Origin of the sequence: Vagococcus salmoninarum, assembly GCF_003987495.1 — a bacterium.
GTDB lineage: Bacteria > Bacillota > Bacilli > Lactobacillales > Vagococcaceae > Vagococcus_D > Vagococcus_D salmoninarum.
Genome location: NZ_NGJU01000001.1, coordinates 288358 through 340743 on the forward strand (window position 1 = coordinate 288358; position 52386 = coordinate 340743).

48 protein-coding genes and 1 other RNA gene (1 of these 49 only partly in view) are annotated in these 52386 nt (G+C 37.2%); 37 read left to right on the forward strand and 12 right to left on the reverse strand.

The window, feature by feature from the left end; genetic code table 11:
* The 4 genes from CBF35_RS01390 to CBF35_RS01405 form a co-directional block, all read left to right on the forward strand.
* Window positions 1-153: the 3' portion of a PTS sugar transporter subunit IIC gene (locus CBF35_RS01390; protein WP_126778100.1), read on the forward strand. Its footprint begins 1125 nt before the window's first position; the window shows 153 of its 1278 coding nt (coding positions 1126-1278); the start codon falls outside the window, past its left edge; its stop codon occupies window positions 151-153.
* A 6-nt stretch (window positions 154-159) separates the two neighbouring features.
* Window positions 160-2376: a beta-glucosidase BglX gene (bglX, locus tag CBF35_RS01395; protein ID WP_126778101.1), complete on the forward strand. Its 2217-nt coding sequence runs from the start codon at window positions 160-162 to the stop codon at window positions 2374-2376.
* A gap of 175 nt (window positions 2377-2551) precedes the next feature.
* The gene (locus CBF35_RS01400) at window positions 2552-3742 is read left to right on the forward strand and encodes a hypothetical protein (protein ID WP_126778102.1); all 1191 of its coding nucleotides are present in this window, start codon (window positions 2552-2554) and stop codon (window positions 3740-3742) included.
* Between the two features lie 17 nt (window positions 3743-3759).
* Window positions 3760-4932, forward strand: coding sequence for an amidohydrolase (locus CBF35_RS01405; RefSeq protein ID WP_126778103.1), 1173 nt, complete (start codon window positions 3760-3762; stop codon window positions 4930-4932).
* Between the two features lie 126 nt (window positions 4933-5058).
* Here CBF35_RS01405 and CBF35_RS01410 read toward each other — a convergent pair whose 3' ends face one another.
* Window positions 5059-6981: a DUF2207 domain-containing protein gene (locus tag CBF35_RS01410; protein WP_126778104.1), complete on the reverse strand. Its 1923-nt coding sequence runs from the start codon at window positions 6979-6981 to the stop codon at window positions 5059-5061.
* Between the two features lie 348 nt (window positions 6982-7329).
* Here CBF35_RS01410 and chvE point away from each other — a divergent pair, with 348 nt between their 5' ends.
* Genes chvE through mmsB form a run of 3 tightly spaced genes read left to right on the forward strand, consistent with a single transcriptional unit; the run spans window position 7330 to window position 11140 of the window.
* On the forward strand, window positions 7330-8409 hold the full coding sequence (gene chvE / locus CBF35_RS01415; protein ID WP_126778105.1) for a multiple monosaccharide ABC transporter substrate-binding protein: 1080 nt from the start codon (window positions 7330-7332) through the stop codon (window positions 8407-8409).
* Between the two features lie 24 nt (window positions 8410-8433).
* Window positions 8434-9975: a sugar ABC transporter ATP-binding protein gene (locus tag CBF35_RS01420; protein WP_126778106.1), complete on the forward strand. Its 1542-nt coding sequence runs from the start codon at window positions 8434-8436 to the stop codon at window positions 9973-9975.
* Window positions 9965-11140, forward strand: coding sequence for a multiple monosaccharide ABC transporter permease (mmsB, locus tag CBF35_RS01425; RefSeq protein ID WP_244922544.1), 1176 nt, complete (start codon window positions 9965-9967; stop codon window positions 11138-11140). The genes CBF35_RS01420 and mmsB overlap by 11 nt, the downstream gene beginning before the upstream one ends.
* Before the next feature lie 50 nt (window positions 11141-11190).
* Here the strand turns inward: mmsB and CBF35_RS01430 are convergent, their stop codons facing one another.
* Window positions 11191-12246, reverse strand: coding sequence for a bifunctional transcriptional activator/DNA repair enzyme AdaA (locus CBF35_RS01430; RefSeq protein ID WP_126778107.1), 1056 nt, complete (start codon window positions 12244-12246; stop codon window positions 11191-11193).
* Window positions 12247-12414: 168 nt separating this feature from the next.
* Here CBF35_RS01430 and CBF35_RS01435 point away from each other — a divergent pair, with 168 nt between their 5' ends.
* The 9 genes from CBF35_RS01435 to celB all read left to right on the forward strand — a co-directional run bounded on the left by CBF35_RS01435 (window position 12415) and on the right by celB (window position 24632).
* Window positions 12415-13749, forward strand: a complete 1335-nt coding sequence (locus CBF35_RS01435) for a M20 family metallopeptidase (RefSeq protein WP_126778108.1) — start codon at window positions 12415-12417, stop codon at window positions 13747-13749.
* A gap of 164 nt (window positions 13750-13913) precedes the next feature.
* On the forward strand, window positions 13914-15221 hold the full coding sequence (gene xylA, locus CBF35_RS01440; RefSeq protein ID WP_126778109.1) for a xylose isomerase: 1308 nt from the start codon (window positions 13914-13916) through the stop codon (window positions 15219-15221).
* 35 nt (window positions 15222-15256) lie between these two features.
* On the forward strand, window positions 15257-16759 hold the full coding sequence (gene xylB / locus CBF35_RS01445) for a xylulokinase (protein ID WP_244922548.1): 1503 nt from the start codon (window positions 15257-15259) through the stop codon (window positions 16757-16759).
* 27 nt (window positions 16760-16786) lie between these two features.
* The gene (locus CBF35_RS01450; RefSeq protein WP_126778110.1) at window positions 16787-17821 is read left to right on the forward strand and encodes an aldose epimerase family protein; all 1035 of its coding nucleotides are present in this window, start codon (window positions 16787-16789) and stop codon (window positions 17819-17821) included.
* Between the two features lie 236 nt (window positions 17822-18057).
* Complete coding sequence (locus CBF35_RS01455; protein ID WP_126778111.1) at window positions 18058-19560, forward strand: YfcC family protein; 1503 nt, start codon at window positions 18058-18060, stop codon at window positions 19558-19560.
* Window positions 19561-19580: 20 nt separating this feature from the next.
* Window positions 19581-20918, forward strand: a complete 1338-nt coding sequence (locus CBF35_RS01460) for a M20 family metallopeptidase (RefSeq protein WP_126778112.1) — start codon at window positions 19581-19583, stop codon at window positions 20916-20918.
* Window positions 20919-21053: 135 nt separating this feature from the next.
* On the forward strand, window positions 21054-21722 hold the full coding sequence (locus CBF35_RS01465) for a FadR/GntR family transcriptional regulator (RefSeq protein ID WP_244922545.1): 669 nt from the start codon (window positions 21054-21056) through the stop codon (window positions 21720-21722).
* Between the two features lie 140 nt (window positions 21723-21862).
* Window positions 21863-23320 (forward strand): gluconokinase, encoded by a 1458-nt coding sequence (locus tag CBF35_RS01470; RefSeq protein WP_126778113.1) that lies wholly within the window; start codon window positions 21863-21865, stop codon window positions 23318-23320.
* A 19-nt stretch (window positions 23321-23339) separates the two neighbouring features.
* Window positions 23340-24632: a PTS cellobiose transporter subunit IIC gene (gene celB, locus CBF35_RS01475; protein ID WP_126778114.1), complete on the forward strand. Its 1293-nt coding sequence runs from the start codon at window positions 23340-23342 to the stop codon at window positions 24630-24632.
* 378 nt (window positions 24633-25010) lie between these two features.
* Here celB and CBF35_RS01480 read toward each other — a convergent pair whose 3' ends face one another.
* The 8 genes from CBF35_RS01480 to CBF35_RS01515 all read right to left on the reverse strand — a co-directional run bounded on the left by CBF35_RS01480 (window position 25011) and on the right by CBF35_RS01515 (window position 33408).
* Window positions 25011-26732, reverse strand: coding sequence for a glycosyltransferase family protein (locus CBF35_RS01480; RefSeq protein WP_126778115.1), 1722 nt, complete (start codon window positions 26730-26732; stop codon window positions 25011-25013).
* Between the two features lie 193 nt (window positions 26733-26925).
* A complete protein-coding gene (locus CBF35_RS01485; RefSeq protein WP_126778116.1) occupies window positions 26926-27177 on the reverse strand; it encodes a hypothetical protein in 252 nt (83 codons plus the stop codon).
* A gap of 158 nt (window positions 27178-27335) precedes the next feature.
* A complete protein-coding gene (locus CBF35_RS01490) occupies window positions 27336-27959 on the reverse strand; it encodes an ABC transporter ATP-binding protein (protein WP_126778117.1) in 624 nt (207 codons plus the stop codon).
* Complete coding sequence (locus CBF35_RS01495; protein ID WP_126778118.1) at window positions 27956-30100, reverse strand: hypothetical protein; 2145 nt, start codon at window positions 30098-30100, stop codon at window positions 27956-27958. Before CBF35_RS01495 ends, CBF35_RS01490 begins: the two co-directional genes overlap by 4 nt.
* A 61-nt stretch (window positions 30101-30161) precedes the next feature.
* Window positions 30162-30512, reverse strand: coding sequence for a bacteriocin (locus CBF35_RS01500; protein WP_126778119.1), 351 nt, complete (start codon window positions 30510-30512; stop codon window positions 30162-30164).
* Window positions 30513-30610: 98 nt separating this feature from the next.
* Complete coding sequence (locus CBF35_RS01505; RefSeq protein WP_126778120.1) at window positions 30611-31201, reverse strand: helix-turn-helix transcriptional regulator; 591 nt, start codon at window positions 31199-31201, stop codon at window positions 30611-30613.
* 408 nt (window positions 31202-31609) lie between these two features.
* On the reverse strand, window positions 31610-32755 hold the full coding sequence (locus CBF35_RS01510) for a site-specific integrase (RefSeq protein ID WP_126778121.1): 1146 nt from the start codon (window positions 32753-32755) through the stop codon (window positions 31610-31612).
* A gap of 44 nt (window positions 32756-32799) precedes the next feature.
* The gene (locus CBF35_RS01515; RefSeq protein ID WP_126778122.1) at window positions 32800-33408 is read right to left on the reverse strand and encodes a helix-turn-helix domain-containing protein; all 609 of its coding nucleotides are present in this window, start codon (window positions 33406-33408) and stop codon (window positions 32800-32802) included.
* Between the two features lie 184 nt (window positions 33409-33592).
* On the opposite strand from CBF35_RS01515, the gene CBF35_RS01520 reads away from it, so the two are divergent.
* From CBF35_RS01520 to CBF35_RS01590, 15 genes are all read left to right on the forward strand, one after another.
* On the forward strand, window positions 33593-33808 hold the full coding sequence (locus CBF35_RS01520) for a helix-turn-helix domain-containing protein (RefSeq protein WP_126778123.1): 216 nt from the start codon (window positions 33593-33595) through the stop codon (window positions 33806-33808).
* A gap of 4 nt (window positions 33809-33812) precedes the next feature.
* Entirely contained in the window at window positions 33813-34091 is a 279-nt protein-coding gene (locus tag CBF35_RS01525) for an excisionase family DNA-binding protein (RefSeq protein WP_126778124.1), read from the forward strand.
* A gap of 53 nt (window positions 34092-34144) precedes the next feature.
* Window positions 34145-34282, forward strand: coding sequence for a hypothetical protein (locus CBF35_RS14845; RefSeq protein ID WP_170174677.1), 138 nt, complete (start codon window positions 34145-34147; stop codon window positions 34280-34282).
* Between the two features lie 93 nt (window positions 34283-34375).
* Entirely contained in the window at window positions 34376-34651 is a 276-nt protein-coding gene (locus CBF35_RS01530) for a hypothetical protein (protein ID WP_126778125.1), read from the forward strand.
* The gene (locus tag CBF35_RS01535; protein ID WP_126777891.1) at window positions 34632-35471 is read left to right on the forward strand and encodes a bifunctional DNA primase/polymerase; all 840 of its coding nucleotides are present in this window, start codon (window positions 34632-34634) and stop codon (window positions 35469-35471) included. The genes CBF35_RS01530 and CBF35_RS01535 overlap by 20 nt, the downstream gene beginning before the upstream one ends.
* 27 nt (window positions 35472-35498) lie before the next feature.
* Complete coding sequence (locus CBF35_RS01540) at window positions 35499-36905, forward strand: DNA primase family protein (protein WP_244922546.1); 1407 nt, start codon at window positions 35499-35501, stop codon at window positions 36903-36905.
* A 302-nt stretch (window positions 36906-37207) separates the two neighbouring features.
* Window positions 37208-37570, forward strand: coding sequence for a hypothetical protein (locus tag CBF35_RS01545; RefSeq protein ID WP_126777893.1), 363 nt, complete (start codon window positions 37208-37210; stop codon window positions 37568-37570).
* A 141-nt stretch (window positions 37571-37711) separates the two neighbouring features.
* Window positions 37712-37942 (forward strand): hypothetical protein, encoded by a 231-nt coding sequence (locus CBF35_RS01550; RefSeq protein WP_126777894.1) that lies wholly within the window; start codon window positions 37712-37714, stop codon window positions 37940-37942.
* Between the two features lie 18 nt (window positions 37943-37960).
* Complete coding sequence (locus CBF35_RS01555) at window positions 37961-38164, forward strand: hypothetical protein (protein WP_126777895.1); 204 nt, start codon at window positions 37961-37963, stop codon at window positions 38162-38164.
* Window positions 38165-39010: 846 nt separating this feature from the next.
* Window positions 39011-39490, forward strand: a complete 480-nt coding sequence (locus CBF35_RS01565) for a phage terminase small subunit P27 family (protein WP_126777897.1) — start codon at window positions 39011-39013, stop codon at window positions 39488-39490.
* Complete coding sequence (locus tag CBF35_RS01570; protein ID WP_126777898.1) at window positions 39480-41189, forward strand: terminase large subunit; 1710 nt, start codon at window positions 39480-39482, stop codon at window positions 41187-41189. The genes CBF35_RS01565 and CBF35_RS01570 overlap by 11 nt, the downstream gene beginning before the upstream one ends.
* A 155-nt stretch (window positions 41190-41344) precedes the next feature.
* Window positions 41345-42535 (forward strand): phage portal protein, encoded by a 1191-nt coding sequence (locus CBF35_RS01575; RefSeq protein ID WP_126777899.1) that lies wholly within the window; start codon window positions 41345-41347, stop codon window positions 42533-42535.
* Complete coding sequence (locus tag CBF35_RS01580; RefSeq protein WP_126777900.1) at window positions 42528-44015, forward strand: phage major capsid protein; 1488 nt, start codon at window positions 42528-42530, stop codon at window positions 44013-44015. The genes CBF35_RS01575 and CBF35_RS01580 overlap by 8 nt, the downstream gene beginning before the upstream one ends.
* A gap of 85 nt (window positions 44016-44100) precedes the next feature.
* On the forward strand, window positions 44101-44385 hold the full coding sequence (locus CBF35_RS01585) for a head-tail connector protein (protein WP_126777901.1): 285 nt from the start codon (window positions 44101-44103) through the stop codon (window positions 44383-44385).
* Window positions 44372-44704, forward strand: coding sequence for a phage head completion protein (locus tag CBF35_RS01590; protein WP_126778126.1), 333 nt, complete (start codon window positions 44372-44374; stop codon window positions 44702-44704). Before CBF35_RS01585 ends, CBF35_RS01590 begins: the two co-directional genes overlap by 14 nt.
* Window positions 44705-44896: 192 nt before the next feature.
* Here the strand turns inward: CBF35_RS01590 and ssrA are convergent.
* Both ssrA and CBF35_RS01600 read right to left on the reverse strand, forming a co-directional pair.
* Window positions 44897-45261, reverse strand: a transfer-messenger RNA (tmRNA) gene (gene ssrA, locus CBF35_RS01595).
* 110 nt (window positions 45262-45371) lie between these two features.
* Complete coding sequence (locus CBF35_RS01600) at window positions 45372-46145, reverse strand: Cof-type HAD-IIB family hydrolase (protein WP_126778127.1); 774 nt, start codon at window positions 46143-46145, stop codon at window positions 45372-45374.
* Between the two features lie 282 nt (window positions 46146-46427).
* On the opposite strand from CBF35_RS01600, the gene CBF35_RS01605 reads away from it, so the two are divergent.
* From CBF35_RS01605 to CBF35_RS01630, 6 genes are all read left to right on the forward strand, one after another.
* The gene (locus tag CBF35_RS01605) at window positions 46428-47150 is read left to right on the forward strand and encodes a response regulator transcription factor (protein WP_126778128.1); all 723 of its coding nucleotides are present in this window, start codon (window positions 46428-46430) and stop codon (window positions 47148-47150) included.
* A complete protein-coding gene (locus CBF35_RS01610) occupies window positions 47147-48598 on the forward strand; it encodes a sensor histidine kinase (protein WP_126778129.1) in 1452 nt (483 codons plus the stop codon). The genes CBF35_RS01605 and CBF35_RS01610 overlap by 4 nt, the downstream gene beginning before the upstream one ends.
* Before the next feature lie 133 nt (window positions 48599-48731).
* The gene (locus CBF35_RS01615; protein ID WP_126778130.1) at window positions 48732-49013 is read left to right on the forward strand and encodes a UPF0223 family protein; all 282 of its coding nucleotides are present in this window, start codon (window positions 48732-48734) and stop codon (window positions 49011-49013) included.
* A 2-nt stretch (window positions 49014-49015) separates the two neighbouring features.
* Window positions 49016-49786 (forward strand): inositol monophosphatase family protein, encoded by a 771-nt coding sequence (locus CBF35_RS01620; protein ID WP_126778131.1) that lies wholly within the window; start codon window positions 49016-49018, stop codon window positions 49784-49786.
* A 157-nt stretch (window positions 49787-49943) separates the two neighbouring features.
* Window positions 49944-51782 carry a translational GTPase TypA gene (gene typA, locus CBF35_RS01625; protein WP_126778132.1) on the forward strand — a complete coding sequence of 613 codons (1839 nt, stop codon included), beginning with the start codon at window positions 49944-49946 and terminating at the stop codon, window positions 51780-51782.
* A gap of 243 nt (window positions 51783-52025) precedes the next feature.
* A complete protein-coding gene (locus tag CBF35_RS01630) occupies window positions 52026-52226 on the forward strand; it encodes a cold-shock protein (protein ID WP_126778133.1) in 201 nt (66 codons plus the stop codon).
* Window positions 52227-52386 lie beyond the last annotated feature (160 nt).

The window sequence follows — 52386 nt, forward strand, 5'->3', positions numbered from 1 at the left end:
TTACCAGTAGGAGCATTTGCGGCGATTCAAGGGAAAGGCTCAATTATTGTTTTGATGTTAATTATTCAATTAATCTTAGCGCCTCTATTATGGTACCCTTGGTTTAAATGGGCAGAAAAAGATGCAGTCAAAAAAGAATTAGAAGGAGCTTAAACAATCATGAAAAAAGAACAATTAGTCGAATTATTGGCTGACTTAACAGTGAAAGAAAAAGTCGGTCAACTAGTTCAATTGTCAGGAGATTTTTTCCAAGAAGATGAGGCCATGCTCGTAGGGCCACAAAAAAAATTAGGCATCAATGAAGAGATGGTAGACTTAGTCGGTTCAGTCTTAAATGTCACTGGTGCTAAAAATATCCATACAATTCAAGATAACTATTTAGCTAAAAGTCGTCATAAGATTCCCTTGATGTTTATGTCAGATATTATTTATGGCTACCGGACAGTTTATCCCATACCTTTAGGTCAAGGAGCAACTTGGAACCCGGAACTGATTGAAAAAGGCTATCAAAAAATTGCCCAAGAATCAGTGGCCGGTGGGGCTCATGTGACTTTCGCACCGATGGTTGATTTAGTCAAAGATCCACGTTGGGGGCGCTGTTTAGAATCTACTGGGGAAGATGTCTTTTTAAACTCTCAGTACGCAGCCGCGATGGTCAAAGGCTTTCAACATGATTTTGATAAAGGCCAAGGCTTAGCCTCATGTGTCAAACACTTTGCCGGTTACGGCGCCGGTGAAGGCGGCCGTGATTATAATCATGTGGATATGTCAGAACGTCGTCTTCGTCAAGAATATTTACCAGCTTACCAAGCAGCCATAGAAGCTGGCAGCAAGTTAGTTATGACTTCCTTTAATACGATTGATGGCGTACCTGCCACTGGTAATAAATGGTTAATGAATGACTTACTACGAGGGGAATGGGGCTTTGATGGTGTCGTTATTAGTGACTACGCCGCTGTCCAAGAATTAATTACTCATGGTTATGCCGAAAATGAAAAAGAAGCAACTTACTTATCAATGGCAGCGAGTAATGACATTGATATGAAAACTGCTTGTTATTCTAATTATTTAGAAGAGCTAGTGGCGGAAGGCCGTATTTCAATGGCGCAATTAGACCAAGCTGTTATGCGAGTCTTAGACTTGAAAAATCAACTAGGCCTATTTGAAGATCCTTACCGTGGAGTAACTGTTGCTGGGGAAGAAGCTTTAGTTTTTGCCCCAGAAAATCGGGAAATTGCCCGTGACATTGCTAGTGAGGCCATGGTTTTATTGAAGAATGCTAAAAATGTCTTACCTTTATCACCAAAGCAAAAAGTTGCTTTAATTGGACCTTACGCGGATAGCCAAGAGTTAATGGGCTTATGGGCGGTTCATGGTCAAATGTCTGATGTCACCACAATTAAAGAAGCCATGTTAGAACATAGCGATCAAATCACTTACGTTCAAGGTTGTGATATGCTAGAAGATTATACTTTCTTAGGGGAATTTGGTTTTTCTCAAAAAATCATTTCCAGTATTCAGCTAACTGCTGAAGAAAAAGAAAAAACGAAACAAGCTGCCTTAGCAGCAGGTGAGGCTGCCGATGTGATTGTCATGGCTCTAGGTGAACACACCTTACAAAGTGGGGAAGCGGGAAGCCGGACAAGTCTTAGAATTCCTGAAAAACAACAAGAGCTTCTGAGAGACTTACAAAAATTAGGCAAACCTCTTGTTCTAATTACGATTAGTGGTCGGCCCTTAGTTTTAACCGAAGAGTTTGAGTTAGTTGATGGCTTAATTCAAGGGTGGTTCCCAGGAACGGAAGGGGGCCATGCTTTAGCTGATATTCTTTATGGTCAAGTCAACCCGTCAGGTCGCATTACGCAAAGTTTCCCTTACAATGAAGGTCAGATTCCCGTTTATTACAATCATTATAGTACGGGACGTCCTGAAAATAATTCTCAACATAGTGGTCGCTTTGTTTCAAAATATTTAGATGCCCCAAACCAACCCTTATTCGCCTTTGGTTATGGCTTGTCTTATCATCAAACAAGTTATTCAAACTTAGTCACTAATCGAGAGACTTTCTCTCAGACAGAGCCTTTAACAGTCTCAGTTACAGTGACAAATGACTCAGAGATTGCAGGTCAAGAAGTCGTGCAATTGTACATTAGAGACTTGTTTGCTAGTATTGTCAGACCAGTCAAAGAACTTAAAGCGTTCCAAAAAATTAGTTTAGAAGGGAAAGCAAGTCAGACTGTGACTTTTGAAATTACCGAAGAGATGGTTCGTTTTTATGGTAAAGATCTCCAAGAGCACTCAGAAAAAGGCGAATTTGAAATTTTTATTGGTAAAAACAGTGAAGTGACTGAAAGTGTCATGGTTAAATTAGTTTAAACAGCACCGCTTTTAACAGAAGTTACGGGAGTCTTCCGTAACTTCTGTTATTTTTTAGATTAAAATTCAATTAAATCTTTACTTTAGTTTTTTAATAAGTTATCATAAAAAGTATGTTTTTAGAATAGTCTGAAAATTATGAATCTTTTGAAATTATAAGTTAGGGTGTGTTGGAATGAGTTTGTTAGTTGCATTTATGTCAATAGCAGTTATTTTAGTTATCGGAGAATTAGTTTCCACTAAAACAAATGCTTGGATCCCTTCAGTGTTTGTCTCAGGAGTCTTGTTCTTAATCGGTTTTTGGACGGTGTTACCTGATGATTTAATGGAAACAGCCGGAATCTCGCCGGCGTTATCAACGTTGTTTGTTTATTTATTAATTACCAATATTGGGACAATGCTCTCTTTAGATGAATTAAAACAACAATGGAAATATGTCATTATTTGTTTAGTAGCAATGGTCGGTGCCATTGTTGTGATTTTTGGTTTTGGTTTGCTTTTTGCGGATTACAATACAGTAATTGTTGGAACACCACCACTATTAGGCGGGATTGTTTCGGCCTTGTTAATGTCCGAAGCAGCTAGTAATGCTGGCTTAATGGACTTATCAGTCTTAGCAATTGTCATTTATGTTATGCAAGGCTTTGCCGGTTACCCTTTGACTTCAATTGTTTTGAAAAAAGAAGGCAAGCTAACCTTAGCTTTACACCGTCAAGGCAAGTGGCATAAATCAGCAGGAGTCACTAGTGGGGCAAATGTGCCAGAAGCAGACATCAAGCTGTTTAAATTTATCCCTAAAGAGATGGATACTGCCAGTTTCACCTTATTAAGAATTGCTTTTGTTGCCTTTTTAGCGGTTCAATTTTGCCAGTTGATTGACCCACTTGTTTCGATTAGCTCTTTTGTGATGTGTTTAGCCTTTGGCGTGATTGCTCGCTATGTTGGCTTTTTAGAAAAAGCACCTTTAACAAAGGCAAATTCTTATGGCTTTGCTATTTTAGTCTTAATGGCCTTTATCTTTGATGGTTTGAAACGAGCCACACCAACGATGCTGATAGACTTGATTGTCCCAATGTTAGTCATTATTGTTTCAGGTGTGATCGGTTTATATCTCTTTTCTTGGGTCGCGGCGAAAGTCTTAAAAATTAGTCCGTATATGGCCTTTGCAACATCTTTAACTGCTCTTTACGGCTTTCCTGCCGATTATATTTTAACGTTAGAAGTTGTTAAAAGTTTAACGGACGATCCAGAAGAGCAAGAAGTCTTAAAAGATCATATGTTACCACCAATGTTAGTCGGCGGCTTTGTGACAGTCACGATTGTCTCCGTCGTTTTAGCCGGGATTTTTGTCCAATTAATTAGATAAAGAAAGTAGGTTTCACAATGTTAAAAAATTTAAGTCAATTATTTCAAGCAGAAGCAGAAAATTTAGTTAAGGTCAGAAGACAGTTACATCAACAACCTGAGTTATCAATGGAAGAATTCGAAACAACTAAATTTGTCGCAAAAGAATTAGCAGCCTTAGGAATTGAATATAAGCTAGGGGAACCGACTGGGGTGATCGGAACAATTTATGGCGGCCAACCTGGTAAAACGGTTTTACTACGAGCAGATATGGATGCTCTACCTGTGCCAGAACTAAATGAAGGGTTAAGTTATAAATCGCAACAAGCCGGCAAGTCTCACGCTTGTGGTCATGATGCCCATACCGCCATGTTACTGACGGCTGCTAAAGTCTTAGTAGAAGTTAAAGAAGAATTAAAAGGCAATGTGCGTTTAGTTTTCCAGCCAGCAGAAGAAGTGGCTAAAGGCGCGAAAGCGATGATTGAACAAGGGGCTTTAGCAGATGTGGATAATGTCTTTGGCATTCATATTTGGTCAAGTGTGCCTGTGGGGCAAGTCAGTTGTTATCCGGGACCGGCTTTTGCGGCGGCGGATATTATTAAAATTAACTTTGAAGGGATTGGGGGCCATGCCGCGATGCCTGAACAGACAGTCGATGCGGCAATTATTGCTTCTCAGTTTGTTAGCAATGTTCAAGCGATTGTTTCTCGGGAAATTGATCCATTACACCCGGCTGTTGTAACGATTGGTCGGATGGACGTCGGGCAACGATTTAATGTGATCGCTCAAGATGCGTATCTTGAAGGGACCGTTCGGAACTTTAACGAAGGAACTAGAGGGATTGTCGAAGAAAAAATTACGCACTATGCTGAAAATATCGCAGCTTTATACGGTGGCACAGCTAAAGTTGTTTATGAGCGCATGACAGAAGTCGTTGACAATGATCCAGCTTCAGCCCAATTAGTTAGTCAAATTACGTCTGAAACCTTTGGTACTGAGGCCCTCGGCGCACCAGCTCCAACTATGGGAGCAGAAGATTTTGGTTTCTTTATGACTGATACTCCAGGCGCCTTTGCCTTAGTTGGCAGTGCTAACCCTGAAAAAGACAGTTGTTGGGCTCATCATCACGGCCGCTTCAACATTGATGAAGATGCCTTGCAAGTCGGGGCAGAGCTCTATGGTCGCTACGCAGTCAGCTTTTTAAACGGTTAAGTTTAGCAATTAAGAATGACTGTTACTTTGTGTGACTTAAAGATAAAAAAAGATACTGGCAGATTATTCTCAGTTTATGAGAGAAATCTGGTCAGTATCTTTTTTCTTGTTAGCTAAATGGAAATCTTACCAACTACCGCCGCCACCGCCACCACCACCGCCACTAGAGTAGCCACCGCTACTTGAGGAATCGCTATCTGAACTGAATGAGTCAGAAGGTGAGTAACTAGTGCGATAAAAATCGTGATGAAGTTGATTAGAAAAAGTTGAAACATTAAACGCCTTTTTTCCTCGATTAAAGCTTAACCATTTAGGTGGTTTAATGCCATAAGTTTTAAATTTTCTAGCAAAAGGCTTAGTCAGACCAAAAACTTCTGCATAGAGAAAGACTTCGTAATAAAAATCTGGTTGCTCAGTCAGTAATTCCTTGATTTCAAGGGGAGTTAAGGTTGTTAAGTATCGGCGATAACTTAATAACTCTCCGTGAAGTTGATTGCCAAAGTCAGTTCGTCGTGGACTGCGACTAATTAAAATTAGTAAGAAACTAGTTGTTAATAAACAAGCTAATGCGATATAACCGTAATTTGTTTGCTCAGCTTTAGTCAGTAATATGAGAATAAAACCAACAGTTAGAGTGATCAAAGGTAGAGGGAGAATGCAAAAGGCTACTAACCGTTTTAAATAATAAGTTAAGCCATCTTCATAAGCCAGGCCTTTGCGAAGCTTGAAGTAACAAACAATGGGGAGACAAAGGAATATCGTAAAAATTAAAGCTAAAAAGAATGAAAGAGCTGAGATGAAATACTCAGTTCGTAAAATAAAAATAAAGAGACTAAGGTAAATCGTTATTACTAACAAGAGTGACAGAAGTGCATGCCTATTTTGACTTTTAGGTTCAATCGTGGCTGTGACAGTCGGCCTTAACTTTTTCTCGACTGATGAACGGGCATCAGTTAAGTAAGTATGAAAGTTACTTTTGAGAGTAGCACTTGTAGCAAGCCAGCTACTGCCTGGGAAAAGCCCAGCCATCATGTGGTACTCATAAGCTTCTGCGGAAGGCGGTAACTCTTTCAATTTAGTTAAAATGAAAAAAGGTCGTTTTTGGTAATCGATTGTAAGATAACCCCCTTTAGCTAAACTGAAAATAATTGTCATTAAGTCACGATTAGTTAGTTTTCCTTTTAAAAGATAGGCAGCTTCAACTGGTGTCAGATTTCCTTGTAGCTGGGTAACTGGCAGCAAAGCTGTGCTTTTTGACCAAGTGTAACGGCTAGCTAGGTGAGTTCCGCTTAAACAAATGACACTAAGTAAAGTAAACCATAACAAATCATATTCGCTGCCATTCCGCGCATTAACGTAATAATCAGGTGGTAAAACCCAATAGACAGTTAAGCCATGTCCTGGTAAGAGGGGGCCAACGACTTGCCCAGTTAAGTGACGACCTTTAACTTGGTAGTTTACTTCTTGATCAATAATCTTGCCTGAGGCGTCACCAACAATGACATCTAGCTGGCTAGTTGCCGCCTCTTTCGGAAGCTCGATTGAAAAAGAAGCTTCTTTAATTAGGTGTTGCCAATTTTGCGGAATGACATTGTAATAAAAGTCATCGATTTCTTCAAGGCCGTCATCACCAGGGTTCCATTGATAACTAAATTGATAATTTTTATAGCCTAGATAATATTTATTTGAATTGCCAATCCGAATGTGTTTATCGTCATCTTCGGTACTAACTTTAAATTTATCATCTAAAACCTTAATTTGACTGACTTTAGCAGTGTACATTCTTTCGTCGATTTCAAGTCCATCGGCTAATTTCCGGTAGAAGCTACCTCTAAAGGGAATATTCCGTTGAATCCCATGTTTTCGTGACCCGAAATCCATTGTGATTGTTTCGTTAACGTCATAGGAATGATCAAGGTTAACAACGATATCAACATGAAAACGTCGAGTGATATCTTCTTCAGCAGCCGTTCCGATAAAAGTACCTTTAAAAGAAAACAGAGCAAACAAAATCCCAATTTTTATAAATAAATTCTGATATCTCGTCATAAATAGCCACCTTTCCTCTTTAATAATACCCTATAATGAATAAAATGTTTAGTTGAAAAGTTAAATCAATAACAAGTTACTTAGTTAGTTGTCAGTGAAAATACTTAAGAAAGCTTTGTTCGTAATTCTTTTCCCTTGACTTGAAAACCCTTTCTTTTTAAACTACAAGTATCAAAAACAACAAGTTCGAAAAGGGAGCTTAATTTGTTTTTAATATGATAGTTGACAGGTTGATTGATTAGCGCATAAGTTCGTGTTAAATAGATAGTTCCGATGATTGATTGTCGTCTCATGTTTGAAGGAGTTGAGCAGCTATTAAAAGTTACTAGTGTTTAGCAAGGAGGAAATATGAGAACAAAAAAAATAATTAGTAGTTTGCTACTGTGTGCGGTTGCTTGGTTCTTAGTTGCTTGTGCAGCAAATGATCAAAGCGGGGAAGAGCAAGTGATAATCGGTGTTGCTATGCCCTCTAAGGCGATTGAACGTTGGGATAAAGATGGTAGTTACATGGAAGAATTTTTAGTCGAAAAAGGTTATGAGGTCGATTTACAATATGCTCAAGATGATGTGCCGACTCAAGTCTCACAAATTGAAAATATGATTACTAAAGGAGTTAGTGCCTTAGTCATCGCAGCCATTGATGGTGAAGCCTTAACAGACGTAATTGAAAAAGCGACGAATGAAGAGATTCCCGTTTTAGCCTATGATCGTTTAATTATGAATGCTGATGGGATTGACTATTATGCCACCTTTGACAACTTTAAAGTTGGGGAGCTTCAAGGTCAGTATTTAGTTGATGCCTTAGAACTTGATGCTAAGGATGACCCTCAGGCGATTGAGTTATTTGGTGGGGCGCCAGATGATAATAACTCGCACTTCTTTTTCGATGGGGCGTTCTCAGTTTTAGAGCCTTACATTACAGAAGGTAAATTAGTTATTAGAAGTCAGCAACAAGAGTTTTCTCAAATTGCTACATTGAACTGGGATGGGGCAGCGGCCCAAGCTCGAATGGATAACTTGTTAAGTGCTCATTATGCTGATGATGATATTCATGGTGTGTTAGCCCCCAATGATGCTCTAGCTACTGGGATTATATCTTCCTTAAAAGGGGTCGGTTATGGCAGTGGGAACCGCAGTATGCCAATTATTACTGGTCAAGATGCGGAAGTCGCCTCAGTGAAGTCAATCATCGATGGTGAGCAAGCAATGACGGTTTTTAAAAACACTCAAACTTTAGCGGATTTAGCTTCAACGATGATCGATAATTTATTAAATGAAGAAGAAGTTGAGATTAATGATCTAGAAACCTATCACAATAATTTAAAAATTGTCCCCACGTATATGTTAGAGCCAGTTGTCGTCACAGTAGACAATTACCAAGAGTTACTAATTGATAGTGACTATATTAGTCAATCAGACCTTGATTAACCTTAGCAAAAATAAGGAGAAACGATGAAAGAGAGTATTTTAACAATGGCTAATATTAGTAAAAGTTTTGGCGGTGTTCAAGCTTTAGATAATGTTAGTTTAGACATTCAAGCAGGGGAAATTCATGGCATTTGTGGTGAAAATGGGGCAGGCAAATCAACGATGATGAAAATTTTAAGTGGGGTCATCCCAGTTGATGACTTTCAAGGAAAAATTCAATTTGAACAGCAAGACTGTGCTTTCAAATCAGTTAAAGACAGTGAGGCGCAAGGAATTGTCATTATTCACCAAGAATTAGCTTTGATCCCCTACTTATCAATTATGGAAAATATTTTTTTGAGCAATGAAATTGCTAAGTATGGCATCATTGATTGGTTAAAAACAGCGGAAGAAGCCCAAAAAATCTTACAGCAAGTTGGCTTAGTTGAAGACCCCCAGACTTTAGTTGCCAATATCGGCGTCGGGAAACAACAGCTTGTGGAAATTGCGAAAGCTCTCTCGAAAGAAGTTAAAATTTTAATTTTAGATGAACCGACGGCAGCTTTGAATGAAGGGGATAGCCAAAAATTATTAGATTTATTAAGAGAATTTAAAAGAGCAGGACTGACCTCAATCATTATTTCTCATAAATTAAAAGAAATTTTAGCCATTGCTGACAGAGTAACGGTCATCAGAGATGGCAAAATTATTGAGACGTTAACTAAAGAATTAGGAAACTTAACAGAAAAAAACTTAATTAAAGGGATGGTTGGTCGTGAATTAGCTAATCGTTACCCTCAAACTAAATTAACAATTGGGAAAACGATCTTTAAAGTGGAAGACTGGACAGTCAATCATCCCCTAGACATTAAACGTGAAGTCGTTAAGAATGTTAACCTTCAGCTTAAAGCTGGCGAAATTGTTGGCATCGCCGGCTTAATGGGGGCAGGGCGAACAGAACTAGCCATGAGCCTTTTTGGTAGAGCGTATGGTAATTACGTTCAAGGACGGTGTTACATAAAGGGGCAAGAAGTTAATTTATCCACAGTCCCTAAAGCAATTACTGCTGGGCTAGCCTATGTAACGGAAGATCGGAAACGGAACGGTTTAATTTTACTTGAGAGTATCTTGAAAAATATCTCTTTAGCCAGCCTTAGGAAATTTTCTGACAAGCTTGTCTTAGAAAAAAATCAAGAACGGCAAGTAGTTACGGAGTACCAGCAACAATTAGGAATTAAAAGCCCTAGTCTAGAGGCTGAGGTAGCAGGTTTAAGTGGTGGCAATCAACAAAAAGTAGTCTTAGCAAAATGGTTGTTGACTGATCCAGAGATTTTAATCTTAGATGAACCAACTCGTGGAATTGATGTTGGGGCGAAATATGAAATTTACCAACTCATTCAAGAGTTGGCGAAAAAGGGCAAGGCAATTTGTTTAATCTCTTCAGAATTACCTGAAATATTAGGGATGACGAATCGGATTTATACGATGAGCCATGGTCAGATAACTGGTGAATTTCATACTCGTCAAACGAACCAAGAAGAGTTAATGGTTCACATGACAAAACAGGTAGGTGCTTATGGAAACTAAAAGAAAGAGTTTGTTTCACGTTATTAAAAGTAATTTTCAGAAATATAGTATGTATTATTTTTTGATTATTATTATGTTAAGTTTTCAACTGCTGACAAATGGGACCCTACTAAAGCCTTTAAATATGACAAATATCATTTTACAAAACAGTTATATTTTAGTTTTAGCGATTGGGATGATCATGTTAATTGTCCTAGGTAATATTGATTTATCTGTAGGCTCAATTACCGCCTTTACAGGTGCTTTAGCAGCGGTTTTCATTATCCGCTTTAATTGGCCAGTCCTATTAACGATGGTTGTTTGTCTTTTGATAGGTGGCTTAATTGGTGGCTTTCACGGTTTTTGGGTGGCTTATGTCAAAGTGCCAGCTTTTATTGCGACTTTAGCCGGAATGTTAGTCTTTCGAGGTTTAACGATTGTTATTTTGGAAGGAAAGTCTATAGCGCCTTTCCCTCGTCTGTTTCAATTAATTAGTTCGGGTTTTTTACCGGACTATCAACAAGGGGGAGACTATCACGGGACAACCTTAGTTATTGGTGGCCTCCTTGGAGGACTATTGTTATGGAAACTAATTAAAAAACGACAAAAGGCATTGGCATATGGCTATCAACAAGAGCCTCTTAAGTGGTTTATTAGTAAGTTAGTTAGTTATCTAGGGGTGTTAGCCTGGTACACTTATTTGATGGCAACATATGAAGGCTTTCCCAATGTCTTAATTGTTTTAGTGACATTGATTTTAGCCTATCATTTTGTAACAACTCGAACGACTATCGGCCGGGGACTTTATGCAACAGGTGGCAATTTACTAGCTGCAGAACTTTCAGGTATTAAAACCAAAAAATTAATCTTTTGGAGTTTCGTTAATATGGGGATGTTGTCAGCCGTAGCAGGTTTGATTTTTTCAGCCCGCTTAAATGCCGCGACCCCAACGGCTGGTAATGGGTTTGAATTAGACGCAATTGCTGCTTGCTACATCGGTGGCGCTTCGGCTTATGGTGGGGTTGGAACGGTTTTAGGGGCAATTGTAGGCGGCCTAGTGATGGGTGTTTTGAATAACGGAATGTCACTGATGGGAATTGGCGTTGATTGGCAACAAGCAATTAAAGGTTTAGTTTTATTGTTTGCCGTTGCCTTTGATATTTACAATAAGAATAAAGGGAATTAATAATCAACTGTTTTACAACAGAATCAAAAATAACCGAGACTAAACCTCGGTTATTTTTGTTTCAACTTATTTTTTTCCAAAGCTAACAAGTAGGCTTTGCGCTCGAGACCGCCACCATAACCACCTAACTGACCATCGGTTTTAATTACCCGGTGACAAGGAATAATAATCGCCAGTTGATTAGCGCCATTAGCGTTGCCGATAGCGCGAAAGGCTTGATCCTTACCTAAAGCTTGAGCAATCTCTGAATAAGAACGAGTCTGGCCGAAAGGAATTTCTTTTAATGCTTGCCAAACTGCTAGTTGAAAATCCGAACCAACTAATTTAAGGGGGACAGTGAAGTCTGTTAACTGGCCACTGAAATATAGTGCAAGTTCTGCCTTAAGCAACTGATTAGGTTTCGTGTCACCAACAACAATTCGGGCGTTATGTTTTTTTCGTAAAGTTTCAATCTCTTTTTCCAGACCGCGGCGATCCGTAAATTCTAATAAGTAAAGTGACTCTTCTGTGGATAAGCTAAACATCGGACCAATCGGCGTTTCAAGTAAATTGCCATAAATTAAAGTGACTGCCGTTTTTTTAGGGGGGTTCCCCATAATTTTAGTGAAAGCATCATTGAAGGCACTCGGCGAGTCGTAACCAGCAGCTAACTGTTGGTCAATGACTTTTTTGCCATTAATAATTTCATTAAAAGCCAAGCCCATTCGCCGTGACCGAGCGTATTGAACAAAGGTCATACCATAGATGTCTTTAAATTTTCGCCGGGCAGTTGCAGAGTGGAGGCCTAAGGCTTGAAAGTCTCGTTCTTGCCAACGTTTCTCAGGAGTCTTTTCCACAGCGGCAACTAAGGTTTTAATTTCCTTAGGCAGACTATGAGGATAAGATAAGGGATGGCATCTTTTACAAGGACGAAAGCCAGCTAAGAGAGCTTCTTCAGCAGTTTGATAAAACTGACAATTTTCAAATTTAGGCTTTTTCGCCGGACAAGTTGCATGGCAAAAAATCCCAGTCGTTGTAATACCAGCAAAGAAAATCCCATCGTAATGAGGATTTTTAGTTAATAAAGCGTGGTAGTATTCTTGTTGTTTTGACAGACTAGTAATCATTTATTAGGACCTCCTTTTAATTAACTTTATTATAAAGTAGTTAGGAAAGCCAATCTTTCGAAAAATGAACAACTAATTTTCAAGAAAGATAGACGGCGGAGCTAAATTAGCTATATAATTATAAAGAGAACAACGTAAGGCAACTTACGAAAGCAGAAAGGTGATTCGATGAAAACATTTATTCAAGACAAACATCAAGAACAGGCAATTAAGTCATTACAACGTATCATCCGTATTCCATCATACTTACAAGAGGGCATCCCAGGAGCACCTTTTGGTCAGGACATCTTAGAGTGTTTACAAGAGACAGTGGCATTATTTAAAGAAGAAGGCTTTGAAACCTTTATTGATCCAGAAGGTTATTACGGTTACGCAGAAATTGGTGAAGGGTCTGACATTTTTGGGATTCTTTGTCACTTAGACGTTGTACCAGCTGGGGCAGAAAGTTTATGGAAAACCCCTGCCTACGAAGGAACAATCAAAGATGGGGTAATTTATGGTCGTGGTGTTTTAGATGATAAAGGGCCAACGATTGCATCTTTATACGCAGTCAAAAGTTTAGTTGAAGCAGGGGTTAGTTTTAACAAAAAAATCCGTTTTATCTTTGGCACAGACGAAGAAAACTTATGGCGTTGTATGGAGCGTTACCACCAAAAAGAAGTGCCGATTGATTTAGGGATAGCACCAGATGCTAAATTTCCTTTAATCTTTGCTGAGAAAGGCTTAATGCAAGTGTATTTAACTGGTCCAGGTAGTTCAGAAGTCACTGTCACTGGTGGCGGTGCTTTGAATGTAGTACCAGATCGTGGGACTTACAATGGTAGGCAAGTAGCAGAACTAAGTGAGAGATTAACCAACTTAGGCTACGAGTTTACTGTGGCTAATCAGGAATTAACGGTAACCGGTCAAGCGATCCATTCTAAAAATGCCCATTTAGGTGTTAATGCGATTACGCGTTTAGCAGAAGGCTTATCGAAGATTACTTCTGAACCTGTTTTTGAATTTTTAGGTCAGCGAGTAGGTAGTGATGGCAATGGGGTCAGTACGATTGGCTTATTTGAAGATGAGGTTTCCGGTAAGTTAACGTTTAATGTGGCAACCCTTGAAGTAAATGAACTTGAAACAAAGATTGGGATTGATATTAGAATGCCTGTTACTACTAACAAGGAAGAGGTTGTTCTGAAACTCCAAGCTGTGGCTCAAGAATTCGGGTTAACGTATCATGAACATGATTACATCGCCTCACTGTATGTACCTAAAGACTCAGAGTTAGTCACAAGTCTGCTAGGGGCTTATCGGGATATGACTGGTGATATGGCAGAACCACAAGTTTCTGGCGGAGCGACTTTTGCTCGGACGATGCCAAACTGTGTCGCTTTTGGTGCCGGCTTTGATTACACGAAAGACACGATTCACCAAGCAAATGAAGAATGGCAACTAACAGAGATGCGTTTAGCAATGGAGATTTATGCCGAAGCAATTTATCGTTTATGTAGTAACTAGAACTTAATAAAAAGACTTCAGAATCAGCAGCTAGCTGCAAATTTTGAAGTCTTTTTTTGTTTAAAAATTCAGCAATTGTCATGACTTGACAATTATTAATGACTATTTTACGATGTAGCCAAAGTAACCATGATGCTAGTCTTTAAACCTAAGGAGGAAATAAGATGTCTTACTATCCAGACATTGCTAAAGTCACTTTTGAAGGTGTTGATTCGACCAATCCTTTTGCCTTCCGTCACTACAATCGCCAAGAAGTAATTATGGGAAAAACAATGAAAGAGCATTTACGTTTTGCTGCTGCATACTGGCACACGATGAACCAAGATGGTTCCGATCCTTTTGGTAGTGGCACGAATCTTAGAACTTGGCTGACAGATGACCCAATGACAACTGCCAAAAATCGGGTGGAAGGCTTCTTCGAAATTTTAGTTAAACTAGACATTGAGTATTTTTGTTTCCATGACAGTGATGTGGCCCCAGTTGGTCAGTCCTTAACAGAATTTTTTGCCAACTTAGATGTGATTACTGATTTAATGAAAAAGAAGATGGCTGAAACGGGTATTAAATTACTCTGGAACACCGCTAACTTGTTCACTCATCCCCGCTTTGTGAATGGGGCTGCCTCTTCTAATAATGCCGACGTGTTTGCCTATGCAGCTGCTCAAGTTAAGAAAGGCTTAGACATTAGCAAAAAACTAGGGGGAGAAAATTACGTCTTTTGGGGTGGCCGTGAAGGCTATGAATCTTTGTTAAATACTAATATGAAATTTGAAGAAGAAAACATTGCTCGTTTCTTTAAAATGGCAGATGATTATGCTAATAAAATTAACCATCATGTCCAATTTTTGTTAGAGCCAAAACCAATGGAACCGATGACGCATCAATATGATTATGACGCTGCTACGACAATGGCCTTCATTCAAAAATATGGGTTAACCGAGCGCTTTAAACTTAACTTAGAAAATAATCATGCCACATTAGCCGGCCATACTTTTGAGCATGAACTAAATGTTGCTCGTAATTATAACGCCTTAGGGTCAATTGATGCTAATCAAGGCAATCTTTTGTTAGGTTGGGACATTGATGAATTTCCAACGAACCTTTACGAAACAACCTTGACCGTCTATGAAATTTTAGAAAATGGTGGAATTGCACCAGGGGGCATTAACTTTGATTCAAAAGTTCGGCGGACATCTTTTGCTATGGAAGACTTATTGACCGCACATATTGCTGGGATGGATACTTACGCTCGTGGCTTAAAAGCCGCTGTTAAATTAAAAACAGAAGGCTTTTTCGATGACTTGAAAGCTAAACGATATGCAAGTTACGCCACTGGAATCGGTAAAAAAATTGTCACTGATCAAATGGATTTAGAAAAATTAACAGCTTATGCGTTAGAAAATACAGAAATTACAAATGAGTCGAATCGTTTAGAACTAGTTAAGTCACGGTTAAATGACTATTTAGTCTAAGTAAAGAAGAACAAAGGAGAATAATTATGGCTTAAATCATCGGTCTAGATTTAGGAACAAGTGGGGTAAAAGGCTTACTCGTCAATCGCCAAGGAGAAGTTCTGCAGACAGCCAGTGCCACTTACCCGTTGTTAACCCCAAAACCAGGATTCAGTGAACAGAATCCTCAAGAATGGCTAAAAGCAAGTCAAGTAGTCATTAATAAGTTAATCGAATTGGAACCTAAAATATTAAGTGAGTTAGTTGCCATTAGTTTTTCAGGTCAAATGCATAGTCTAGTTCTCTTAGACGAAAACAAGCAAGTCTTACGGAATGCAATCCTTTGGAACGATGTTCGAACGACGAAAGAGTGTCAGCGAATCATGGCAGAAAAAGGGGCTGATATTTTAAGGATTACTAAAAATATTGCCCTTGAAGGGTTTACGTTACCAAAAATTTTATGGGTTCAAGAGGAAGAACCAGCTACTTGGGAAAAAGTTAGGAGTCTAATGTTGCCAAAAGACTACTTAGGTTTTTGGTTAACAGGTAATCAACGGATGGATTACTCAGATGCAGCTGGGACGTTGTTATTAGATCTGGAGCAAAAAGAATGGTCTAAAGAAATTATTGAGTATTTCAAGATACCGTTGTCTTATTTACCAGAACTTAGTGAATCTAGTGGCAAAATCGGTGAAATGAAAGAGGAACTAAGGAGCTTATTTGGTTTTGAAAACAAAGTTTCGATTTTCGCAGGTGGTGCGGATAATGCTTGTGGCGCGGTTGCTGCCGGCATTACACGTGAAGGAATTGGCATGAGCAGTATTGGAACTTCAGGGGTCTTTTTAGCTTTTGAAGAAACGGCTCAAGTTGATTATCAAGGGAAGCTCCATGTCTTTCATCATGGGATTAAAGATCGAGTCTATTCAATGGGAGTGACTTTAGCTGCAGGTCATAGCTTAACTTGGTTTAAAAATAATTTTGCTAAAGAGCTAAGCTATCCTGAGCTATTATCAACTCTTAATGAGGTCGAGCCGGGGGCTGATGGTTTATTGTTTACGCCATACATAGTCGGTGAGCGAACCCCTCATTCAGATAGTCACATTCGCGGAAGTTTTATTGGTTTAGATACAAGGCATGAGGTTAAACATCTTGTCCGAGGGGTGATTGAAGGGATTACTTTTTCATTGAAGGCATCTCAGGAGCTAATGACCAGCCAAGCCAATAAAACCTTTGAAAAAATTGTGTCAGTTGGTGGCGGTGCTAAAAATGATCAATGGTTGCAAATTCAAGCGGATATTTTCAATACACCGATAGTGACTTTAAAAGCTGAGGAAGGACCAGGCTTTGGGGCAGTCATGATCGCAGCAGTTGGTCTAGGTTGGTTTGAAGAAATGACGGAGTGTAGTCAAGCTTTCGTAAGTTATGATCGAAGGTTTGAACCGAATCCCGAAGCGGCTCTTAAATATCAAACTATTTTTGACGTCTATAAAAAAGTTTACGGAGCAACCCAAGAAATTAGTCACGAACTTCAAAAACTACGAACCGAAGCTAGTTTGTAAATTCAGTTTAATTAGGGTGAAAAGCCGATGAAATTAACAGTGGCTAGATTTGGTAGTAGTGGGGAAAAGATAATCAAATTAGAGAACAAAGATGGTTGCCAGTTAGAAGTCAGTAATTATGGTGCTAGAGTGATTCGTTGGTTAGTGCCGAACCCTTTGAAGCAGCTTCACAATATCGTTTTAGGGTCAGAGAGATTAGTAGATTATTACGGTGAGGCAGTCTATTTTGGGGCGACGATTGGACCAGTAGCCGGCCGAATTACCCAAGGGAAGTACGAAGATCAAGGGAAAACTTATTACTTAAATCAAAATGAGGGCCAGAATACCCTTCATGGTGGACGAAGAAGCTTCGAATCACAAATATGGCACAGTCAAATAGTCGATAAACCTGGGGAAATGTCAGTCGTTTTCTCCTATGAGCGGCCTGCTGGGATGAATGGTTTTCCTGGCAATCTTAAGGCAAAAGTTATCCATACCTTGACGGCAAAGAATGAATGGCGAATTACTTACTACGCTAAAACTGATCAACGGACTATTTATAATCCAACGAATCATGTTTATTTTAACTTAAACGGGAAGAGGAGCAGTATCGCAAATCATCGATTGTATTTAGACAGTGATTTTTTCCTGCCCCTTAACCGGGAATATTTACCAACAGGTGAGATCCGACCAGTCCTTGGCACAGCCTTTGATTTTAAAAAAAATCCCCAAGGGAGCTTTTTATCACAAGGGTTAATGAGCCAAGATCAACAAAATCACTTAGTTCAAGGGATTGATCACCCATTTATTTTGAATCAGCAGCAGAAGTATCAGGGAATGCTATCAGCTGCCAGTTCTGGAATCACCCTCGGCATGGCGACAACTGCCCCAGCAGTTGTCGTTTATACGACTAATCTTGGTGACAGTCAGTTAAGGATATCGCCAGGTAAGATATTGAAACATCAAGGGGTGACTTTAGAAACACAAATTTTACCAGATGCTATGAATCAGCAGAATTTCGGCTCAATGATGTTGGAACCAGAAGAGTTATTTTTTAGCCAAACAAGTTATTACATTATTTGAGTTGAACAAAACGACTCCTCAACTATTTGTTGTTATTGAGGAGTCGTTTTTTTGTTATCTTAAAAGATAATTAAAAGCCGATGATAATTTAAGTGAGTTCCCTCGTATTATTTGTACTGTTAGTTAAACGTGGTAAACTTGAATTAGTTAGTGGAACGATTATTATGAGAGGATGTGAGTCTGAAGAACGGGTCTGGAGCAGGGAATGTAAACGCTATCTAAAAAGGAGTGAAGAGATGTTTAAACAAAAGAAAAAGTTTGAAATGCCCACGGCGTATACGGTATTATTTATTATTATTGTGATCATGGCAGTTTTAACGTGGATTGTGCCAGCTGGTCAATACCAAGTAGATGAAGAGACTGGTAACTATATTGCTGGCACTTATGAACAAATTGCTAGACAACCCCAAGGCCTTTGGGATGTGATGATGGCGCCAATTAAAGGGATGGTTGGAAGTGAAACAACTGGTGGCGCAATTGAAATCTCACTGTTTATTTTATTTATTGGTGGCTTATTAGGGATTGTTAATAAAACAGGTGCCTTTGATGCAGGGGTGGCTTCAGTTATTAAAAGTCGAAAAGGGAAGGAAAAGTCCTTAATTCCGATCTTAATGATTATTTTCGCAATTGGCGGTACAACCTTTGGGCTGGCTGAAGAAACCTTAGCATTTTTCCCATTATTGATACCGGTCATGTTAGCTGTTGGCTTTGACTCAGTAGTTGCCATTGCGATTCCTTTAGTTGGCTCTCAAATTGGGTGTTTGGCATCAACTGTTAACCCATTTTCAACAGGAGTAGCATCAGGGGCTTTAGGGATTAGCCCTGGTGAAGGCTTACTCTCACGGATTATCTTACTCGTGATTTTAACGACGATTAGCATTTGGTATGTGTATAGTTATGCTAAAAAAGTTGAAGCTGATCCGAAGAATTCATTATTGTACGACCAAAGAGAAGAAGATTTAGAACGCTTTAAAATGAATATTGATGACATTAAAGATATTACTAAAAAGCAAAAACAAGTCTTAGTTTTATTTATGATTACTTTTGGGATTTTAATTGTCGGTTTAGTTCCATGGTCAACGATTAATCCAAACTGGACAATTTTTGAAACAATGACAAGCTGGTTGACTAATCTCCCAGTGATTGGCACGGTGCTTGGTCAAGATATGGCACCTTTTGGTACATGGTACTTCTCAGAAATCACGATGCTAATGTTAGCAATGTCGATTGTCATTGCCTTCTTTTATGGCATGTCTGAAAAAGATTTTATTGGCACTTTCTTAGAAGGAGCTGGGGATTTTGTTGGTGTGGCAATTGTTGTAGCTGTTGCCAAAGGTATCCAAGTCGTGATGAATGATGGGGCGATGACAGCAACAATATTAAATCTAGGTGAACAAGGCTTGCAAAATGTTTCCTCTAGTTTATTTGCCATCTTAGCTTATATCTTCTACATTCCAATGTCATTCTTAATTCCATCGACTTCCGGCTTAGCCGCGGCGACAATGGGAATCATTGGACCGATGGGGGATTTTGCCGGTGTTTCGAAAGATGTCATTATTACTGCCTATCAAGCAGCCTCTGGTTGGGCTAACTTAATTACGCCAACTTCAGCGATTGTGATGGGTGCAGTAACGATTGCTCATACAGATTTAAGAGTTTGGTTTAAGTTTATTACTAAATTAATGATTATTATTTTCGTCGTAACATGTGTCTATTTAGGAATTTTAGCAATACTATAACAGTGTAGAAGGATGATTAGATGAAAACATTTATTACCGAAAAACACCAAGCAGCAGCAATTACTAGTTTACAACGTTTAGTTAAAGTCCCATCTTATTTACAAGATGGTATTGAAGGAGCGCCATTTGGCCAAGATGTTTTAGATAGTTTAACAGAATGTTTAGGGATTTTTAAAGAAGAAGGCTTTACGACGTTTATCGACCCTGAAGGTTATTACGGCTATGCAGAAATTGGTTCTGGCCCAGAAATATTCGGCGTTCTCTGTCATATGGATGTGGTGCCAGCAGGGGATTTAAGCTTATGGGAAACACCTGCTTTTGAGGGGACAATCAAAGAGGGAGCAATTTACGGTCGTGGGGTTCAAGATGATAAAGGGCCAACGATTGCCGCCCTTTACGCAGTGAAAGCCTTAGTTGAAGCCGATGTGACTTTTGATAAAACCATTCGTTTCATTTTTGGAACTGACGAAGAAAATTTATGGCGTTGTATGGAGCAATATCATAAAAAAGAACGAGGGATTGACATGGGGATTGCCCCAGATGCTAATTTCCCAGTTATTTATGCCGAAAAAGGGTTACTACAAGTGATGTTAACTGGTGAAGGTAGTTCTGATTTTGAAGTTGAGGGTGGTTCAGCTTTGAATGTCGTCTCTGACACAGCGATTTATCGTGGCAAGGAAGTCGAGGCAGTTAAAACCGAATTAGCGAAACTAGGCTATGACTATCAAGAAATCAATGGTGACATTCATGTTAAAGGTAAGTCGATTCACTCGAAAGATGCCCCAGCCGGCATTAATGCGAATACTCGTCTGGCAGAAGCGTTAACTCATGTTTATGATCAGCAAGGGCTGAAGTTATTAGGCGAAAAAATTAAAGGGGATGCTAATGGTGTGAGTGCCATTGGCGAGTTTGCAGATGAAGCATCTGGCAAGCTCACCTTTAACGCCGCAACAGTAAAAATTGATCACGAAAAAACAGAAATCGGAATTGATATTAGAATTCCCGTTACAGTAGACAAAGAGGAGGTTGTTAGTCAACTGACTAACCTAGCTAAAGCGTATGGTTTTGAGTACCATGAGCATGACTACTTAGCTTCCTTGTATGTGCCAGTCGATTCTGAGTTAGTAACGACTTTGCTTGGAGCTTATCGCGATCTAACTGGGGATCTGACAGAACCACAAATCTCTGGTGGGGCAACATTTGCTCGGACAATGGACAACTGTGTGGCTTTTGGCGCGATGTTTAATGAGACTAAAGACACGATGCATCAACCAAATGAAGTGTGGCAGCTAGCGGAAATGACTAAAACAATGGAAATTTATGCTGAAGCCATTTATCGTTTATTTAGTAAAGAGTAAAAAAACTTTTTTAAATAGTGGGAGAACTGTTCTTTAGAATACTTCTCTCACTATTTTTTGTTGTTAATTTATAACTGATTCGTTCTGTAGTATAATCAAAAGATAAGTCTGGCTGTTAATAGGAGGAGATCACTGTTGGATAAACAACCATTGTCTGAACGAGTGGCAGATGATATTCAAGAAATGATAATTAGTCAAAAATATCTCGTAGGGGAACGATTAGCAAATGAGTTTGAGTTAGCAGAGGAACTTAAGGTTGGTCGCAATACTATCCGAGAAGCAATTAAGTTGTTAGCGTCCAAAAATATTGTCGAAATTCGCCGGGGAAAAGGTACTTTTGTTAGTGAAAGACCAGGACTGATTGATGATCCTTTAGGCTTGTCATTTTTAAGTAATCAAGCGTTCTTAAGTGCTGATTTACTTGAAGTTCGCCAAATTATTGAGCCGGCCATTGCTAAATTAGCAGCCCGAAATAGAACGTCAGAAAACATCGAAGAAATGTTAGCAAGCTGTCTGGCAGTTGAAGAAGCGATAGCCTTAGGCAAAAACCATACAGAAGAAGATATGCTTTTTCATACAGCGATTGCCAAAGGGACACAAAATCAAGTAATTCCTAATTTAATTCCAATTATTCATTCCTCAATCTCGGCCTTTATTGAAGAAACTAACAATGTCTTAAAACAAGAAACAATTACAACCCATCGAGAAATTTTAGCAGCGATTAAGTCAGGTTCAGAAGAACAGGCCGAAGAAGCTATGAAAGAACATTTAAGAATTAATGCGGAATTAATTAAAGTAAAATAACGCCAAAAAAGGGTGCCGGTGACTAGTGTCACGGCCCCTTTTTGTTTTTTTATGAAAACGCTTTGACAAATGGAAGTAGACATGCTAAACTTTTAGACATAGGACGTCCTACGTCTAAGAGAAGTAGAAAGGAGAAACGGATGAAAGAAGTGGTTTTAGGAATTGATATCGGTACTACAAGCACGAAAGGGATTATTTACTCCTCAGATCTAAGGCCATTATTGACAGAAAACGTCTCATATCCTTTATATCAAGATGAAGACGGGATGGCGGAGCAAGATCCTGATGAAATTTTTGAAACGGTCCTACAGATAATTAAGAAGTTAAGTCAAGTGGCAAAAGTAGAAAACTACGAGATTAAATCGATTGGTTTTTCTAGTGCCATGCATAGTTTAATCGTTTTAGATGAGATGAAAAAACCGATTACCCGCTCAATTACTTGGTTGGACAATCGAAGCATGATGTGGAGCGATTGGTTAAAAAACAGTGGTAAAGGGCTTGAATTTTATTTAAGAACAGGCACGCCTACTCATGCTATGAGTCCTTTAAGTAAATTGTTGTGGTTAAAAGAAGTTGAACCAAGTTTGTTAAGTCAGGGTCATTATTTTCTAGGTATTAAAGAATACATTATGTTGCAATTATTTGATGAATTTGTTTGTGACTACTCTTTGGCTGGCGGAACAGGCTTGTTTAATATTAATGAGATGGCTTGGGACGAAGAAATTTTAGCACTTCTAGGTATTTCAACTAGTCAACTGCCTCAAGTTGTGGCACCAAAAACAGCTTATCGTCAGTTAGTTCAAGGTATCAAGGAAGAGTTAGCTCTACCGACTAAGACGCCTTTTATTATTGGGGCAAGTGATGGTTGTTTAGCGAATTTAGGCAGTGGTGCTAAAGAAAATACTCAAGCAGTCGTCACTGTTGGAACAAGCTCAGCCATTCGATTAACGACTGATCGGCCGATACTTGATCCTTTAGGTCGAACGTTCTGTTATCCCTTAAGTGACTTCCAGTGGGTAGTTGGCGGTGCCAGTAATAACGGTGGTAACATTTTTCAATGGGCCTTAGAGTTAACAAAACAAGAGGGGGATTATCAAGGGGCTTTGAAAAAAGCTGAAGCAGCTGGCAATGGGGCTGCCGGTTTAATCTTTTTACCTTATTTAAATGGTGAACGGGCCCCCTTATGGTCAGAAAAAGCGACAGGTAGTTTAATCGGTCTGAGAAGTATCCACCAAGAACAGGATATCTTAAGAGCAGCATTAGAAGGAATTTTCTTTAACTTAGCGGAACTTTTAGCAGTGATTAAGGAACAGCTCCATCAACCCCAAGAATTAATTTTAAATGGCGGTTTGTTTCAAGGGGAGCTGCCTAAGAAACTGGGGCGAACGATTTTAAATTTACCGACACGGATTCCAGAAAATATCGAGAGCTCATGTTTAGGGGCAGCGATTCTAGGAGCTGAAGCCGTTAATTTTGAAGTTTCATTACATCATCATAAAAGCCAACATTTAATACCAGTTAACCAGAGGCAGCAAGTTGAATATCAAGAAATTTATCAAAAGTATCAAGGATTAAATAAGTTATTAAATAATTACTAAGACATTAGGGGGAGAAAAAATGAATGAATTTATGGATAAGCTTCAAGACAAGTTAGGACCAATTGCTCACAAACTAGATGCCAATCGTTATTTAAAAGCTGTTAAAAATGGTTTCTTTGCGGCAATGCCCTTACTAATCATCGGTTCAATGTTCTTATTAGTGACACAATTGCCTTTTGATGGCTACCTGAATTTTATGGAAAGTCTCTTAGGTGCGGAATGGAAACAATATTTTAGTAAAGTAAATGATATGACAATGAACTTGATGACTATTTTTGTAATTTTAGGAATGTCTAAAACTTTAGCTAGTTCTTATAAAGTGGATCAAGTTTCAGCTCAAGTGATGTCGTTATTAGCATTTTTCATTTTAACGCCAATCGTCATGACAGTTGATGAAGCTAAAGCTTTACCAATCGGTAACTTCGGGGCAGCCGGCCTTTTCGTTGGAATGATTACTGCGATTTTAGCAGTTGAATTATTTCGTTTAGTTGTCGCTCGTGGGTGGGTGATAAAAATGCCTGATTCGGTGCCTTCTAATGTCTCCCAATCATTTTCAGCTTTAATACCAGGCTTTATTATTGCCATTGTCTTTAACTTAATCAGAATTTTATTTGCGATGACAGCTTTTGAAACGGCTCATAATTTCATTCTACAATTTTTACAAACCCCATTATTGAAATTAGGCAGTTCTTTACCTGCCACTATCGTTGTCGTCTTGTTTGAAGCACTCCTTTGGGCATTTGGGATTCATGGTTCAAATGTAACTGGGGCAGTGACAACGCCAATCTGGACCGCACTATCAGTGGAGAATGCGGCGGCCTTTGAAGCAGGTCTTAATTTACCAAATATTGTTAACTATCAATTCTATATGAACTTTGTTAAAATTGGTGGCTCAAGTGCGACGATTGGTTTAGCGATTGCCTGTTTATTTTTCGCTAAATCAACCCAGTTTAAAACTTTAGGTAAGTTGTCCTTTGGTCCGGCCCTGTTCAATATTAATGAACCATTGATCTTTGGAATTCCGATTGTTTTAAACCCAATTATGCTCATTCCTTTTATGATAGCACCTTTAGTGATGGTCGTCTTAAGTTACACGGCGATGGCCACCGGAATTGTCCCAATCACTAATGGCATTCAGCTTCCTTGGACGATGCCAATTTTGCTTTCCGGCTTCATTTTAAGTGGCTGGAAAGGTGTCATCTTACAGACCATCCAAATTGGTCTGAGCTTTGTAATTTACTACCCATTCTTCAAAGTGGAAGACACGAAAGCATATGAAATTGAAACTCACGGCTTAGGACAATTAGATTAAAAAAAATGACTGGCAACTAGGCCAGTCATTTTTTATTTGTTTGAGAAAGTATAATTTTGACAGTTAGGAATAAACTGTATTACATGTTAGAAGATAGTTTATTCCTAGCTGTCAAGCTTCTAATAACCGCCGACTAAGTTTGATATGATAACTTTTATTGTATGGCGTATTTTTTTTGAAAAAACAAATTGACGGTTATTAGAAGTGATATGTTTGTAAAATAGTTTGACAAGATAGTAGGTTGAGTACTAAATGCTTGTTAATAAATAACAAAATATCAAACTATTATTATAGTATATTATCTTTTTTAAGGTACGTAAAATATAAAGCTTGTGACTTATTTCTCAAAAAAACTGCTAACTTTTGGAAAGTTAGCAGTTAATGACGACTCGCTCTTTTATGATACAGAGTCAAGAAAACTAGGATGAGATAAACGAGACTAGAGAGGATTAAAGAACTTTTCTGCCAAAAGGTTTTTTGATAAGTAATTGAAATCGAACTCTGTTTGCTATCAACTTTAAAAGTCACCAGGCCGTTTTTTTCGTAAAGTTCAATGGGCTGCTGTTCCTGATCAACAGCTTGATAGCCTACGTAATAAAACAATGGGGCTGAAACTTCCTTCTGTTGGTTAGTAACTAAATAAGAACTTAAATCCAAGGTAGTTAATAAGCCAGTTTTTTTAATGACCTTCTGTTCAAGATCGAAGAACTTTTGCTCATCGATAAAAATAAAGTTTTCACCATTTTCCATTAACTCATCATAATTGACCGTAGTACTTAAATATTCTTTCCCATGACCGATTTCTGCATGTTTTTGACTCAAATAGTTTTCATCAGTCAAAGGGGTAAAATTATTTTGCTGAGCAATTTGGGAAACGAAGCTATTGAAACTAATCGTCAAGCTAAAAACAATCAAAGTGATATAAACAAGTTGAACTTTACTTAATTGGAAAAAGTTTTTTAATAAGGCACTTAGTAAAAGAGCACCGCTTAAAGTTGCAAAGATTAACAAGCGCCAAGGAAATTGAATCCGAGCTAAGAGCGTATCTTTTAAGAAAAACCAAGGAAATAAACTAGTTGCTAAGAGAATAAAGCTTAAAGTGACATAAAACAAACCCTTTGCTTGAGGGCTAATTTTGCGCCAATAAACTAAAGACATTAGTAAGGCTAAAATAATTAAAATCCCAACATTAGGTGATAATTTACCCCAAGAGCCCGAAACATTCGTTAAGCTTTTTATAATCAAGTCACCAAAACCAAGGTTGATTGCTTCCGTGCCTAAGTTGGCATTAGTGAACTTAAATTCGATTTGTCGTGATTGCTCGAACATCGGGACTAAAATCCACAGAGACATTAGTAAGCTGGCGAGACTGGCTTTAAGTAAGGGCACTAACCAATTGAGAAAGGCAGGACGGAAAAGCAATTGACCAAAAAAGAATATGAACAAAATCAATGCCGTGTAGAAAGCTGTAATCAAGTGACTCATAATTAAGAAAGACATACCAAAAGCTAGGGGCAACCAGTTTTTTTCCTTAGTAGCCGTAATATTGTAGACCCCTAAAAGAACTAAAGGTAAAAAAGTAAAAGCTAAGTGTTCCCCAAGAGCCCCCCGAACGGATTGGTCGATTAAGCGATAAGTTCCTAAAGTGTAGAATAGGGCAAACAAGTAAGCTATTTTGCTGTTCTTTGTTATCCCTTTAATTGAATAATAAGCGAGACTGGCAGTTACTAAACTGATTAACCCTAAGTATAAAAAATAAGCTGGCACAAATGACAAACCAATTATGCGAAACAAGGCGAATGGTAATAACAGAATCGACGGATAAAAAATATCGACTCCATAGCCGAAAGTATTTGCCGCTTGAGGGAATATCCGTGGAAATAAGTCTCCTTGTTGGACGCTTAAATAATAACTTTCCAGACGCATTTTATGAAAATTGAGATCGTCTTGGCTATTAATTTGTTGGCTCGTAAAGAAAGGAAAGATGGAAATAATTGCAATTAATAATAAAGCACTAATTAATAAAAAGTGGTTAAAGTAAGGGTGGCTTTGTATTTTTAAAAATCTTTTTTTTAAGATTGGTAATGATTGTCTAAGCATTTGGCGGTACTCCTTTAGTTTCTTCCAACAGTGCGGATTTTAAAATAATAGTTGGTTCATTTAATTTATTTTACCATGTTTTTAAAAACTAGCTAGTGATATTTAAACAGCTAGTGAGGTAAACAAAAAAATAGGGGAAATAAAATAAAAGCTACACTCAAGAAAGAATCTAGAGTGTAGCAAGAGACCTAGTTTAGTGAGGGCTATTATAAAGTTTCAACCCTTGTTTCAAACACAAGAAAAATGAAGCGGCAGTTAAGAGACACATTGGGATCGATTTAATTAATGATCGGAGAATGTCATCTTTAGTGTAATAGCTATCAGTTGATGGAATCAAAGTGTATGATAAGCTGTCCCAAATTTGAGCAAAGTAGATCAGAAAAGTAATAAATGAAATTAACGAAATAAGTAACCAGAAGATGACTAAAAAATTAGTTTTTTTCATAGTAAGGCTCCTTTCAGTAGTAAGACTAAAATAACACTAGCTTGTTACTGAATTATAGCATTATCTGTCTTTAAAGTCTTTTTTATAACTAAAATAAAACAAAGGAGCGGCTATACTTTGATTTTACGGAAGTAACTAGTCGTTAATTGTCATTAGATTTATAAGTGAATCGTAAAGTCTGCTTGGGCAATTAAAAATGGATCATGGGACACATAGATGACAGGTATCCCATCAGTAGCAACTTTTTTGAGAATATCAAATACTAAATTTCTATTTTCCTCATCTAAATTGCCTGTCGGTTCATCGGCGAAAACATAGTCGGGCTGGGCTAAAATAATTCTTGCCAAAGCGACTCGTTGTTGTTCACCACCACTTAAGGTTTGAACTTTCTTTGATAAAAAATTAGCATTTAAACCAACTTTTTCTAAGGCACGGCGATAAAAAGTGTTTTTTTCTTTTTTAGGTATGTGGGCAAAGTAAGTACCTAAGTCAAGGTTTTGACGAACACTATCCCCATCAACTAAGCCGTAGTTCTGGAACATGTAACCAAACCGACGGCGAATTTTCCGTAGTTCAGCCGGTGAGTCATAATGGTTGCCACTAAAACTAATTGTTCCAGTAGAGGGTTTTTCAATAAGACTGATCAGATTTAGTAGTGTGGTTTTACCAGCCCCACTTTGACCAGTAATACAAGTTAAGCCCGTTGTTGGAATTTCTAAATCGAGTTCCTTGATAATCACATTTTTACCATAGTGTTTACTTAGTTTTTTTAGAATAATCATCGTGTCTCTCCTATGCTTTTTTTTATTTGGATGAAAGGGAAAATCTCAGCCAGTAACACTAGACTAGTCAGAAGGAATAAATGCTGCTGATTGAAAACTAAACTCGTCAATATTCCAACTAGTAGATCTAAAGCAATCCAGCTGATAAAGTATTGACGTAATAATTGAAAAGGGGAGTAACCATAATAATGTTTTAATAAAATCCCTTTTTGATTTTTTTCGAAAAGTGAGAAAGTAAATAAGCTTAAACAGATGAGTAAAGTACTGAGACTAATGACGAATAAAATCAGATAGTAAGCCACTTCCTTTTGGTTCTCGTGGATCGAACGGCTACGAAAATCATAGATCGAGGTGACTAATTGAATTTGATCTTGGACAGCACCTTCTTCGATAAGGGGAGCGACTTGTTCATAGCCACTGAGAGTTGGCTCAGCTTTGAAAAAAATGTGTTGTGTAAAGGCACTATAATAAATTTGAGAGTCAAAGTTACCAATATCAACAACTGCGATTGGATCCGTTACGAGATTTCTTTGACTTGTCAAAATGTCCTCCTTATAAGTAAAATAAGTTTGTTTCGGTTTCACCCAAATCAAGTTAACTTTCGGCGTGAGTTTTTCAATCTTTTCCTCGTAAATATTGGTTGCAAGTCTATAAGTCTTAAAGGTGAAAAAGCTTTGATAATTTTGAGTAATCTTTTCCGCATCAGCTTTTAAAGTTGTTGGAACTAGGAGGTTGATGCTATCAGCTTGATAGTGAAGGTCATTAGCAGCGACTAAGGTACCGTCACTTTTAACAATAGGTTGCCATTTTAAATAAGTTAAGTTAATCTGAATGCTTTGACCATTGGGACTGACTAATTGCTCGGCTTGGGAGTGAGTATTTGCGGCGTACAAAGGTTGGCCACTAGCTAAGGTATCATAATTACTTGTATCAATTAAAGCAAAGGTATCGCTATTATTTAAATAAAAGGTGTGCATTCTTTTCTCATAAGGTCGCGTGACACTGGCTTCGTGACCGATATATTGCAAAGACGTTTGGTAGACATTCTGGGCGTTTAGCCATTCCTTATCAGCCTTTTGAACAGTTAGGCCTTGTTGAATTTTTTCCTGTACTTGATTGCTTAGAACTGGTAAAACTGCCAAAAAGACTAAAATAAATAGTTTCGTTATTACCATTAACGGCAATAAAGGTTTGCTCTCTTTGATATACAGATAAAGATTTTTTGACAAGACAATCACTGTTAACCAAAGTAAACTGATCAACGAGATAAAAATCAAGAGTAATAAAAGACCGAAAGAGCTAAAGGCGAGGGCAGTTGGGAAAGATAAGAAACTTTTAACAATCAAGCCTTGGAAGTAAAGTGTCAGCAAGAGTCCTAAAGCACTGCCCCACAAACAAGGTAACTTAAAGAGTTCAGTCATCATTTTAAGTTGTTGCAGAGGGGAATAACCTAGCAATCTAGCTAAGGCGAGTTTTTTTGATTGTGAGATAAAGACAAACAATAAGATAAAAACAGTCATTAAAACTAAGAGACTAGTCGTTGCTAAAAGTAATGGTTCTTGGAATAGTGCCTTAAGAAATTGGAGTTCCCCTTGGTAATTATCTTCTTCAACAATATCTAGTCCTAATTTTTCTTGGATGTTTTTTTTGAAGTCAGGATAATTTTCTAAGGTGTCATTTTCTATAAAGTAAAGCCCATCAAGACCGACATGGTTTAAGCCTGTTAAAGAGTATAAACGCAGATTTTGGCGATTATCGAGCCAGTCCAATTGACCAATTTGATTAGTGGAAGAACTTGGCTGATTTGACAGGAAAATTTCTGTTGGCTCTTGAGTAGGTAGCTGACTACCTTGAGTAAATTTTTCCGGCATAGTCGTATACAGTGACAGTTCTGTTTGAGAATGCCAAACTATTTTAGTTAAGTTAATATGGGTTGCTTGAGCAACTTCCTTAAAAATCGCCGTCTTTTTAAGGGGCGGTAAATCAGCAAGTTCTTCATTGATATTAGGTGAAAAAATCGTGATAGCAGCTGTTTTATCGTATAAGAGCTTATTTTGCAGATAAATATTACTAATGTTTGCCCCTAAAACAAAGATTAAAATGATTTCACAACTGACTAGCAGCTGGATGATTCTTTTCAAAGTTAGTGCCTCCTATTCTATGATAAAAAAAGCTGTGGCATTAGCCACACCCTTTAATAAGTTATTTGTAATCGTAGTAAACTTTATTACCGCCTAACAGAGTATAACCGACTTTAGATTTGCTCCAAGTTTCAGCTGGTTTCCAACCACCATCTGAAAAGGTGGCATTGCCATTTCGACATGACCCGCGACCTTCTTTCGTATAGTGTTTGTATTCAGAGATGAGATTACTGCCACTTTTCCCCCGTGTCCACCAACCACCAGCCATCGGTCCATCTTCGTAACGGGTAGTTTCTGAGACGACTTCTGAGCCAGAATGTCTGTCATTCAGACTAGCTGTTGCTAAAGCGGTGCTAGCAGTAGTTAAAAGTAACGTTGCAATAATCATGCTAGTCTTTACAAATTTATTCATAAATGTCTGCTCCTTTCTTTTTAAGCTAACTTAAGCATAAAAGAAAAAGGCCAGGTAGACTATCAACTGTCAGTAGAATTAAGCGTAAATGAGGGTGTTCAACTAGTAGTTGTCTTTAGTTGTAGTAGATAAGAGGCTAATAAGCTGAGGCTAAATAAACAATTCAAAAAAAGCATACTCCAAAAATAATAAGTTAAGTATTTCTGAGAGAGCCAGTAAAAACCTAAGTAATAACTAGCAACTAAGCCTAAATAAAGACAAGTGATAATAAGGTATTGTTTAGTTGAGTGGTGAAAGTTAAAAAACTCGGTAGTATATAAATACAAAAGAAGATTTAAACCAAACCCAACAAGGTTCAGCCATTTTTTTAAAAGGAGGACTTCAGTGATTTTTTTTTGTGACTGTTCCAAAGAAGGCTCTGGCGCTAAAAATCTTTCTAATTTTACAGGATGTTCAGTAACAACTGAACTTGAAGGCGTTTCAAGAAGATCTGAGCCAATCAGTGTTTCGAGGGAAGTCTCAAAAATTAAAGCTAAGGCTTTAATCGTTAAAATATCAGGAATACTTCGGTCGTTTTCCCACTTAGAAATCGCTTGGGGAGAAATATTCAACATTTTCCCAAGGGCGACTTGAGAAAGTTGTTGCTCCTTTCGCAAAGCTTTGATGTTTTGTCCAAGACTGTTTGCCATAAAATCCTCCTTAATGATGGTCACATGTTTAGTAGTTAGCTAACTCATAGCTAATAAGCAATCAAGTTGGTTGAAGTCACAGTAAGTGAATCGTTAGTCTAATTAAAAAAAGTTTAAAACGACGGTTAAATGATTTCATTGAAATCATAACAAATGTTATAAGTAAAAGTAAATATATTTTTCCATAAATAAGAAAAAATATAGTCTATCAAACAAGCTTAGTCAAAAATAAAAAAACAGCAACTAGGAACTGTTTACACAGTTTCTAGTTGCTGTTATTCTCTTTACTTCACAATGGAAGCGGCGGGAGTTAAGCCCATTAAGCAATATATAGTTGATATACCAGTGGTTACACAGGTTTTATTGCTATTTTTTAAGTAGCTAAATGCCATATTAAATGCCATTGACTTAATAATTCATGTAATTGGCGAAGTCTAAAGCTGTTTTTTCTTTAGATTTTTCTGATACATGAGTGTAAATATTCATGGTTGTTTGTATGTCACTATGTCCTAATCTTTCTTGAACTCGTTCTAGCGGAACACCAGCTTCAAAAAGTAGACTACAATGTGTATGTCTGAAACCATGAGTTGTTATTTTTTTAAGGTCATGTTTGTTTTGACAAGCAACTAACCATTTTCTTGTTTTGGTTGGCTGCAGGAAACTATTTTGCTCATTGCTGAAAACTAACTGATCGCTGTTTAATGTATTATAACCAAGGATCATATATTCTTTCTTTTGTATTTTTCGCCATTGCTGGAGAATAATAATTGTTTCATCATCTAAGGAGATGGAACGTAAAGAATTTTTAGTTTTTGGTGTCTGAACAACTAACCTAGAATCTTTGCCCCTAGATAGTGTTTTATTAATGGATAAGGAGCAGTCTTTAAAGTTGATGTCTTTCCATGTCAGAGCTAAGAGTTCTCCTTTCCTCATTCCAGTGTAGGTCAAAACTCGAAACAATGTATAAGCCTTGAAATGTTTGTCTGACTTCATACATTCAAGAAAGTGAATAACTTCTTGCTTATTATAGAAATTAGATGGCTCAATTTTAGAGTGTTTTTCAATCTTTACTGGCACAGTTACACCATTACAGGGGTTTTTATCAATCAAACCTAATGTAAGAGCATAATCGAAAACCAATGAGGTATAATTAAATGTCATTTTAAATCGTTTCAGCTTCTTAAAAAGTTGGTTGATAAATTTTTGACAGGTTAGAATATCAATCTTTTCAATTCTCATTTTAGAAAAATAAGGCAAAATATGATTTCTAAACAGTCGTTCAGTTTTTACAAAGCTACTTTCTTTTACAGTGTTTTCATAGTTCTTGATCCATATAGTATAAACATCTTGGTAAGTGTCTAGTACTTGCGTTTTAAAGCCGTTCTTTTCAATTTCTAGCTGTAATCTAGATTTTGATAGGGTGGCTTCTTTTTTTGTTTTAAAGCCTGATCGTGTCGTTTTGATACGTCTGCCAGTGATGGGGTCGGTACCAACGTACAACTGGAACTTATAGAAAGTCCCTTTTTTGTTTGTGTATTTTTGAATAGCTGACATATATTTCTCTCCTAGTCGCTTGTGGGAGGCAATAGGGAGATTAATTATTCATCAAAGAGCACGTCTAATATTTTTGAAATTTTTTCCCTATCTTGGGAAGTCAGTTTTTTCCCTTTATAGTAAAGAGAGGTGTTTCCATAACTATCAAAACCGCCTTTTGTCTTAGTTTGACGTTGATAGTCGTATTTTAATATTCGTTCTAGATCGTTGAAGTTATCGTATCCATAAAAATTCCCTCTTATTTGTGAATGTTCACTATTCATATATGTAGTTATAAATTCACCATCTTTTAAAGGCGCTGTCCAACTTTCGTCTATGCCATTTATAAATTCATGAAGAGGAATAACTTTTGAAGTTTCATGTTGCTCTTCAGTAAGAGCATGAGCAAGTTCATTTCTTTCTTTAGTGTAACCAGCACGTTCTAAGAGATTTATATATATGTATTGAAACGCTCCTGGATCGCCAATGGTAAAAAATCTAGCTATTTTTTCAAGTATTTCAATACGTGGATTCATCTTGTTAGCATTTTCTAAATCAGAAATGAAGCTTTTTGATACTCCAAGATAGCTTGCTAGTTCTTCATTACTAACTTCTTTTCCTCTTAATTCTTTTATGTATTTCCCAAGTTCAATCATTTTAGGGTATTTAGCCATAGTCATTACTCCTTTATTTTTATAGTTATATCGTACCACTATTCCCATTTCAGAACAATACTAAATAAAAGTTTTGATTTAACTGTTGCAGTTTTGTTTTTAAAATGCTATTATGAAATTGTTCTTGAATTAGAACTTGCGGGATGGTGAGTTCTGAAATGGAAAGAAAAAAGGGGGTGGGAAAATGAAAATAGCACCAAATAAGAAAGAAATTCAAATTTCAATGATTAAGAAAGGAGTAAATCAAAAGGAAGTTTCTTTGAAAGTAGGTTTAACACCATCTGCTTTTTCAAATTTTATAAATGGACGAACTTCGGTATCGTCATCTAAAGCTAAAAAGATATCTGACTATTTAGAAAAAGATTTTGAAACACTATTTATTCTTAAAGAAAGGGAGTGAGCCTATGGAATTAAAAATCGACAATCTAGAATTATCGAAACAAGCAACAATTCAAATAGTAGACGGTGTTTTAACCAATATCGAACCACTGGTAAAAAAGCACTTAAATCTTTATAACGCTAAAGAGTACCTAACTTTAGGAGAGACAGCAAGTTATCTTTCAATCTCACGAGGTAGTTTAGGTAATCTTATCAAAGATGGTCTACCGGTCATAAAAATAGGTAAGCTTCAAAAAATCAAAAAGACAGATTTAGAAAAATATTTAGAGCAGTACAAAAATTAAATGCTTGTGGGAGGCATAAGAACTTTATCAATAAAAGAAAGGATATATATATTATGACTTATGAAGAACAGGCGAAAATAATTCTAATAAATTTGGATAAGGTTATTCAAGTAAATTGGAACTTAGAAAATTATTTAGTTCCAGCAGTAATTAAAGGATTAAAAGAAATTGAAAAAAACACTAAAGGATAGCAGTCCAATAGTGTTATGGGTAAAGATATTCGCAATGTTTTTACCCCTCAATTGTACCACAGTTGCGACAAAAAACGAAAGAGGGAAAAAGAAATGAAAAATAAAAAAGTATCAGATTATGCGTGTGAGGTTGCGGATGTTACAAGTCAAATAGGACTACTAGAAAACTATTTAAGTTGTTTAGCTTTACAGGGAAGTCAGAAAAATCATGAGTTAGTATTATTTTCCTTATTTAATGAGAAAGGCTTATCGAATGCCACGGAATCATTAAAGATGATGAGTGAAAAAATTCAAAGTATCGCTGACATTCTAGTGGATTGCGAAGCAGAGGTAGTGAGAGGTGAGACTTATGGAATTACTCACTCTTAAAGCAGCACTAAGTTATGCGGAAAATAGTTATCCAATCATACCATTATATCCAAATACTAAAATACCTTGTAAAACTAGTGATTTCTCGAATGGTTTTCATTCAGCGACAACTAACCAAGAAATGATTTTAGATCATTGGAATCAAGAAAAAAACGTATCATGCAATATAGGTTTACAGGTTGGAAAAGAAACAGGTCTAGTTATCCTTGATATTGATGTCCATGGTGAAAATGGTTTTGAAACATTAGAAGTGCTAGAAAATCACTTTGAGAAGTTGCCCAATACTTTGATTATTGATACTCCTACAGGAGGAAGACATTACTATTTTAATTATCCGAGTAATGTTACGATCCAACGTCAAATTAACGCCTTCAAAGGAATAGATATTTTAGTAGACGGATATGTGGTAGCACCACCTTCTCATATAGATGGGAAAGCATATAAAAGAATAAGCGGTAAATTACCAGAGTTAGCCGAGTTTCCTCAATTTTTACTAGATTCCTTAGAAGCAAGTGCGGATAATTACCCATCTAGTAAGTTGGAAATGCCACAGAATCAACCTATGACACAAGGGAAACCGAAGTATACGGCAAAATTCTTAACTGAAATGGTTGAAGGTTCAAAGACTGGTGGTAGAAATGATTTTCTTATGAGATTTATAGCCAAGTGCTTATCCTTAGGAACTGACTTAGAGACAATCTATACCTTAGTTTTAGTTGTAAATGATAATTTCATTGACGTACCACTTGATGAAAAAGAAGTAAATACTATTTTTAAAAGTATTGTGAAAAAGCACTTACAGAAAGTAAAAAGCATTTAAAGAAAGTGGGGTGATTACTTGAAAGAAGTGAATGAAAATATTGTTGAGTTTATTCAAAAAGCTAAACCAGCGTTAGAAAAAAAAATTTCAGATACGCCAAGTTGGTTAGTTACTGATGAAAAAGGGGTAGAAAAAGTAGTTGCTCAAAAATTAGCTCATGTCCTTATGAAAGAAATACCAATCATCAGAGTGAGTTCCTTCTCACAGGGCGCAAGATTCGACAAGGTGACAGGTACATGGCGAATGGATAACTTATCCGAGTATTTGGACAGTGTCATTACAGACGAGCTAGAGAGCGTGGGCAAGTGGTCTCAAAGCAAACTAGCCGAGGTCAAACGATTTATTATGATTAAAACGTATGATAGAGAAGCAAAAAGCAATCCGTTTGACCACAGTAAGCCACATCTTGTTAGTTTTAAAAATGGTACTTACAATTTTAAGACGCAGCAGTTGCAGCCGCACAATCCAAAAGATTACATTTTCCAAAGTCATAATTTTGAGTTGGATATAAATGAAGAACACCTACCAACTAAAACATTATCTTGGCTTGAAGAGTTAACTGGAGATAATACAAGCGCCAAGTATTTAATTGAAATGATAGGTTACTGCTTTTATAGAAGCTATGCGCCCTTTCAGTCCATTACTATATTAATTGGTGCAGGAGGGAATGGGAAATCAGTTTTCTTGAATCACTTAACAAAGGTCTTAAATGATGAAAATGTTTCTAACGCTTCATTGACTGATCTAGGTAACAAAAATAATAGATTTGCTACCAGTATGTTATATCAAAAGTTAGCTAATATATTCGCTGATATTTCAGCAGATTTCATAGATTCGACAGGATTGTTAAAAGCATTGACCGGAAACGATATGTTATTTGCAGAATATAAGGGGCAAGATCCTTTTATGTTTAAGAACTTTGCTAAATTGATATTTTCGGCCAATACTCTCCCGCAATTTAATGATTTTAGTTTGGGATTTGACCGCAGATTATACGTTGTACCATTCAACGTTGTGATAGGCAAAGAGTTTAAGCAAAAACATGATTTAAAAGCGATTGAACAAGAGATACCACAGTTTGCCTACTATTGCTTAAAAGCGTTCAGTGAAGCAATGGAACGAGGGCAATTGAGCTTGTCAGAGCCAATGATTAAAGCTAAGGAAGAATGGTTGAAGGAAGCCAATCACTTATCACGATTCATTGATGATTATTGCAGAATTGATGAAGAAGCTAAGACAGGAGACTCTACTAGAAATATTTTTGATAAGTACCGAGATTTTTGTTTTGATGAAAATATTAAGAGTTTGTCACAGCCAAAATTCAATCGGCAGCTTGAAAATCTAGGAATAATTAAAAAAACAATACGACAAGATAATACTAGAGTTGCAAGATATATAAAATTATTTTTAAAGAATGACTATGATTTAGATTAGTTGTTGAGAGCAGAAGTGAGAAAACACCCTACCACTCATGCCATAGGTTGAAAAGGTTGATGTAGCAACGTTTTACTAAGTCGGTAATAATGGTAAGACCATGCCACCCACTTTTTCAACACCATGCCGGCACGAGTGGTAAAAATGGAGTGGCATGGTCATGGTGTCAAATAAGATGATTGCAAACGTTGATATAACAGTGTTAGTAAGAGGTGGTAGGGGTGGCATGGCGTTTCCCCACTACCGACCGCTACAATAAATATCCTTAAATAAATATATTAAATAATAGAAAGAGTGATGATATGTTAAACATTATTTCAGTTGATGAAATGCCAAATGAGAAACAAATAGATCAAGCAGAAAGACTTTTATTCTTAACAATGGAAGCGACTAAAGATTATGTGGTAAATGAAAAGGAAGGCAGTAAAAGCATTTATGCAAATTTAATGATGGGATTGCTTAACACGTTAAGGAATGATAGTAATTTCCCAGATGATGTACAAGAGGTGGAACATTTAGTAAATGTTATTTTTCAAGAATATTTAGAAAAAGGAATGCCAAGCGGAAAGCTTGATGACACTTATAATTTAATGGTACTTAGAATGACAATGGCGCTTGCTTGTAATAAGGAAGTTATGGCGTTATGTAAGAAAGCTTTCAATTAAAAGTATAAAAAACAAGCAAAAGTATTATTTTTTTAAAAGTGAGTTCCAGCATACTGACACAAGGGTTACAGCGATATTGGACTACTTGTGATTATGTAGTGTAATCAACAGTAATCGAAAGTGAATTTTAAGGAGGAAGAAATGTTAAAACTAGTATGGGTTCCTAAAGAATTTAAAGGTTTCAGTTTTACAGGGTTTCACAATGAAATGAAAGAAACAATGAAGGAGGTTAAGAAAAGGCAACATGAGACTCATAAGATGTACGCAGATATGCTTATTATGCAAAATAAAGCGGCTAAACTTTCAGAGGAAGAAGCTGCTCATAATATTAAAGTAATTGTGGACTGGATGGAAAAAGAATTAGAATTATAAACTAAAGGAGAGAAAATAATGATAAACATTGAGAAACAAAAATACGATGAAGCGATGGATTTAATTGACGAACTACTAAGGCTTTCAATCTACGGAGAGTCTGATGAGAATTACGAACATAAGGTACGTGAAGCTTTGAGGTTAGCAGTTGAACTATTAGATGATGGTACAGACAGAGAAATTTATCGAAAACACAAAGGACTTAATGAAACCCAAAATTAGATGTAATGGTGGAGGTTGTCGGAAGCTGATAGACTTTGATAAAACTTATTGTGACAAACATCAACCTAAGAGAGTTTATCATCAAGAGGAATACTGGGAACGTAAAGAGAAGGAAGGTAGATACTTTGCCTTCTACCGTTCCAAGTCGTGGCGGAAAGCGTCTGAGCTATATAGAATAAATCAACCTTGTTGCGAAGATTGTTTAATTGAAGGAACGATCCGTAAAGTTGACGTAGTGGATCATACAGTGGAGCTAAGAGATAATTGGGATAAGCGGTTAGATGAATCAAACTACCGCTCACTGTGCCACTTCCACCATAACCGCAAGACACAAAGGGAAAGAATGAGGCGTGAGAAAGAAAAAAGAGACACCCACTAAGGAATGCCCCCGTCGGTTCGGGTTCTAAAGAACCGATGATGATACCTTCTTTTTCAAAATAAGCCTATTCCAAAGTTATTGGTGGTAAGTTGTTAGTAGCTACTACCGTTTACTAATGTAATCGCAAGTGGTATAATGAAAGTAGGAGTTATATGAATGAAAAAATAGTAGTACCGTCTACAGATGGTACAAAAGAACAGATAAGCTTACCTAATTACGGCGAAATTATTATCACTGTCAGAAATGGGAAAGTCACCAATATTAGAACGGTAAACGATAAAAAAATATGTTGATATACACCTAAATAGCAAAGCTAAGGATGTATTACTAGATGATTGTTTTCATTTGGTAGTGCATCCTTTTTAGTTCCTTGAAAACTGAATAAAGCAGAAGTATGAAAATGCAGCCCTCTGACACGATAGAGACCAGCGAAAAACTGCTTATAAAAAATAGAAAGGAGAATAATTATGACTAAACCAGTTAAATTATTAGAAGGTACACGACAGCATTTGTCATTAGAGGAACGATCACAACGAAAAGAAGCGAAAAATGAGTTATTTAAACAACAGCCGTTAATCAGTCACCCCCCTAGTTGGTTGCCCCAGTCAGCAGTTAGTGAATGGAATCGACTAATACCAGTCTTAAAAAAAGATTTCCCTATTTCTGAAACAGATTACAGTTTGTTAGTTGCGTACTGTTTATCTTATTCAAGGATAAAAACGGCAGAAGGTGAGATTAGAAAGTTTGGTACGTTTGTCACCAGTGATAAAACAGGTATCACACAGGCTAACCCAGCGGTTAAAGTACAGTCTCAAGCAATGAAAGATTTAAAATCAGCTGCCAGCTCTTTAGGTATGACTTTAGAAGCCAGAGCAAAACTTGCCCTAAATAAAGCCAAAACGGAAAAACCGAGTGATCCTTTCGAGAGGTTACTAAATGACGGTTAACTTTGCCTTAGATTACGCTGATAAGGTGTTAGCTGGGGATATTATAGCCGGTCAAAAAATCATTCAAGCGGTCACTCGATTTAAAAATGATTTAAAAAGGTCTGAACAAGCCGACTTTCCTTACTATTTCAATAATGAAGTTGCTAACCAATCAATTCATTTTATGGAAATGTTGCCAGGGACTGACGGACAAAAAATAAACATGTTGCTCTTTCAAAAGTGGTTAATTGCTGAACTCAATGGCTGGCGAGAGAAAAAAACAGAGAACAGACGGTATAATAGAGCGTTTATCTCAATGAGCCGTAAGAATGGGAAAACTTATCTTGTGAGTGGTATGGGTTCAAATGCGTTACTTATGGAGAAAGAGCCAGCAGAAGGTAGGCAAATTCTATTTGTTTCTAATGCCTTAAAGCAGTCCAAAATTGGTTATAACATGATGGCAAACGGTTTGCGTAAAGTAACGAAGCAATCAAAATATATGCGGCAGCGATTAAAAATATTGAACTCACAAATTACAGATTTAGATAGTAATAGCTTTGCCATAGCTTTAGCGTCTGAAACAAGTACACTAGACGGTTTTGGAGCTACGACAGCCATATTAGATGAATGGCACGAAGCAAAGGACAGGAAAGTCTACAACGTCATTAAATCAGGTATGGGCAATCAAAAAAATGGATTACTTGCAGTTGTTTCAACAGCAGGACTTAATATCAATGTTCCAATGTATGAGGAATACGAGTTTCTTACTAAAGTTTTAGAAGCAAAAGAAGAAGCTGATCGTTACTTCATTGCTATATGGGAACTTGACGACAAGGAAGAAATTCATGATGAGAGGTTATACATTAAAGCTAATCCTATTTTTGAAAGTGAAGCGATCAAGCAAACGATGATTCAGGCGATACGTGATGATGTGGCATTAGGTATCAAGCAAAATAACTTAAATTCGGTGCTAGTGAAGAACTTTAACTTATGGCTACAAGCGTCAGATGATAGTTACGTCGCAGCCGAAGATTGGAATGCTACTGAAATTGAAAGTGAGAATATTCAAGGTAAAGACGTTTATGTGGGAATTGATTTATCAAAAACCAATGATTTAACGAGCTTGTCTTGGATAGTACCACTTGAAGATAATCAGTTGTATTGTGATAGTCACTCGTTTATAGGCACAAAGTACGGGCTACAAGACAAAATAAGACGTGATGGCATTGACTATATCCAACGTGAAAAACTAGGAGAATGTACCATTACTTCATTAGAAAGTGGCATTATCGACTATGAAGAAGTCTTTCGTTGGTTGATTGATTTCATACAAGAAAACGACTTGAATGTACTAGGTATTTGTTACGATTCTTGGAACGCCAACAGTTTAATTAGTCGTTTTGAGAAAAATAATTATCCGTTAATTGAAGTAAGGCAAGGGGCTAGGACACTGAACACACCAACAAGAACGTTTCGAGAGCAGTTATACGATGGGAAGTTGTTACACCCAGCGAATAAGTTACTGACTCATGCCGTGAATAATGCCATCTTAAAGGAAGATAATAACGGCATTCAAATTAATAAGGCGAAAAACTCAAATCGAATTGACCCTATTGTCGCTTTGATGAATGCCTACACAGAAGCAATGTTCTACTTTGAAGAAACGGAAGGGAGGGAAGCTGATAATGAATTTTACACATCTGAAAACTTTAGTTTTTAACCATATTCACACGCTACTATTTTTAATCGGTCTTGTGATTGTACTTAGTGCTATTACATTGCTGACAAGTATGGAATGGGGCTTGTTGGCACTAGGGATAACACTCATAGGCGTTGCGTTAACATTAAACAATTATTAAGAAAGGAGGTAAATACGTGGCACTTTTTAAAGCAAGAAGTATAAAAAAAACAACAGGCGATCCATTTCTTGATAGTGTGGTTAGTCTGACAAGTGACAATCAATCAGACTTTACAAGTATTCGGGCATTAAGAAACAGTGACGTTTTTACAGCTATTAAAGTGATTGCCAGTGACATTGCGTCAAGTGAGTTACAACTTATCAAAAGTGGTTTAGTAGAGGAAGAAGCAAAATTATCTTATTTGATTAATGTTAAACCTAATCAATTGATGGACGGATGGCATTTTAAGTTTGCTTTAGCAGCTAATATGCTTTTAAACGGTAATAGTTTTGCTGAAATTATCCGAAATGGTGAAGAAGTTGCTGAACTACGATTGTTGCTTAATTCAGAAGTAAGTTTAATTCAAAATGAAAATGGCACACTGACTTATGAGAAAAAAGAAGGCACTGCCAGTATAAAATTAGCTGCCCATGATGTGTTACATTTCAAGTATTTCTCACAAGATGGGATTGTTGGGTTGTCACCTTTACACAGTTTAAAAGATGAGTTGAATGTCCAAGAAGCAGGGAACAATACCTTGTATAATTTCTTCTCTAAAGGCGTAAACGGCAGCGGTATTCTAACCGTTCATAAGTCGGACTTAGATGGTAAGGCTAAAGAAGCAATCAGAAAGAAATTTGAAGAAGCTAACGGCTCAAACGATGGCGAAAACTCATTACGAACCATCATATTAGATGAAACGATGGACTATAAAACATTAGAGATTAATACAGAAGTGTTAAAGCTGGTAAATTCTAATGATTGGACGACTAAACAAATTGCTAAAGTGTTTGGCATTAGTACTGATCGTTTGGGAGTGGAGCAGCAACATTCAAGTAATGTTCAAGCTAATTTAATGTACTTGCAAAATACGCTCATTCATTTCTTCTCGGTCTTCACTACAGAAATTAGAAGCAAGTTATTAGATGATAAAAAGTTGAGTGTCCGTTTTAATGCGGATCGTTTACTTGAAACTGACCCGCAATCAGTCTTAGAAACCACAATTAAGGCAGTACAAGGCTCACTCTTAACCATTAATGAGGGGCGTAAAAAGATAGGGTTGCCAAAAGCAGATGGCGGAGACAGGCTACTAGTTAGCTTAAACTACACGCATTTGGACAACTTAGACACTTACCAATTTAGAAAGGAGAATACAGTAGATGAGTAAAGAAGTAGAAGAAAAACGGTTAACAGATGAAGCAGAATTAAAATCAAAAGAAGCAGCTGTACCGGACGAAACGGCAGCAGAGAGTGATCCCGAAAAAAAGGGGAAGATGATTAATGGGTATGCGTTGAAGTTTGACACACCTAGTAAAGATTTAGGAGGGTTTCAAGAGGTTATCACAAAAGATGCCTTAAAAGACACTGATTTATCTGATGTGGTTTTATTAGTGGGGCATGATTATTCTAAACCACTAGCTAGAGTCAAGAACGGTACATTGAAGCTAGAAGTAGATGAAACAGGCTTGAAATTTGAAGCGACACTTCCTAATACAAGTTATGCCAATGATGTGTATGAAAATATCAAAGCAGGTAATACTGATTCTATGAGTTTTGGTTTTAAAGTAGGTGAAGATGGGGATGAATTTGAAAAACGTGATGGTGAAGTTATCAGAAAAGTTAATTCAATTCAATCCTTATGGGAGTGTTCCATTGTGACCGTCCCAGCCTATGATGACACCAATGTAAAAGTAGACACTCGGTCATATGATCAGTTCTTAACAAAAAATACAGATAAAAAGAAAGAGGAAATTATTATGAAAAAAACATTAATTGACACAGAAAAAACAGAATTAAGAAGCTTTGAGGACTATATCCGTTCACACGGTGAAGTAAGAGACGGCTTAACTACCATTAATACGGACGTGGTTATTCCAAAAGATGTAACCGGTGAAGTCTTTGACCTAAAACGTGCCACAACGAACTTAGCCCAATTCGTGACAGTGAAACAAGTCTCAAATGGTGAAGGGAAGTACCCAGTAGCAACTAATCAACAAGCCATCTTAGCTACTAAAGCAGAACTAGCAGAAATTGCAGACATTGACGCTGATATGTTTACGCAAGTTGATTACAAAGTTGAAACACGAGCAGGCAAGATTGCCTTATCCAATGAAGTGGTAGAAGACGCCGTAGTTGATATTGTGGCAGAAGTGAAAGCTCAACTCACTCAGTTAGTCGATAATACTGACAACAAGCATATCATTGACTTGCTTAAAACATTCAAAAAAGTACCCGCAGCAAGTTTAGATGATTTAAAGAAAGTTTACAATGTGGAACTTGATCCAGCGTTAAATAAAATGATTATGACAAACCAAACAGGCTTTAATCACTTGGACACACTAAAAGATAGTGACGGACGTTATATCTTACAGCCTGATGTCACATCACCAAGTGGCTACTCATTGTTTGGGTCGCCTATGTTAGTTGTAAGTGATAAGCAACTAGCTAACAATGGTAAAGCTTTCCCAATGATTATGGGTGACTTAAAACAAGCGGTATTCGTGGCCAGACGTAACCAAGTAACAACTCAATGGGAGAAATTTGATTACTACTCTCAAGGTCTAGCGGTCATTGTCCGTAATGACTACAAGAAAATAGATGGAGAAGCGGCACGTTATATTGAATTTACCCCAGCAGTAGGCGAATAAAAAAATAAGGTGTGTACTTAGCGGTACGCACCTTTATTTGATTATCTATATGTGGCGATGTCGCCGCATTTGAAAGGAGATTAATATGTTAGAATTACAAGATATTAAAAACAGTTTAAGAATTGATCACACGATGGACGATAAAATGATTGAAGGTTTAATCATGACGGCTAAAGAATATGTTATTAGCGCCATTGATTCGAGCGATAAAGAAGGCGTTATAGAGGGCTACGAGCAATTCGAGTGGTCTGTCAGTTTATTAGTCCAACATTGGTATTTGAACCGTCAAGAAGCCAGTAGTGAACGATTACCAGTCACTGTACAAGCTATGATTCAACAAATGCGAGGTGCTTATTATGGCACTCATTAATAACGTTAGTGAGCTTAATGAAAGGATTGATATATTAGAAATAAAACCAAGTGGTGGTTTCGAGCCGGGCGAAGATGAGCCAATAATTTTACATTCATGTTGGGCAATGATTAAAACAAGTATGATAAAGGATATATATGTAAATAATGGAACGGCATACGAGGGAACGACTACATTTGTAATCAGAAGTGGTCAACCTATTATTATAACAAATAAATTAAAAATAAGATGGAAGCAACAAGACTATAATATTGTGACGTATAACCCAGATACAAGCAGAAAAGAATTTGATGTGATTATTGGGAAGGAATATAGTTAGCAAAAAAAAATAACCCAAATCGGATTAATGAAATTGCCTCCCACAACGCTAATTTTAATTACTAAATGCCATAATTAAATGCCATTTTAAATGCCATTTGTTGTTAATAGATGATAACCAGTGAACAAGATAAAATAAAAAACCCTTATATATCAAGGGTTTTAACTCCATATGCTAACGCATAACTTCACAGAATGGAAGCGGCGGGAGTCGAACCCGCGTCCAAGCACATCGACACTTAAACTTCTACGCTCATAGTTTTGTGTTTAAGGTTTCGCTAAGAGATTTGACACAAAACAAACAGTCTTCTTCGCTAGCCTGATAATCTCTTCTAAACATTCCAGACGGAAACATTTAGCGTATCCCACTTAATTTGAGACCCTGACCCGAGCACATGGGTGATGCCGGAAGGATCTTCGCCAACTGTTTTTACGCAGCTAGAGCGAAAGTGTTTTCGTTTTTAGCAGTTATATTTAACTGTTAACGTTTTAGCGTAGACGTAACCTACGAAGCGCCATTCAAGCTCAAACTGTACCTGTCGAATCCGTAACGCCCCCTTAAATTAAAAGGGTGTACGAGATGTGTACTACGAAAGTATAGCATAATTTACTGTTATTTGAAAGTCTTAAGAAAGCAAATAGCAGGAGTTGAGAAAAAAGTCTAGCAATTAAATTAAATTGTACTGTCTTAAAGCTCTTAAAATCCCATCTTCCCGGTGACTCGTTGTAACATAAGTGGCGATTTCTTTTAATTCAGGTCGGGCATTGCCCATGGCGATACGGTAATCACAGGCTTTTAGTAAGTCGATGTCGTTAGGACCATCACCGAAACCATAAGTAGGGACGCCTTCAAGACCTAAAGCTTTAACAAATTCCTGGACGCCTTTACCTTTAGAACCGCCTTTGTTGATGACGTCTATCGAGTAAGGGGTGTTACGGAAGAAAGTTAACTCTGGAAAGTTTTCAGCATAAAGCTCATCATGGCCTTGGCCTAAAACGAGAAGCATGTTTAAATCGCGTTCTAAATGTAAATTTTTATTAACTTCAGGTAAATTAGAATGAATAAAGGCATAAGTTTTTTTGACTATCTCATTATGATTAGAGACGTTAATTAAGTCTGGAGTGTAATAACCAATTTCATGGCCTAAAGCTTGGGTTTGTTCGTATAAACGTTGGCTAACGTCACTAGGAATAAAATCACTATAAATTTCTTTGCCTTCGTAGAGGACGTATTGGCCATTCATCGTAATTAATGAGTCAATGCCTGTACGGGCACTAATTTCTTTGACTTCTAAATTTGTTCGACCAGTAGCAATCACTGGAATAATATTGTTTTCTTGTAGTTGAATAATCGCTTGACTTGTTTCGATTGTTACGTCAGAATGCTCATTTAACAGCGTTCCATCTAAATCAAAAAAAGCGATCCCTTTAACTTTTTCCATGAATGAGTCTCCTTTAAATGCTTAGTAACGATTAAACGACCTAATTGTCGCCTAATACCTTCTTAATAGTAGCAAAAAAAACGTGAAATCGCTAGATTAAGATAATAAACCTGAGGATTTCTTGAAATCCCTAAGTCTAGCAGAGCTAAACCTTGAGAAAGGCGCTTAAATAAGGGGAATAATCGAAAGCTTTGGGAAGAAGTTGTGAAGAGTTTATTTTACCCTCCTAACTATAGTATAATTAAAATAACGAAGTTGTTAAAAGTAGAGGAGATGGCATAAATGAAAGTACTAATGATAGAAGATAACGAGTCAGTTTCAGAAATGATGCAAATGTTTTTTTTAAATGAAAAGTGGGATGCAACGTTCAAATACGACGGTAAAGAAGGGTTAGAGGCCTTTTCAGCAGAGCCGGAAAGCTGGGATATGATAACCCTAGACTTAAATTTACCAACAATGGACGGCGTTTCCGTCTGTCGGGAAATTCGCAAAGTCTCAAGTACAGTCCCAATTATTATGTTAACAGCCCGAGATTCAGAAAGCGATCAAGTCATTGGCTTGGAAATGGGGGCCGATGATTATGTGACGAAACCTTTTAGTCCGATTACTTTAATCGCTCGGATGAAAGCTTTACATCGCCGGGTGGAACTAGCTGAAGGTGCCTCACAAACGGAAAGTGAAGCCGCTGGTTTTGACGTGACAACGGATCACTTTAGAATGAACACGAAAACCCGGGAAGCTTATTTAGCAGATCAACCAATCGAAGGTTTAACACCGAAGGAATTTGACTTGTTATATACACTAGCTAAGAAACCGCGGCAAGTTTTCTCAAGAGAGCAGTTATTAGAGATGGTTTGGGATTATCAATACTTTGGTGATGAACGAACTGTCGATGCCCATATTAAAAAATTAAGACAAAAAATCGAAAAAGTTGGTCCCCAAGTCATTCAAACTGTTTGGGGTGTTGGCTACAAATTCGATGACTCGGGAGTCGAGGCTCAATGAAATACCTTTTTCAACAAATGATTGCTTTCTGGGCAATTATTTTAACAATCTTAATTGTCGTTGGAATATCTTTCACCCAATTTACAAAACAAACGGTAATGGTCAGTAATTATGAGCAAATGGAAGGCTATGCTAAGAGTGTCCAAGAAATCAGTAAAGAAGCGCCAGAAAACTTATTATTGAATATTAATTTAGTCGAAGTAATCATGAAAACGCAAGATGTTTCCTTTTACTATGCTAATGTTGAAAAGAAATTAGAGTACCCAAAAGGTTTTAAAGGTCAAAAGATGAGCTTTGTTAGTGAGAAAGACTGGCAACGAGTGACTGAGGGAGAAGTTATTCGTGGAATCGTTGAAACCGGTGGTAAAGGTCCAGGTAATCGCCAAGCAATGATTGTCCAACCGCTATTTTTATTTGATGGCACAGACAATCGTTTTGTGGGAGCAATTGCTGTTACCCAACCAATTAAAACCATTGAAAATAGTATGCGGGGCTTAACGGAAAACTTGTTTAAAGGCTTCTTAATTTCAAGTATTATTGCCTTGATCTTTAGTTATGTGATTGCCCAATTCCAAGTCAACCGGATCAATCGCATGAAAAAAGCGACTCGTCAAATCTCTTCAGGAAATTTTGATGTCAATTTAGAAGTTAAAGGCAATGATGAATTAGATGAATTGGCTCAAGATTTCAATGTCATGGCTAGCGCGTTAAAGGAATCTAACGAAGAAATTCAGCGGCAAGAAGATCGCCGCCGTCAATTTATGGCTGATGCCGCCCATGAAATGCGAACACCATTAACGACGATCAACGGTTTGCTGGAAGGGATTGCTTACAACGCTATTCCTAAAGACCAAGAAGAAAAATGTATTCAATTGATGCGAAATGAGACCACTCGTTTAATTCGCTTAGTCAATGAGAACTTAGACTATGAAAAAATCCGGACGAATCAAATTAGTATGGTCATTCAAAAATTTAGTGCCACAGAAACCTTAAAACAAATTGTCCAACAACTTTCTGGGAAAGCGGAAGCGTCAAATAATAAGCTGACTTTAGTCTCAGAAGAAGAGGTGTCTGTCTACGCCGACTATGATCGTTTTGTCCAAATTTTAGTTAACATTATTCAAAATGCAATTCAGTTTACTGAGAATGGCGAGATTACGATTACTGTTGAAAAGGGCTATTTAGAAACCATTGTTAAAGTTCAAGATACAGGAATTGGTATGACGGCAGAGGAAGTATCTAATATTTGGGAACGCTACTATAAAGTTGATCCCTCGCGTAAAAATACGAAGTATGGTGAATCTGGCCTAGGTTTATCGATTGTTCATCAGCTAGTTAAATTACATAAAGGGTCGATTGAAGTAGCCAGTGAAAAAGATCAAGGAACCACATTTACAGTTATTTTTCCAGATGAGAAACATGACTCTAAAACAGAACTTGAAAAATAAACTAAAAAGCAGAACTATGACAAAAGTCATAGTTCTTTTCCTTTAAGTAAGAAAGAAAAGTCCCTCATTATATACGTCAGAGCAGAAATTTGTTACACTAGGGACAATAAACTAGGATAAAAAGGTGATAAAAATGGAAGATAGTTACAGTTATCCACTAGACATTTCGTGGACCCAAGAAGAAATGCTGGCTGTTATGGATATGTGGCAAGCATTGGAAGACTTGTATGAAAAAGGTATGAGCGCTAGCTTATTTTTAGAAAAACACGGAAACTTTAAAAAAGTTGTTAAAAGTATTGGTGAAGAGCGTTCTTTAGGCAAAGAGTTTGAAGCCGTTTCTGGTTATTCTTTGTATCGAGCAGTGGCAGCTGCTAAAAAAGCACCTGGAACAGTGATTAAAATGAAGGGAGCGTAAAGATGACAAATCAAAAGATGGCCGAAGAAATTAAAAGTTGGATTTATGAAGCTGCTGAAAGCATTAAAATTAAGCTTCAGTCCCCTTTGATCGTTGAAGAAAAAAGCAATCATGCTGATCTAGTAACGAATGTTGATAAAGAAACGGAAGCTTTTTTTGTTAAAAAGATTCGTGAAAATTATCCAGACGATCAAATTCTCGGGGAAGAAGGTCTCGGCGACGAGGTCACTGATTTTAAAGGTCGGGTCTGGATCATTGATCCAATTGATGGCACCTTGAATTTTGTTAAACAACAAGATAATTTTTGTACCATGTTAGCCGTCTTTGAAGATGGTGTGGGTCAACTTGGCTTCATTTATGAAATCATGCGTGACGAACTTGTTTGGGGTGGCCGAGGAATCGGTGTGCATCTAAATGATGAGCCATTAAAAGAGCCAGAAAATATCGGTATTAAGGAAGGTATTATTAGCGTTAATACAGCGATGTTTTTAAAAGATAAGTTCCAAACCCAAAATTTTTCAATGGAAGCTCTAGCTGTGCGGATGACTGGCTGTGCTGGGATTGGTTTTAAAGAATTATTAAAAGGTAATCAAAACGCGTATATTAGCTATTTACAACCTTGGGATTATGCGCCTGGTAAAGTCCTCAGTGATGAGTTAGGCATTGAGTTAGCGGATTTACGTGGGGAAGCGTTAGATTTAAGGCAAAAAGTCCCGCTGATTGCTGCTACGCCTAAGACTTTGGCAGATTATCAAAAGCATTGTCGCTCATAAAAAAAAGAGTGAAAAAGGTCCATTAAAATATTTTTTATTTTTCTGAAAACTTTTTATTGTTTTTCATAGTGATTCTTTGGTATAATGAAAAGTCGAGTAAATTATGTCGGTCGTTTTAAAGCATAACAGATGCTTAAATAGTGAGGAGAATAATAAAGTGAAATTAAGAGAAGATATCCGTAACGTAGCTATCATAGCCCACGTTGACCACGGTAAAACAACAATGGTAGATGAATTATTGAAACAATCTGATACATTAGATGGTCGTTTGAACTTACAAGAACGAGCAATGGATTCTAATGATATTGAAAAAGAACGTGGTATTACAATTTTAGCTAAAAATACTGCTGTAAGTTACAAAGGTACGAAAATCAACATCTTGGATACTCCAGGACATGCGGATTTCGGTGGCGAAGTTGAACGTATCATGAAAATGGTTGATGGTGTGTTATTAGTCGTAGATGCTTACGAAGGAACAATGCCTCAAACACGTTTCGTTTTGAAAAAAGCCTTAGAACAAAAATTAATTCCAATCGTTTTAGTTAACAAAATTGATAAACCAGCGGCTCGTCCAGCTGAAGTTATTGATGAAGTGCTAGAATTATTTATCGAATTAGGGGCTGACGATGACCAATTAGAGTTCCCAGTTATTTACACATCAGGTATCAATGGTACGTCAAGTGCCTCAGAAGATCCTGCTGATCAAGAAGCGTCAATGGATCCAGTTTTCGATACGATTATCGATCACATCCCTGCGCCAGTTGATAATAGCGATGAAGGACTACAATTCCAAGTGTCTTTATTAGATTACAATGACTACTTAGGTCGTGTCGGTATTGGTCGTGTGTTCCGTGGGAAAATCAAAGTTGGGGATCAAGTGTCATTAATGAAACTTGACGGCTCAGCTAAAAACTTCCGTGTCACAAAATTATTTGGTTTCTTCGGTTTAGACCGAGTGGAAATCAACGAAGCGAAAGCTGGCGATTTAATTGCGATTTCAGGAATGGAAGACATCTTCGTTGGAGAAACAGTTACCCCTGTGGATCAACAAGACGCTTTACCAATCTTGCACATCGATGAACCAACGTTACAAATGACATTCTTAGTTAATAATTCACCATTTGCTGGTCGTGAAGGTAAATTCGTTACTTCTCGTAAAATTGAAGAACGTTTACTTAGCCAATTACAAACAGATGTGTCATTAAAAGTTGATCCTACTGATTCACCAGATGCTTGGGTTGTTTCAGGTCGTGGAGAATTACACTTATCAATCTTAATCGAAAACATGCGTCGTGAAGGCTTTGAGTTACAAGTATCACGTCCGAAAGTAATCGTTAAAGAATTTGACGGTGTTAAATGCGAACCTTTTGAACGTGTCCAAATTGACACGCCTGAAGAATACATGGGTGGCATCATCGAGTCTTTAAGTAACCGTAAAGGTGAAATGCAAGACATGATCCATACTGGTAACGGTCAAATCCGTTTAATCTTCTTAGCCCCAGCTCGTGGCTTAATCGGTTATACAACTGAATTTATGTCAATGACCCGTGGTTACGGAATCATGCACCACACTTTCGATCAATACTTACCAATGATTAAAGGTTCAATCGGCGGCCGTCGTAACGGTGCCTTAGTTTCTGTTGATACAGGTAAAGCAACGACTTATAGTATTATGAGTGTTGAAGAACGTGGAACAGTCTTTGTTGAACCAGGTACTGAAGTTTACGAAGGTATGGTTGTTGGTTCAAACAGTCGTGAAAATGACTTAGGTGTTAACGTGACGAAAGCGAAACAACAAACTAACGTCCGTTCTGCTAATAAAGACCAAACTAACGTTATTAAAAAACCTAAAGTAATGTCATTAGAAGAATCATTAGAGTTCTTAACTGATGATGAGTTCTGTGAAGTAACACCAGAAAGCATCCGTTTAAGAAAACAAATCTTAAACAAAAGCGAACGTGAAAAAGAACAAAAGAAAAACAAAAAAGTCGATTAATTTGATTTTTGTAAGCCAGGACTTAATGTCTTGGCTTTTTTTATGTTGGATTGAAAAAATGATAATTAAGAAAACGGTTAAATTGCCATTGAAGTTCTTAGAGGAGTACAGTATAATGAAAATGTAGTTAAGAATTATTAGCAAAGGGTTTAAAAAAGTTACCTTTATTAGTTAAAAGTAAGTTCTTCAGACAACAGCTATAATAATTAATTGCAAAGTAAAGATTATTGGAGGTTCTATTTAATGGAACAAGGTAAAGTGAAATGGTTTAACAACGAAAAAGGCTTTGGATTTTTAGAAATTGAAGGGCAAGAAGATGTTTTTGTACATTTTTCAGCTATTCAAGGAGACGGATTCAAATCTTTAGAAGAAGGTCAAGAAGTTGAATTTACTGTTGTTGAAGGCGAAAGAGGCCCTCAAGCTGCAGAAGTTACTAAACTTTAAGATGTTTAACTAAACACACATTAATAAAAAACGGCTCTACGTCAAATTGTGTGGATGGCTAAAATTTAGTCGAATAAATAGTTACTTAGGCAGCTTCATCAGAAATGGTGAAGTTGCTTTTTTGTGTCACTTTAAAACTGATTAGAATGCGGTGTTTAAA

Bases quoted from the DNA above. Each gene is read 5' to 3' on its own strand.
- CBF35_RS01585 (WP_126777901.1), top strand. From the start codon at position 44,101: ATGTTAGAATTACAAGATATTAAAAACAGTTTAAGAATTGATCACACG.
- CBF35_RS01460 (WP_126778112.1), top strand. From the start codon at position 19,581: ATGAAAACATTTATTACCGAAAAACACCAAGCAGCAGCAATTACTAGT.
- CBF35_RS01565 (WP_126777897.1), top strand. From the start codon at position 39,011: ATGACTAAACCAGTTAAATTATTAGAAGGTACACGACAGCATTTGTCA.
- CBF35_RS01570 (WP_126777898.1), top strand. From the start codon at position 39,480: ATGACGGTTAACTTTGCCTTAGATTACGCTGATAAGGTGTTAGCTGGG.
- CBF35_RS01405 (WP_126778103.1), top strand. From the start codon at position 3,760: ATGTTAAAAAATTTAAGTCAATTATTTCAAGCAGAAGCAGAAAATTTA.
- CBF35_RS01515 (WP_126778122.1), bottom strand. From the start codon at position 33,408: ATGGCTAAATACCCTAAAATGATTGAACTTGGGAAATACATAAAAGAA.
- CBF35_RS01620 (WP_126778131.1), top strand. From the start codon at position 49,016: ATGACAAATCAAAAGATGGCCGAAGAAATTAAAAGTTGGATTTATGAA.
- CBF35_RS01555 (WP_126777895.1), top strand. From the start codon at position 37,961: ATGATAAACATTGAGAAACAAAAATACGATGAAGCGATGGATTTAATT.
- celB (WP_126778114.1), top strand. From the start codon at position 23,340: ATGAATGAATTTATGGATAAGCTTCAAGACAAGTTAGGACCAATTGCT.
- CBF35_RS01550 (WP_126777894.1), top strand. From the start codon at position 37,712: ATGTTAAAACTAGTATGGGTTCCTAAAGAATTTAAAGGTTTCAGTTTT.
- CBF35_RS01600 (WP_126778127.1), bottom strand. From the start codon at position 46,145: ATGGAAAAAGTTAAAGGGATCGCTTTTTTTGATTTAGATGGAACGCTG.
- CBF35_RS01580 (WP_126777900.1), top strand. From the start codon at position 42,528: ATGAGTAAAGAAGTAGAAGAAAAACGGTTAACAGATGAAGCAGAATTA.
- chvE (WP_126778105.1), top strand. From the start codon at position 7,330: ATGAGAACAAAAAAAATAATTAGTAGTTTGCTACTGTGTGCGGTTGCT.
- CBF35_RS01545 (WP_126777893.1), top strand. From the start codon at position 37,208: ATGTTAAACATTATTTCAGTTGATGAAATGCCAAATGAGAAACAAATA.
- CBF35_RS01615 (WP_126778130.1), top strand. From the start codon at position 48,732: ATGGAAGATAGTTACAGTTATCCACTAGACATTTCGTGGACCCAAGAA.
- xylA (WP_126778109.1), top strand. From the start codon at position 13,914: ATGTCTTACTATCCAGACATTGCTAAAGTCACTTTTGAAGGTGTTGAT.
- CBF35_RS01480 (WP_126778115.1), bottom strand. From the start codon at position 26,732: ATGCTTAGACAATCATTACCAATCTTAAAAAAAAGATTTTTAAAAATA.
- CBF35_RS01520 (WP_126778123.1), top strand. From the start codon at position 33,593: ATGAAAATAGCACCAAATAAGAAAGAAATTCAAATTTCAATGATTAAG.
- CBF35_RS01525 (WP_126778124.1), top strand. From the start codon at position 33,813: ATGGAATTAAAAATCGACAATCTAGAATTATCGAAACAAGCAACAATT.
- CBF35_RS01470 (WP_126778113.1), top strand. From the start codon at position 21,863: ATGAAAGAAGTGGTTTTAGGAATTGATATCGGTACTACAAGCACGAAA.
- CBF35_RS01500 (WP_126778119.1), bottom strand. From the start codon at position 30,512: ATGAATAAATTTGTAAAGACTAGCATGATTATTGCAACGTTACTTTTA.
- CBF35_RS14845 (WP_170174677.1), top strand. From the start codon at position 34,145: ATGACTTATGAAGAACAGGCGAAAATAATTCTAATAAATTTGGATAAG.
- CBF35_RS01420 (WP_126778106.1), top strand. From the start codon at position 8,434: ATGAAAGAGAGTATTTTAACAATGGCTAATATTAGTAAAAGTTTTGGC.
- CBF35_RS01505 (WP_126778120.1), bottom strand. From the start codon at position 31,201: ATGGCAAACAGTCTTGGACAAAACATCAAAGCTTTGCGAAAGGAGCAA.
- CBF35_RS01485 (WP_126778116.1), bottom strand. From the start codon at position 27,177: ATGAAAAAAACTAATTTTTTAGTCATCTTCTGGTTACTTATTTCGTTA.
- CBF35_RS01535 (WP_126777891.1), top strand. From the start codon at position 34,632: ATGGAATTACTCACTCTTAAAGCAGCACTAAGTTATGCGGAAAATAGT.
- CBF35_RS01610 (WP_126778129.1), top strand. From the start codon at position 47,147: ATGAAATACCTTTTTCAACAAATGATTGCTTTCTGGGCAATTATTTTA.
- mmsB (WP_244922544.1), top strand. From the start codon at position 9,965: ATGGAAACTAAAAGAAAGAGTTTGTTTCACGTTATTAAAAGTAATTTT.
- CBF35_RS01590 (WP_126778126.1), top strand. From the start codon at position 44,372: ATGGCACTCATTAATAACGTTAGTGAGCTTAATGAAAGGATTGATATA.
- bglX (WP_126778101.1), top strand. From the start codon at position 160: ATGAAAAAAGAACAATTAGTCGAATTATTGGCTGACTTAACAGTGAAA.
- CBF35_RS01605 (WP_126778128.1), top strand. From the start codon at position 46,428: ATGAAAGTACTAATGATAGAAGATAACGAGTCAGTTTCAGAAATGATG.
- CBF35_RS01430 (WP_126778107.1), bottom strand. From the start codon at position 12,246: ATGATTACTAGTCTGTCAAAACAACAAGAATACTACCACGCTTTATTA.
- CBF35_RS01400 (WP_126778102.1), top strand. From the start codon at position 2,552: ATGAGTTTGTTAGTTGCATTTATGTCAATAGCAGTTATTTTAGTTATC.
- CBF35_RS01435 (WP_126778108.1), top strand. From the start codon at position 12,415: ATGAAAACATTTATTCAAGACAAACATCAAGAACAGGCAATTAAGTCA.
- CBF35_RS01410 (WP_126778104.1), bottom strand. From the start codon at position 6,981: ATGACGAGATATCAGAATTTATTTATAAAAATTGGGATTTTGTTTGCT.
- CBF35_RS01630 (WP_126778133.1), top strand. From the start codon at position 52,026: ATGGAACAAGGTAAAGTGAAATGGTTTAACAACGAAAAAGGCTTTGGA.
- CBF35_RS01455 (WP_126778111.1), top strand. From the start codon at position 18,058: ATGTTTAAACAAAAGAAAAAGTTTGAAATGCCCACGGCGTATACGGTA.
- CBF35_RS01510 (WP_126778121.1), bottom strand. From the start codon at position 32,755: ATGTCAGCTATTCAAAAATACACAAACAAAAAAGGGACTTTCTATAAG.
- CBF35_RS01490 (WP_126778117.1), bottom strand. From the start codon at position 27,959: ATGATTATTCTAAAAAAACTAAGTAAACACTATGGTAAAAATGTGATT.
- CBF35_RS01450 (WP_126778110.1), top strand. From the start codon at position 16,787: ATGAAATTAACAGTGGCTAGATTTGGTAGTAGTGGGGAAAAGATAATC.
- CBF35_RS01530 (WP_126778125.1), top strand. From the start codon at position 34,376: ATGAAAAATAAAAAAGTATCAGATTATGCGTGTGAGGTTGCGGATGTT.